This is a genomic window from Sphingobacterium siyangense (assembly GCF_007830445.1).
Classification (GTDB): domain Bacteria; phylum Bacteroidota; class Bacteroidia; order Sphingobacteriales; family Sphingobacteriaceae; genus Sphingobacterium; species Sphingobacterium siyangense.
This window is the reverse complement of record NZ_VLKR01000028.1, coordinates 1-57,671: the sequence shown is the minus strand read 5'-3', so window position 1 is coordinate 57,671 and position 57,671 is coordinate 1. Positions and strand designations below refer to the sequence as shown.

At 44.3% G+C, this 57,671-nt stretch carries 42 protein-coding genes (1 of these 42 running past the window's edge); 27 read left to right on the top strand and 15 right to left on the bottom strand.

What is annotated here, in order from left to right; all coding sequences use genetic code 11:
- From IQ31_RS20830 to IQ31_RS20795, 8 genes are all read left to right on the top strand, one after another.
- Positions 1-800 carry the 3' portion of a LytS family sensor histidine kinase gene (locus IQ31_RS20830; protein ID WP_145329819.1) on the top strand. It extends 232 nt beyond the left edge of the window, so 800 of the gene's 1,032 nt are visible here — the last part of the coding sequence; the start codon falls outside the window, past its left edge; it ends in the stop codon at positions 798-800.
- Position 801: 1 nt separating this feature from the next.
- A complete protein-coding gene (locus IQ31_RS20825) occupies positions 802-1,653 on the top strand; it encodes a LytR/AlgR family response regulator transcription factor (RefSeq protein WP_145329817.1) in 852 nt (283 codons plus the stop codon).
- Between the two features lie 16 nt (positions 1,654-1,669).
- Positions 1,670-1,975 carry a MerR family transcriptional regulator gene (locus IQ31_RS20820; RefSeq protein ID WP_145329815.1) on the top strand — a complete coding sequence of 102 codons (306 nt, stop codon included), beginning with the start codon at positions 1,670-1,672 and terminating at the stop codon, positions 1,973-1,975.
- A gap of 446 nt (positions 1,976-2,421) precedes the next feature.
- Positions 2,422-3,066 carry a DUF6266 family protein gene (locus IQ31_RS20815; protein ID WP_070568213.1) on the top strand — a complete coding sequence of 215 codons (645 nt, stop codon included), beginning with the start codon at positions 2,422-2,424 and terminating at the stop codon, positions 3,064-3,066.
- A 57-nt stretch (positions 3,067-3,123) separates the two neighbouring features.
- Positions 3,124-3,672: a DUF6266 family protein gene (locus IQ31_RS20810; RefSeq protein ID WP_145329813.1), complete on the top strand. Its 549-nt coding sequence runs from the start codon at positions 3,124-3,126 to the stop codon at positions 3,670-3,672.
- Between the two features lie 17 nt (positions 3,673-3,689).
- Positions 3,690-4,076 (top strand): hypothetical protein, encoded by a 387-nt coding sequence (locus tag IQ31_RS20805; protein ID WP_145329811.1) that lies wholly within the window; start codon positions 3,690-3,692, stop codon positions 4,074-4,076.
- Positions 3,995-4,609: a CHAP domain-containing protein gene (locus IQ31_RS20800; RefSeq protein ID WP_244294548.1), complete on the top strand. Its 615-nt coding sequence runs from the start codon at positions 3,995-3,997 to the stop codon at positions 4,607-4,609. The genes IQ31_RS20805 and IQ31_RS20800 overlap by 82 nt, the downstream gene beginning before the upstream one ends.
- An 11-nt stretch (positions 4,610-4,620) precedes the next feature.
- Positions 4,621-5,061 (top strand): hypothetical protein, encoded by a 441-nt coding sequence (locus IQ31_RS20795; RefSeq protein WP_145329807.1) that lies wholly within the window; start codon positions 4,621-4,623, stop codon positions 5,059-5,061.
- A gap of 182 nt (positions 5,062-5,243) precedes the next feature.
- On the opposite strand, the gene IQ31_RS20790 is transcribed toward IQ31_RS20795, so the two are convergent.
- From IQ31_RS20790 to IQ31_RS20760, 7 genes are all read right to left on the bottom strand, one after another.
- On the bottom strand, positions 5,244-8,090 hold the full coding sequence (locus IQ31_RS20790; RefSeq protein ID WP_145329805.1) for a M16 family metallopeptidase: 2,847 nt from the start codon (positions 8,088-8,090) through the stop codon (positions 5,244-5,246).
- Between the two features lie 22 nt (positions 8,091-8,112).
- A complete protein-coding gene (locus IQ31_RS20785; RefSeq protein ID WP_145329803.1) occupies positions 8,113-9,246 on the bottom strand; it encodes a TlpA disulfide reductase family protein in 1,134 nt (377 codons plus the stop codon).
- 12 nt (positions 9,247-9,258) lie between these two features.
- A complete protein-coding gene (locus tag IQ31_RS20780; RefSeq protein ID WP_070568198.1) occupies positions 9,259-10,638 on the bottom strand; it encodes a RagB/SusD family nutrient uptake outer membrane protein in 1,380 nt (459 codons plus the stop codon).
- Between the two features lie 18 nt (positions 10,639-10,656).
- Complete coding sequence (locus IQ31_RS20775; RefSeq protein WP_145329801.1) at positions 10,657-13,866, bottom strand: SusC/RagA family TonB-linked outer membrane protein; 3,210 nt, start codon at positions 13,864-13,866, stop codon at positions 10,657-10,659.
- Between the two features lie 53 nt (positions 13,867-13,919).
- A complete protein-coding gene (locus IQ31_RS20770) occupies positions 13,920-15,017 on the bottom strand; it encodes a FecR family protein (RefSeq protein ID WP_145329799.1) in 1,098 nt (365 codons plus the stop codon).
- 73 nt (positions 15,018-15,090) lie between these two features.
- Positions 15,091-15,681 carry an RNA polymerase sigma factor gene (locus tag IQ31_RS20765; protein WP_158638939.1) on the bottom strand — a complete coding sequence of 197 codons (591 nt, stop codon included), beginning with the start codon at positions 15,679-15,681 and terminating at the stop codon, positions 15,091-15,093.
- Positions 15,682-15,844: 163 nt separating this feature from the next.
- Positions 15,845-16,300, bottom strand: a complete 456-nt coding sequence (locus tag IQ31_RS20760; RefSeq protein ID WP_070568185.1) for a PA2169 family four-helix-bundle protein — start codon at positions 16,298-16,300, stop codon at positions 15,845-15,847.
- A 274-nt stretch (positions 16,301-16,574) separates the two neighbouring features.
- Between IQ31_RS20760 and IQ31_RS20755 the strand changes: the two genes are divergently transcribed.
- On the top strand, positions 16,575-17,558 hold the full coding sequence (locus tag IQ31_RS20755; protein WP_070568183.1) for a YihY/virulence factor BrkB family protein: 984 nt from the start codon (positions 16,575-16,577) through the stop codon (positions 17,556-17,558).
- A gap of 96 nt (positions 17,559-17,654) precedes the next feature.
- Entirely contained in the window at positions 17,655-17,840 is a 186-nt protein-coding gene (locus tag IQ31_RS20750) for a CsbD family protein (RefSeq protein WP_046675215.1), read from the top strand.
- Between the two features lie 51 nt (positions 17,841-17,891).
- Here IQ31_RS20750 and IQ31_RS20745 read toward each other — a convergent pair whose 3' ends face one another.
- From IQ31_RS20745 to IQ31_RS20725, 6 genes are all read right to left on the bottom strand, one after another.
- Positions 17,892-18,155, bottom strand: coding sequence for a SemiSWEET transporter (locus IQ31_RS20745; RefSeq protein ID WP_070568180.1), 264 nt, complete (start codon positions 18,153-18,155; stop codon positions 17,892-17,894).
- Positions 18,156-18,198: 43 nt separating this feature from the next.
- Positions 18,199-20,529 carry a translocation and assembly module lipoprotein TamL gene (gene tamL / locus IQ31_RS20740; RefSeq protein ID WP_145329795.1) on the bottom strand — a complete coding sequence of 777 codons (2,331 nt, stop codon included), beginning with the start codon at positions 20,527-20,529 and terminating at the stop codon, positions 18,199-18,201.
- Entirely contained in the window at positions 20,495-25,801 is a 5,307-nt protein-coding gene (locus IQ31_RS20735) for a translocation/assembly module TamB domain-containing protein (RefSeq protein WP_145329793.1), read from the bottom strand. Before IQ31_RS20735 ends, tamL begins: the two co-directional genes overlap by 35 nt.
- A 93-nt stretch (positions 25,802-25,894) precedes the next feature.
- Positions 25,895-26,053, bottom strand: coding sequence for a hypothetical protein (locus IQ31_RS27390; RefSeq protein WP_158638938.1), 159 nt, complete (start codon positions 26,051-26,053; stop codon positions 25,895-25,897).
- 251 nt (positions 26,054-26,304) lie between these two features.
- Entirely contained in the window at positions 26,305-27,033 is a 729-nt protein-coding gene (locus IQ31_RS20730) for a PRC-barrel domain-containing protein (RefSeq protein ID WP_145329790.1), read from the bottom strand.
- Positions 27,034-27,077: 44 nt separating this feature from the next.
- A complete protein-coding gene (locus IQ31_RS20725; RefSeq protein WP_145329788.1) occupies positions 27,078-27,260 on the bottom strand; it encodes a hypothetical protein in 183 nt (60 codons plus the stop codon).
- Positions 27,261-27,550: 290 nt separating this feature from the next.
- Between IQ31_RS20725 and IQ31_RS20720 the strand changes: the two genes are divergently transcribed.
- The 17 genes from IQ31_RS20720 to IQ31_RS20640 all read left to right on the top strand — a co-directional run bounded on the left by IQ31_RS20720 (position 27,551) and on the right by IQ31_RS20640 (position 56,153).
- Positions 27,551-27,922, top strand: a complete 372-nt coding sequence (locus IQ31_RS20720; protein ID WP_145329786.1) for a C40 family peptidase — start codon at positions 27,551-27,553, stop codon at positions 27,920-27,922.
- Positions 27,923-27,940: 18 nt separating this feature from the next.
- The gene (locus IQ31_RS20715; protein ID WP_145329784.1) at positions 27,941-28,165 is read left to right on the top strand and encodes a hypothetical protein; all 225 of its coding nucleotides are present in this window, start codon (positions 27,941-27,943) and stop codon (positions 28,163-28,165) included.
- Between the two features lie 11 nt (positions 28,166-28,176).
- A complete protein-coding gene (locus IQ31_RS20710; RefSeq protein WP_145329782.1) occupies positions 28,177-28,623 on the top strand; it encodes a hypothetical protein in 447 nt (148 codons plus the stop codon).
- Between the two features lie 398 nt (positions 28,624-29,021).
- Positions 29,022-29,627 (top strand): RNA polymerase sigma factor, encoded by a 606-nt coding sequence (locus IQ31_RS20705; RefSeq protein WP_145329780.1) that lies wholly within the window; start codon positions 29,022-29,024, stop codon positions 29,625-29,627.
- 104 nt (positions 29,628-29,731) lie between these two features.
- Complete coding sequence (locus IQ31_RS20700) at positions 29,732-30,904, top strand: FecR family protein (RefSeq protein ID WP_145329778.1); 1,173 nt, start codon at positions 29,732-29,734, stop codon at positions 30,902-30,904.
- 213 nt (positions 30,905-31,117) lie between these two features.
- The gene (locus IQ31_RS20695; protein ID WP_244294547.1) at positions 31,118-34,555 is read left to right on the top strand and encodes a TonB-dependent receptor; all 3,438 of its coding nucleotides are present in this window, start codon (positions 31,118-31,120) and stop codon (positions 34,553-34,555) included.
- An 11-nt stretch (positions 34,556-34,566) separates the two neighbouring features.
- The gene (locus tag IQ31_RS20690) at positions 34,567-36,192 is read left to right on the top strand and encodes a RagB/SusD family nutrient uptake outer membrane protein (RefSeq protein WP_145329776.1); all 1,626 of its coding nucleotides are present in this window, start codon (positions 34,567-34,569) and stop codon (positions 36,190-36,192) included.
- 74 nt (positions 36,193-36,266) lie between these two features.
- Positions 36,267-37,409, top strand: coding sequence for a SusE domain-containing protein (locus IQ31_RS20685; RefSeq protein ID WP_075993610.1), 1,143 nt, complete (start codon positions 36,267-36,269; stop codon positions 37,407-37,409).
- Between the two features lie 13 nt (positions 37,410-37,422).
- The gene (locus IQ31_RS20680; protein WP_145329774.1) at positions 37,423-38,547 is read left to right on the top strand and encodes a glycoside hydrolase family 76 protein; all 1,125 of its coding nucleotides are present in this window, start codon (positions 37,423-37,425) and stop codon (positions 38,545-38,547) included.
- A gap of 67 nt (positions 38,548-38,614) precedes the next feature.
- The gene (locus IQ31_RS20675; RefSeq protein ID WP_145329772.1) at positions 38,615-39,799 is read left to right on the top strand and encodes a glycoside hydrolase family 76 protein; all 1,185 of its coding nucleotides are present in this window, start codon (positions 38,615-38,617) and stop codon (positions 39,797-39,799) included.
- A gap of 172 nt (positions 39,800-39,971) precedes the next feature.
- Positions 39,972-43,874, top strand: a complete 3,903-nt coding sequence (locus tag IQ31_RS20670; RefSeq protein WP_145329770.1) for a hybrid sensor histidine kinase/response regulator transcription factor — start codon at positions 39,972-39,974, stop codon at positions 43,872-43,874.
- A 149-nt stretch (positions 43,875-44,023) separates the two neighbouring features.
- Complete coding sequence (locus IQ31_RS20665) at positions 44,024-46,600, top strand: glycoside hydrolase family 5 protein (RefSeq protein ID WP_145329768.1); 2,577 nt, start codon at positions 44,024-44,026, stop codon at positions 46,598-46,600.
- Between the two features lie 200 nt (positions 46,601-46,800).
- Positions 46,801-49,785 (top strand): SusC/RagA family TonB-linked outer membrane protein, encoded by a 2,985-nt coding sequence (locus tag IQ31_RS20660; protein WP_208734335.1) that lies wholly within the window; start codon positions 46,801-46,803, stop codon positions 49,783-49,785.
- A gap of 32 nt (positions 49,786-49,817) precedes the next feature.
- Positions 49,818-51,383, top strand: coding sequence for a RagB/SusD family nutrient uptake outer membrane protein (locus tag IQ31_RS20655; RefSeq protein WP_145329766.1), 1,566 nt, complete (start codon positions 49,818-49,820; stop codon positions 51,381-51,383).
- Positions 51,384-51,496: 113 nt separating this feature from the next.
- Positions 51,497-52,549, top strand: coding sequence for a DUF5111 domain-containing protein (locus IQ31_RS20650; RefSeq protein WP_158638936.1), 1,053 nt, complete (start codon positions 51,497-51,499; stop codon positions 52,547-52,549).
- Between the two features lie 36 nt (positions 52,550-52,585).
- The gene (locus IQ31_RS20645) at positions 52,586-53,608 is read left to right on the top strand and encodes a glycoside hydrolase family 53 protein (protein WP_145329762.1); all 1,023 of its coding nucleotides are present in this window, start codon (positions 52,586-52,588) and stop codon (positions 53,606-53,608) included.
- Positions 53,609-53,672: 64 nt separating this feature from the next.
- The gene (locus IQ31_RS20640; protein ID WP_145329760.1) at positions 53,673-56,153 is read left to right on the top strand and encodes a glycoside hydrolase family 2 TIM barrel-domain containing protein; all 2,481 of its coding nucleotides are present in this window, start codon (positions 53,673-53,675) and stop codon (positions 56,151-56,153) included.
- A 98-nt stretch (positions 56,154-56,251) separates the two neighbouring features.
- On the opposite strand, the gene IQ31_RS20635 is transcribed toward IQ31_RS20640, so the two are convergent.
- Positions 56,252-56,989, bottom strand: a complete 738-nt coding sequence (locus IQ31_RS20635) for a hypothetical protein (protein ID WP_145329758.1) — start codon at positions 56,987-56,989, stop codon at positions 56,252-56,254.
- Complete coding sequence (locus tag IQ31_RS20630; RefSeq protein WP_088162356.1) at positions 56,970-57,350, bottom strand: hypothetical protein; 381 nt, start codon at positions 57,348-57,350, stop codon at positions 56,970-56,972. The genes IQ31_RS20635 and IQ31_RS20630 overlap by 20 nt, the downstream gene beginning before the upstream one ends.
- Positions 57,351-57,671 lie beyond the last annotated feature (321 nt).

Genomic DNA, 57,671 nt, shown 5'->3' with positions numbered 1-57,671 from the left:
GTTATTTTTTGCTGACAGCCCTGGCAGTTTTTCTGCTGCTATATCAATTTCCGACAGAGCTTAGCCGGAAAGTACTCAAAAACCCCAAATTGTTCAGAGCGGTAGACTTTGGAATCGACGTATTTACTTTCTATGTGACTTTTGTGCTCAAAGGCATTTTAATTCTGGCTATTGAGATCATTTACAATCTCAGTGCAGGTCTTTTCAGGCATTTGGGATGGAAAAGAATACATTCTCTAGAAAGTCTGAAAGCAAGGCTTTTTCGTAACTGGGCCGTTCATTTCATGGGCAATCTGACACAGAGCTTTACCCGTCTGGTACGAAAGCGACCTGCAGTTCTGACCCGAATAGAACTGTTCTTTGGTCTGGAAGCCTATGCTATGCGAACGATGAACTTTAGACAGCATATATCGGGAAAATTGGAAGATGAGCTCTTTTATCTGAAGCAGCTGATGCGCCTGTATGGTGAGCATCACATTCATCTGCAGTCGGATATTCAGGACTGGAACCATCCGATTATTCCCATGATGCTATTGAGCCTGTATAAAAATATGGTCAAACACGGCGATTATAGCGACAGCTCTTTTGAAAGTATTATTTATGTGTTTAGTGATATGGAGAGGGTATCAATAAGTTGTACCAATAAGGTTTCATCACAGTCTGCCTGGATCTTTGAAGAAGGCGGCACTGGTTTAGAACAATTGACAAAATTGCTCCGTCTGGAATACGGCGAAGCATTTTCCTTAATAAAACAAATGGCTGACGGCATATTTTACTTGAACTTGGATATAAATTTTTAACATGGATACAATAAAAAAAATATTAAAGCAGGAGGGACGGCTCCAAAAAATCTGTGTGGGTATTGTGGATGATGATCCTGATGTTGTAGATGATCTTAAAAGATACGTAGACTTGACAGATGGTGTCGAATGTGTGTATGCGACGACCAATCCCAAGGAAGCCTTAGTGGCCTTGCGTCGCTTAAAACTGGATATTCTATTTCTTGATATTGAGATGCCCATCGTTGGGGGACTGGATATTTTGGGGCAGCTGGAAAGTCTCAAGCGGGGCAACACGGGTATTGCAAATCTTCAGGTGATTGTTTGCAGTACGAATAGAGAAGTAGGCGACAAAATGTTTCACTACGAGGTAACCGATTATTTTCTCAAGCCCTTCGAACAGGAACGTTTTTATAAAGCTATGGACAGAGCAAAAAAGAGAATTCAGCATTATGGTTTAAATAACTTGAATGATGATAATAAGTGCTTTTTCTATGGGGAACGGGGGGCTGTAAAAAAGAGGCTAAACTATGATGAGATCTGTTATATTGAAGCAAAAAATAATCAGACCAGAATATGGATGAATGATAAAACTTTCGTTGAAGTCAACGAATCGTTCGGTAATATGCTCGCCCTGTTACCCAAGGCGAGTTTTGCACAGGTACACCGAAGTGTTGCGGTTTCTCTCAAGCACGTGCTGGGGGTGACTGCCCATCATGTATTCCTTCCTGGTATAGAAATAAACCGCGGTGAAAAGGGAAAATACCAATATTTTGACCAGTGGATTGAGCAGAATTCCATTAGTGGTAAGTTTCAGATACATGGTATCGCCAGAGAGGGAAAAGAGATGACGAACACGAGTCAAAGGATGTAATGTTAATACTGATTTTATGAAGATAATTTTGAATAAAACACGAAAAAATACACATAAAGGGAATGATGCTACGATATTGTTTGCCCTCCATATGCTGTACAGCAAATTGCAAAAAATGCAAATCAAGAATGAAATCCCTGATGAAGGCGTTGCGGTCTGGTGGGATGCGGCTTACGTACAGGAATTTGTCGGTATCAGCGAGAGAACCTTATACCGATACCAGCATAAGGGGATGCTCGGAACGGTACGTAAGGAAAATGGCAAACGCCTGTTTTGGCAGACCAGCGTAGAACGGTTTAAACGTGCCTACTGGAATCTGTAAATCCAGGATGGATTGAGATTATTTTTGGGGTCTTTCGTTTTCGGAGGACCTTTTTATTTTGTCTTTCGGAGCAATACCTGACCAACACCTTCCCATCTTCAACCTTTCGCCTACCTTTGTTCGACCGTTCCTTGGGTTTTCTTCGGGTGGCCATCGGGATCTGTTCGGGTGTGACTCGAAGCGGACCGCATGAAAACTGCTGGAAAGCCCGAGCAGGGCCGGGACTTGCTTGGGTGTTGGTCGGGTGCAAGTGTATAAAAAGGATGGTATATGGGGGCTGTCCTGCCAGCTCCCTGCCTAATTACCGAACTGCTCCTGCCAATGTTCTGTCAGTCTTTTTGTTGCTGTATGTTTTTGTTTTTTAAGTTTTTACGTTTGTGGAGTCAGGCTTAAATACCGGTATGTCTTAGCCACTGACAAGGGTTTAATTTTTAAAAAACAGAAAAATGGGAACAATAGTAAATGGAATAAACGGAGGTATAAGCGGTAAGACCGGCTCCGTGATAGGCTCCAGCTGGAAGAGTATCAACTACCTCAAAGGGCTTTATAAAAAGAGTAATAAACCGGCTAGTCAGGAGCAGCTGATCACGCAGGCAAAGTTCAAATTGCTGATGCGTTTTTTAATGCCCATCAATTCGTACCTGCAGGTCGGATTCGGACAGAAAAAAGCCGATCGGCAGACACCCCTCAATGCTGCGTTTCAGTTTAATCTGCCTTTGGCTATCCAGGGTACTTATCCGGGCTTTACACTGGACTATAGTAAAATCCGAATTGCCGACGGAGCTTTTTTTCTGGGGCCGCCCCAAGGTGCGTCTTTCGCCGATGAAGAGATGACGGTCACCTGGGATTCGAACAACAATGACATCTACGGCTCAGCAGACGATGACGGTGTGTACATCATCGGGTATCATCCCGAACAGGACGAGTTTTTGGCACCCTCTATCGTGCCAACCCGCCAGGTAGGTACCACGACTTTTGTAGTGCCTGCACATTTGCTCGGTGGCTCGGCGCATCTGTGGATCTTTATGGCCGACCGCAAGAAAAAGCGCGTATCCAAAAGTAGTTATTTGGGGCTGATACAGCTCATTTAGTTATTCATAGGGAATATCGTCCGCTATGGATGATATTCCCCTCTATTTTTTTCTATTATGAAGAAAAAATCAAATAAGAAACGGTCTGCTGCCCAACTTGACCAGCAGAAACGTTTTGCGCTGGCAATGAGTTTTTTGTCACCGCTGAAATCGATTCTGGCTGATGGATATAAATTTCTAGCCAAACGAAAAAAAAGACTGGTATATCCCTTTAACCTCGCCCTTTCACATGTACTTAACATGGCCATTGCTGAAGAGGAAGGGGGGCCTTTTGTGGATCCCGAAAAAGTATGGCTCAGCGACGGTACGTTGCCTGGGGTGTTGGTCTCAGATATAGTCGAGGAAACTGGGCGGATACTGGTCAGTTACGATAGTTTTTCCTCATTTTGTGCCTGGGATGATCATGTCAAACTGATCGCATATCAGGTGAAAGAAGGTGTGGCGATCCGAAGTCAGCGCCTAGCCTTGCGCAGCGAGAAACAGGTCGCCTTGGATATCCCTCCTTCACTGCTCGGAAAAGAGCTCTTGCTTTATATTGTCTGCTGCGAAAGAGATGGTATAAAGTATGCACGGAGCCAGTATCTAGGGACTTATCTGATTAAATAATTTTTTAAAAAAGTAAAATGGAATATGTACAAAAACAAATGGTCTCCGATATCGAGGATATCTATTGGCCTTTAACGGGAAGGCGGCTGCTTGGCATCGTACTGGCCTGTCTTCTTTTATTTTTTATTTTATCGGGATTCTTGCTACAAGCAATCGATCCGACAGCTGGGGTATTGGATCTTGGTACCCTCTCCTTGCTGCTCTTTGGTATACTTGCTGGTCTAGCGGCTATTTATTGCTGCTTTTGGCTTCAGGAAATGCTTTGGCAGCCTTTTAAGTTTTTCCGGCAGGAATTTAGTCTTCACTTTAATCAATTGACCTCATGGCAACAATGCATTATCTATTTTTCGGTATTCTTTCTATCGCTGTTCTCTTTCTTGGCCGTGCTCGCAATGCTGCTGTAGCGTATTCGAATCTATCTGGCAACTACGCTGGATCTGTAAATATCCATGTAGAATCAGTGAATCAGAATCTCCCCTCAGCGCATTGCAATACCCTACCGCGTACGCGCGAACGGATTGTAGCTCTCGCCGTACAGGAAATCGGCGTGCGGGAGGCGACAGGAAAAAACGATGGTACGCGGGTAGAAACCTATCTGCGCTATGTTGGGCTTGGGAAAGGAAATGCCTGGTGTGCGGCTTTTGTCTCTTGGTGTTATGGCAAAGCTGGCCTTGGAGCTCCGCGCAATGCCTGGAGCCCGGCACTTTTTCCAATGACTCGGCGTTATACGGCACGGCAGATCGAGCAGGGGACTGTGCGGCAGGCAGATCTCTTCGCCATTTATAGCCCTAGTCTCCAGCGTATCAATCATGTGGGGATTGTGCGCAAAAAGGAGGGTAATTGGATCGTGACTGTGGAAGGGAATGTGGACAATGGTGTGTTGTGCAAGCGGCGTCCTTTGGCTACCATTTATGCTTTTTCAAATTGGCTGGATTGAGGGGAGGGGATATGGAAACGTATATGTACAAACGGTTACTTTTTTCTATAGTCTTCTTGTTATTTTGTTCCTGTAAACTTTATCAAAGCGAGCGGAAAGAAGCTCTGCGGGAAGAACAAACGCAGTCAAAATACAAGCAGCAACTCGATATTTGGTACAGCGGACAGAGAGATAGCCAATCGCGGCATTGGCTTTTTTTGACGGATAGCAGTTTTCGCTTTCATCCCGATAGTGGTTTGATCGGTCAAAAGGGGCAGTTTGCCATGCTGGAATCTCAGGTAAAGATAAGTGATAAACAGGAGGCCTCGACAAACAGCAGCGCTAGCCGCGTAAAAACGCTGCAGCAGCAAAGCACAGAAAAATGGAGTGCATGGGTAGTCCCCAATCTTTGGCTCATCGGATTGCTGTTAGTGGCATTTGCACTGGCTTGGAAGTTTCGAAGCTTTTTTTAGAACATGATGTTGTTCGCAATCATCGATGGGCAAACATAAATTCCAGTGATAGATAATTTCCTTTTTCGGTCAATCAGGAGGTTTGGTCAGTAAACAAGAAAGCCGCAAAGAATATACATCTTTGCGGCTTTCTTGTGTTCAGTGCTTATGAAAATAATGCGATGTCAATAGCCCTTCTGTATTTATTTTTTTACTTCTGGAAGCTGCACGATCTTAATAACGTTTTGGTCACTGATATAGCGTTTGGCAGCCGCTTTAACTAGCGCTGGGGTCAGCTGATCGCGCAACGATGCACGTTCAAAAATGCGGTGCATATCATCGCCATTATACAGGTTGCTGTACAGGTAATTCGACCAGAAATCATTTGTTTTTAGTGCGGATTCGTAGTTTAGCTTGTCATTCGCTTTGAATTTGTCGAGATTGGCAACAGAAGGTCCTGCAGTCTTTAATTTCTCAATTTCCTCAAGCGAATACTTCGCTAGTTTGTCCGCATTGGCCACCGAACAGCTGAAGGCTACCGTAAGGGTATAACGGGCATCAGGCAGCTTGCTATAATCCATCTGGATCGATGGCGAATACACACCGCCTTCTTCTTCACGTAGTCGTTCCAACAAACGGATATCCAAAACTTCCCGAAAGGCCTGCAAAGCCATATTATTGGCTTCACTATAGTCATATGGGCCCGAAAGAACAAGATAGACCATCGCTTTATCTTCTTTGCTCAGCGCCAGCTTTTTCTCGATCTTCCCCGCAGGAATATGAATGTTTAAATCACGGTAAGCAGGTGCCTTCGACGAGATGCTGGGTAATCCGCCAATATACTTGGCAAGCAATGGTTTTATTTTTTCAATGTCAAAGCTGCCCACAAAAGCAAAATTGTAGCCCGAAGCATTGGCAAAACGTTCTTTGTAGATGTCCAAAGCACGCTGAGGATTGATCTGATTGATCTTCTCCATGGTTAACCCCGTGCGACGAACATTATTGCCCGACAGGATAGCCATGACCGAGTCTTGGAATACAGCGTCGCCATTCTTATCGCGGTCTTTAAGTCCATCTTTGGCATTGGCCAAGATACCCGCAACAATAGCGGTATCTAGGCGAGGCTCTGTAAAGTAGCCGTACATCATCTGCAGGGCAAGTTCCAGGTCTTTATTGTTGGCATAGCCGCTCACGCCCTGGGCAGTCTCACTGATAAAGGGGGATGCCGAGGCCGTTCGTCCGGCTAATGATTTTTCAAATTGTTCGGCTGTATAGTTGCCCAGCCCGCTGGCAGCAATGAGGCCAACGGCATTGGTCGCGCTCTGAAAATCTCGATCATCGTAAAGTGATGTTCCGCCATAGGAATATCCTTGAAAGGTGATCTGATTGTTTTGGTAGTTGGTCGGTTTTAAGAGTACCCGGACGTCGTTGCTCAACGTCAAGGTCGTCGTTCCTAAACTGCTGTCTTTTTCTTCTTTAACAATTGTACCAGATTGAGCTTCCCGTTTGAGCAGCGGCAAATCGCTTGTTTCTTCGGTGAAGGCCGTCTGTTTTTCTTTGGACAAGGTAGCGATCCAACTGTTGATGTCGGCCTCTTTCGGCATATTTGCCTGATCGCCTTCAGGAGCTGAAATAATGATGTCGCAGTTGCTATCGGTTAGATACTGTTGCAAGAGCTGCTGGATATCCAAAAGGCTGACCGCCGGAAGCATTTCACGCGTCAGTTTCATCTCATGATCGATACCCGGAGAGGCTACCCCGTTCAGAAAATGCTGAATATATTCCTGTACATATTGTTCGGAGGCAATCTTGTCCTTTTCTTCGAGCATATTTTCCATTTGGTTCATATAGGTATCCTTGGCGCGTTGCAGTTCTGCGGCCGTAAAGCCATATTGTTTCGCCCGCAAAAGTTCACGCCATACTGCGTCAAAACCTTCTTTCAGACGACCTGGTTTGGCCGTGAGTTCGATCTGAAATACATCTAGCCCACCCATAAAGCCACTTAATGATGCGCCACCGCTCAAAAAGGGCGGATTCGCTATGCGAAATAATGGACTATATCGCCCTGACATCATGGTGTTAAACAGGGTCTTGATCAGGTTGTGCTTATAGTCGGCGAGGTTCTCTAATTTACGCTCGGGGTGTTTGATGCTGATCGCAATGGAGGTTGCGGTAATTTCAGGATCCGTCACCACCATAAATTGATTTTTGCCCTGCAGTGGAATGTGGTATGTTTTTCGAGCTGTTGGCTGCAAAGGATTTTTGAGCAAAGAAAACTGTTTTTTCAGCGTTCGCTCGGTCTGGTCGACATCGATATCACCGACGACAATAACGGCTTGGAGGTTGGGGCGGTACCAGCTTTTATAAAAATGCTCAATTTCCTCATAAGGGAAATGTTGAATGACTTCTTCGGTACCAATTGGAATGCGCTGTGCGTATAGGGAATGATTGAGCGCGACAGGTAAAGTCTTGTCCTGGATGCGCTCGCCCAGGCTCTTGCCGGCACGCTTTTCTTCCAATATCACGCCACGCTCTTTGTCGATTTCGCGATGGGTCAGACTGATACCCTGTGCCCAGTCTTGAAGAATCTGAAAGCCGTTGCCAACAAGTTTGCCATCATTGGACGGCAGCTGCAGTTGATAAACGGTTTCGTTGAAGCTGGTATACGCGTTGATATCGGCACCAAAGCTGATCCCATTTTTTTGCAGGTAGTCAACCAGGCTGTTGTCGGGATAGTGCGTCGTGCCATTGAAGGCCATATGCTCCAGAAAATGCGCCAGCCCACGCTGCTTTTCGTTCTCCAGGATAGATCCCACCTTGTTGACCAGATACATATAAACACGTTCTTGGGGTTCGGTATTCTTACGGATATAATAGGTGAGTCCATTGGCCAGTTTACCATAACGGACGCTTTTGTCAAAAGGTAAAGCGGTGGTATCGGCTTCGTATTTTGCCCATACGATTTCCGTCGCCCCGGGGGTGCTACTGCTATGGGCAAGCACCGGACTAAAACCTAACAGGGAAAGGTAGAGCAGTTTTTTTAAATGCATATAATTGTGATAAAATTGCGAATTAGAATATGTTTTTTAGTGTTTCATAAAGGGCGTCGCCGCGTAGGTTGATGCCGATGATTTTCCCTGTGGGATCCAAGAGGTAATTGGAGGGAATACTTTTGATATGATATGCTGCGCTCACCTGACCATCCGGATCAACCACATTGGTCCAGGTCATACCATCGTCCGAAACGGCTTTTTTCCAGCTGCTGAGCGCAAAATCTGTGGAGACACCCAATACTTCAAACCCGTTAACTTTAAAAGCATCGTAGGCTTTTGCTACATGTTCATTTTCCACGCGGCAGGGTACACACCAACTGGCCCAGAAATCAACGAGTACATATTTGCCCCGAAAGTCGGTCAGCTTCACCTGACGTCCGGCAGTATCCGCCAATAAAAATTCTGGTGCGATATCACCGATCTTTAGATTTTTAAGATTGGCAAGCTGCTCTCGGACCTCCTGGCCCAACGGCGAATCTTGAAGGGATGGTGTAAGTTTGTCAAACAGCTCCGATACCAGTTGCTGATTGCTGGGATCTTTCAGGAGTGCCTGTAGTTTAAAAAGGCTGAGTAGATTATCCGTATGCTGCTGCACATAGTTGATCTGTGCTTTCTGTAGTGCCGCAGACCATTTGTTGAGGCTCGAGTCAATCGTGTTGATGGTAGCCCGTGCCGGCGAATCCATGCGAAAACTATCTTGGGAAAAAGCATTCTCTGCCTCGAAATAGGCAGCCATTAGTGTACTGATGCTGTCCAATATCGTCTGATGCGTTTTGTCAAAGCTTCTAGCTTCAGTATTCAATGTTGAGCCCGCTATCTCCGCTTGATTAAGTTGACCGAATTTGGCCCGAATCGTTATCTTGCCAGGGTGCAAATAGAAATCGAGTGTTTCTGATCGTTTCCCCGTAGCATCCATGTAAAATAGATTCGCGATTTCAGGTCCTTCGGAAGTACCTTTAAAGCGAAAATGGCCTTGTTCCAGCCGGGCAGAATCAAGCGGGAGATCGGAGCCAAAGCGTTGCAGAAATAGTTTTCCCTGGTGATTTTTTGGTGCGCCCGCAAGCGTTCCCTGAAGCTGGTAGGTTGCTTTTTCCTGCGCCTTGACGAAGCATAGGGAATAAAGAAAGGCAAAAGCTAATAGCGTAATTCTCATTGTATATCGTGTTTAGTTGTTATATCCCGGATTTTGCGTTAATTCTCTGTTATTTTGAAGCTCAACGGTCGGTAAAGGGTAGAGTAGGGCAAACGTCTTCCAGGTGGTCGGTTTTGCTTTTTTCATCACGTTATCGGCTAGCCCCAAGCGTTTGAGAGTAAACCAACGGTCGCCCCATTCGAAACAGAGTTCAACGCGACGCTCCTGCACGATGGCTGCTCTCGCCTGTGATTTAGATAATCCACTGGATAAATCCGTAAGTCCCGCACGCCTGCGTAGGATATTGATATCATCAACAGCCGTTGAGAGACCAAGTTCCAGGCGTGCCTCGGCACGGTTGAGGTATTGTTCGCCCAGGCGCAACACCGAGGTATACTCATTGTTTGCAGATCCGGCTTCGCCGTCCGAACGGTATTTGTTGATCTGATAGCCGTTTACTGTTTCTTCAAAACGGACGAAGTTTTCTTTTCGTTTATCGTTCTCCTCAAATGCTGGCAATAGACCCGTTGCATCTTCAGTTACGCCAAAGCTGGCAAACTCTCCTTTTATGCCGATACCAATGGAGGCGCCCACACTGTTCCATAGCTGCAATATCTGCTCGGGATTGTTTTTGGTAAAGATATCCATTGGCTCGCCCCCGTCTGCACGATCAAAATGGCCCAGTTGGAACAACTGCGACTGTGCGATCACCTGACTGGCGGCCTGCTCAGCTTTTGTCCAGTCTTTGGTAAATAGGTATACACGCGACAACAGGGCCAATGCAGCCCACTTATTGGCCTTCACGCGCTCGCCCGGATAATCCGAGCCTAAAAGCTGGCTGGCATCTTCCAGATCCTGAATGATCTGCGTATACACTGCCGCTACCGCTGCGCGCGGTTTGAGCCGTTCTTCCGGATAATTAGTCGTCAGCACCAAAGGAACATCGCCATAGAGATTGACCAAAAAATAGTAATTGAGGGCCCGCATAAATTTAGCTTGGCCGATGGCTTCATCCTTGCCAGCTTGCGTCATGCCCTTGGATTGCCCAACGCCTTCAATGATTGCATTGCTAACCCCAATGATGGAATATAGATTTCCCCAAAAGTCATTCGTCTGCGCCGAAAAGGGATTGAGGTTGTAGCTGTACATAAAGCTATACCCGGGGTTAAAGCTATTGATACCGGGTATCAGCTCGTCGGAAGATAATCCCGTGTTCAGTGAAAGATCATTTTGATAAGCAGCAAATCGGCCATACATCCCGACGACAACACTGTCGGCCATGGTGTCATTCGCATAAATTTGATCCGTTGTGTAGATGTATTTTGGCGTCACCTCCAGCAGTTTGTTGCAACTGCTCATACCTAAGGCAACAGGTAAAAGGAAGCTCAATAATTTGATATAGTTGGTTTTCATGTCCGTAGTCTAAATGGTTTAAAATGAAGTCCGTATCCCCAGTGTAAATGTCCTAAGCATGGGCATATCCACGCCGGTCTCTGGATCGGTACCCTTATAACTGGTGATGGTCAGTAGATTGGCTCCAGTGGCATAGGCGCGTAGGTTTTTAAGTTTTAGCTTCTCAAGCATTTTACCCGGTACCGAGTAGCTTAGGGTAATATTGCTTAAGCGGATGTACGACCCGTCCACAAAATTGGCACTCGATGAATTGTAGTCCGACATGGTACTAGAATTGGTGGTGTAGGCCGGAAATTTAGCTTCCTCACCCGGATGTTGCCATCTGTCCAAGACAATTGCGGGGGCATTGATGACACTTCCGGCACTCGTAAATGGATAATTGTAGATATGCTTGTTCTTTTTGAAACTAAAAAATACGTCGAGATCAAAGTTTTTATAATTGAACGAGTTGCCGAGACCACCAAAGAAGGTCGGAATATTGTTTGCCAAGGGGACATAGTCATCTGGAAAACTGATAAAACCGTCGCCATTCACATCGCGGAATTGCGGTTGCCCATCTGCAGCGTTGATTCCTAGATATTCATACCCCCAGATCAGATTTAATGGTTTACCGATCTGATAGGTGAGGCTGTTGGAGGAGCTTGCAAGATTGGGATAAGACAGGAGTTTGTTGCGGTTGATGCTCATGGTAAAGTTGGTCTTCCAGGTGAAGGCCAAGGTGTTGATCGGTGTGGTCTGCAGACTAAATTCCCAGCCGCTATTCTGTACATTGGCATCCAGGTTTTGGTTGACCGAACTAAAACCCACCTGTGTAGGTAATCCGTAGCCAACTAACTGATTGCCCGACCGATTGCGGTAATAGTTTGCTTCAAAGATGATGCGGTCTTTCAAGAAGCCCATTTCAGCAGCAAGGTCAAGCTTTTTGTTGACTTCCCACTGATAATTTGCATTGAATGGGTTTTTGGGAAGATAGCCCTGCCCTTGGTAATTGTCGAATATACGTTCGTAATTCACGAAATAGGAGTAGTCGCCAATATTATCATTACCCGTCAGACCGTAGCTGCCGCGCAATTTGGCAAAACTCAAGCCAAACTGATTATCCTTTAACCAGTTCTCTTCGCTGAGGATCCAGGCTGTACCGACAGACCAAAAGTTACCATATTTTTTCCCTGGGCCAAAACGGGAAGAGCCGTCACGTCTGACGGTTGCATTGATGACATATTTTTGGTCAAACGTCCATCCCACACGAGCAAATCCCGAAAGGAAACGGTACTGAGTGTCCTTGGGTTCGATATTGATGATTGGTGCGGCATGGATGTCCCTAATCTGACTATCGTCTGTATAGCCGTTTCCACTTGTGGTAATTGCTGAGTTACCGCGATGGATATAAGTACCCCCGAGAAGGGCACGAAATGAACTGCGCCCCACGATCAGATCATAATTCAGCTGAGGCTCAAAATTAAAGGTAGCTGCGCTGGCCTTGGTAAAAGTGTTGTTGCCCAAGATGTTTTCGGACGGCCTGAATGATCTCCGTGGATTGATGGCGAGCTGGTCCATTTTCATGCGCGTATAACCGGTATTGATTTTGGCCACAAGATTAGGTAACAACTCATAGCTCAGCGCGATATTGCTGATTAAATTTTTAGTTCTATTTTCAACTGTACGCTCCAGCGCAGCAATAGGGTTATCTATAGTCCAATTTAATTCTCCATCGGCATCGTAAAGGGAGAAATTTGGAGGCAGGGTCTGAAAGTTTGTAAACGATAGTGGAATGACTTCATTTTTATCCGTTGCATAACTTGCCGATAGGGAAGCTTTAAATTTGCCGTCGTTACTGTGGTAGTCGAGGTTGCTTCGGAAGTTACCGACGGTAAGACCGTTTTTCTTTTGATATACAGTGTTTTCACGCCTAAAGCCACCGCCAAGGAGGTAGTTGAAACCCGATGATCCCCCCGTTAAGGATAATTCAGCATTGGACGTATGGGCGATATTGCCAAAATATTCTTTTTGCCAGTCGTGATCTTCCGTTTGGCTCCATTTCAGCAGGTCAGGGTAATCATTGGGCGTAAGCTCAATACCATCGTTTTTTGCAGCTTCACGCCGCATCTCCAGATATTGGGCGGTATTGAGCATTTTTACATAGTTAGCGATAGAACCAAAACTATGGTAATAATCAGCGCTGATGGTGGAACGACCTGCCTTACCGCGTTTGGTGGTGATCAGGATCACACCATTGGCACCCCGGGCGCCATAGATCGCGGTAGCATCAGCATCTTTAAGTACTTCAATGCCGGCAATCGTGCTGGGGTCGATACTTTTAAAAGGGCTTTCACCTAAATAGGAGGAGGTGAGGCCATTCGCACCGATATAGGCGAGTGAATTGCTATTAAAAGGAATACCATCAACAATGTACAAGGGTTGTCGCGCCTCACCATCCTGATTGACGGTATTAATACCCCGGATTTGCACCTGAGTCTGTATGCCGGGAAGGCCGTTTAAGGTATTGATCATCATACCTGGAACCCGATTTTGGAGTGCAATGAGCGGGTCTGCTGTCGGTGTTTTCTCAATGGTGGCTGCAGTGACGCTAGAAGTAGAGCCTGTATTGAGCCGTTTGGATACCTCTTGCCCATACGACAGTACGCTGACTTCATCAAGCAGGTTCTGCGTCTGCAACAGTTGCATGGCAACGGTGTTTTGGCTAGTTGACACAGCAAGCTGCCTTTCTTCGTAACCAACGGAACTGAATACTAAGGTATCCGTATGGCTGGTCCGCTCGATTTTAAAAGCGCCTTTATCATTGGTGAAAGTGACTTTGTCGTTGCTTTTGTTGTAAACGGTTACCAATTCTACGGGGCCGGATTTGTCCCTTACGGTGCCGTCCACAAAAAGCTGTTTGGCAGGTTGCTGTTGTTTTTGATGCTGTTGGCCGCTTTTCTCCCGTGGAAGAATGGTGATCTCTTTTCCAACGATTTTAAAAGTGAACGGTAAATCCTTAAAGGCTTCTTCAAGAACATCACGCAAAGCCTTATCCTTTGCCTGAACTTTAACGACGGTATTAAGGTTTATCTGATTGCCAGAGGCAATGATGTTATAGCCTGTCTGTTGTCGGATGGTTGAAAAAAGTTCTTTGAGTGTTGGTTTGCCCTGATAATTGAGCTGTTGACCAACGACTGTGCTACCAGCAAGAAGCGACGTGACCAAGAGCAAGTTTTTTAGACGATTCATCGGGTCTGTGATTTAGGTTAATGTGTTTAGATTTCTGTGTAAAAAAGGCTTCGTTATTTATTTTTTTGGACAACTATTTTGCCGTCACGATAGTTAAAGTTTAATTGACCGGTGCTTTCCAAAAAGGTAAGCGTTTTGGTCAATGATTGATTTTTGTCGATAGATCCCCAAAAGACAAGCTGTTTGGTAGCTGAGTCGTCGTATTCAAAGTCTACATTGTACCATCTTGAAAGTGTAGCCAAAATCGCATCGAGCCGTTCGTTGTCAAATAGGAAATATCCTTTCTTCCAGGCCGTCGCTGCTTCGATATTGGCCGGTAGAATCTGGATCGATGTCTTGGAGATGAGCGATCGCTGTCCAGGTACAAGCAGGCGTTGATTTACATCGACCGAACCTTCAAGCAGCGTAGTTTCCACAAACTCGCGGTTGTCATAACTGTTGATGTTGAATATGGTGCCCAATACCTTCACTTCCTGGTTTCTGGATTTCACGATAAAGGGTTTATGTGGGTTTTTGCTTACTTCAAAATAAGCTTCTCCTGTTAACAAGACTTCCCGTTTGTCGTCAGCAAATTGCATTGGATAGCTGATTGTCGAAGCAGCATTCAGCCATACTTTACTGCCATCGGGCAGGTTGACCTGATATTGCCCCCCTTTGGGAACTTCAACGGTTAATTTGCGCGATTGCAATTCCATAGCGCTGATAGGCGATCCATCTAAATAGACGGCTGTTCCGTTGACGATCTTAACACCCGATTTGCCTCCCTTGAGTGCGATGCTTGACCCGTCTTCCAATTTCAGGATGGCCTTTTCTTGTCCGGGTTTGAATTGATCTATCGCGGCTAGGGTATCGTGATGCGATTGTCCACGCGGGATAAAAAGTAAAGCAAAAGCAATCAGCAGGACGGCAGCTGCAGCGCTGATCCAAGCGGCTCTTCGGTACCATGGATTACGCGAGGAAGGCTTTGCATCAAGCTGCTGTTGGATTTGAAGGAGTATGGCATTTTTACGATCTTCCTTTGTGGCGCTATCCAGTTCCCATTCTACAGCTTGCTGCGCTTCGTACCACGATTCTATCAGCTGGTTTTCCTCCGCTGAACTGATACCGAGTTCGTACTTCAATAAGATTTCTGCAATGTTGTTCGGTTCCATGAGCGCCAGTGTTTATAGTATAGTTGCATCAAACCGTATTTGGTGGTAGATAAACATTAAAAAATAATGAAATTTATTTTAAGTCGATGAGAAGGAGGAGCAGTAGCGAATAGAGCCCCTGTTTCTTGAGGTTGTTTCTCAGAATGTTCAGTGCGTTGCTGATCTGTTTTTTGACCGTTTGGTCAGAGATGTCCAGACGTTCTGCAATTTCCTTATAACTAAGTTGTTCCTGTCGGCTCAATAGAAATACCTCTTTCATTTTTGCTGGGAGCCGTTCAATTTCACGATCAATAATCTGCTGGAGCTCTTTACCTTGCTGCTGTTCGCTCAAAGAAAATCCGGTTACGTCGATATATTCCAAAATAGACGCAATCAGCTTTTTTTGGTTGCCTTGTGTCCGGTGATAGAAAAGAGCGCTCTTGCGGGCAGCCCCATATAACCAGCCGTGGATATCCTGTATTTCGGACGATTGAGTTTTGTTCCAGAGATTGACGAAAATATTCTGTAAGAGATCTTCTGCATCGGTCTGGTCTTTCACCAGTTTGGACAGGTAGATAAGTAGGGGATCCCAATAGGATTTAAAAATAAGGTCGAACACCTGCCTGTCACCCTGCTGTAGGCGCTGAAGGATATATTTAGATTCGATCTCATTTTTAAGATTCACGTCAGTCGTAATAGGTGACGACAAACTTAGATAAATTTGTCATTATTTGCAATATGGATTTTGTCACCGGTCTTATTCCCAAGGAACTTCAGTATAGGTCTCTGCATGTAAGTCAGAGACCTATTTAACGTTGTACCTAACGTTAAGTTATAACGGATATCGATTAGATGTCGCGCAGGATTTTAATATTTTCGTGGGCTTCCCGCTGCTGGCTCAGCTGAATCTGGATCAGGTTTTTGGCTCCTATGGAGAGCTTATTTTCCTCTGCCAGCGCCTTGTTGTAAACCTCACGGAAAGCCGTCTCGCCCCGTTCACAATGCTCCAGTAAATCTTGCATATTACCGCCCGATAATTTTGATTTGATCACCATCCACAGCCGAAAAAGCTCACCGCTTAATTTGGTCCGGTCAGTCGCGTATTGGCCAGCAAGCTCAACCAGTGGACTGAGTTCGGCAATAAACTTTTCAGACTGCCCGATCATCTTTCTGAACACAGCTTCCCGGGCACCTTCGCCCTGCTCGTTGGCCAGATCAATAGCCAGCTCGTATCCTTCGATGCGGTCATTATTGATTTTAATAAGGTCATTTAAAATATTGGGGTCATTCTGATTACTTTTCATATGCTCTAAATAGTTGTTTTTAGGAGGAACAACTTAGATTAATCAATAGTTTAGCTTTATTTCTTTTATGATAATAATCTTTATCTTACAGCTTGATTTCTAGGATGTTTAGATTTGATTAATTGGGCTAAAGAAGCATTTGGAGCCTATGGTTATAGCGCATCGTAAAGGCCTAATTTTTTTTAAAAACAAACTTTATGGCTCTTTAAGGAGTTTCTTTTTTTAAAACGATAACAATTTTTAAAAAAATAATTCCTTAAAAAACAAGAACGAAATGGATGTAAAAAAGAAAAATACAAACAAGCTGCAAACGTATTGGACGATACTTAAAAATACCGTATCGGGATTTATAAATGAAGACTCCATGAAATATAGTGCTTCACTGTCGTATTATACCGTTTTTTCGATCGGCCCCATACTAGTTTTAATGATCGCACTGGCCGGCATATTTTATGGGGCCGATGCTATTCAGGGTAAGGTTTTTACCGAGCTTAACGGCTTGGTAGGCAATAGTGCCGCCAAACAGATTGAAGAGGTCATTCAAAACCTTCAGTTATCCGGCAAATCCAATATGGCATTGGTGATCAGTTTGGTGACCTTGATCCTTGGGGCAACCACGGTTTTTGGCGATATGCAAAACTCCATCAACAAGATCTGGCATGTGCGCCCAAAACCAAAAAAGGGCTGGCTGAAGTTAATCCAGGACCGGTTGCTGTCGTCGTCGCTCGTTATTGGTCTGGGTTTTTTATTGGTGGTTACGTTAATTATAAATGGTGTGATCCTGGCCTTGACAGGTCAGCTGCAGCGCTACTTTCCCGATATCACTGTGGTGCTCATGAATCTCATCAATTTTGTCAGTTCCTTTGTGGTCATTGTGATCCTCTTTAGCGTGATCTTTAAGACTTTACCCGATGTCAACATTCAATGGAAGACTGTTCGCGCCGGAGCTCTATTTACAGCCATTCTTTTTGTGATTGGCCGTTACTTGATCGGAATCTATTTAGAACGTTCGGCAACGCAGGATACTTATGGAGCAGCAGGTTCTTTTGTGCTTATTTTGCTCTGGGTGTATTACACCGCGGCAATTCTTTATTTTGGAGCTATTTTCACGCGGGAGTACGCGACAGAAATGGCTATTCCGATCGAACCTTCTGAATTTGCGGTCCATGTAGAGACACAGGAAATCGAACGCAATGTCGATAAAATCCCGCCGGCGCCGCTCGATGAAGAAGAAACGACCATTGATAAAACGGAGTAAAATCACCGTAAATATTTTTTAACATTTGATAACATTTTTTTTAAACGATTCCAGCTGCAGGCTGTTCTATTAATAAAAAACGAAAGGAAAATTATTATGAGCGAATTAACATGGAAAGGTCGTTGGAACGAAATTAAAGGTAAAGTAAAACAGCAATATGCGGATCTTACAGATGATGATTTACTATATGCAGAAGGCAAGGAAGATGAGTTAGTAGGTAAGCTTCAAAAGAAAACAGGTAAAACACAAGATGAGGTGAATAGTTGGTTGAACGGTTTGTAGAATAGTGTTTTCGTGTTAAAGGCGGATAGCAGCAATGTTATCCGCCTTTTTTTAGGTCTTTTTTCTATAAATCAAATAACTGATCAGCAGGCAAAGGTTCACGAGAACAGCAAAGCTATTTGAATAGATAATCGGTACTTCGCTTTTCATTATGCCGTACCATACCCATAGGGAAAGTCCTATGATTAATGTTAGTAGCATAACCGGAGAAAGGTCATCCACATTCTTTTCCTTTAGCACTTTGATGAGCTGCGGCAGCATAGAAATAGATGTGAGGATACCCGCAATAATACCCAGAAAGTTTTCATTGATCATAAGGACTTCGGTTTTATGTGATCATTACGTTGACATGACTAGATCAAAATGGATAACCGATCGCAAGATTAAACATCAGATTATCTTTTCGCCATCTTGAACTTCCAAAGTCGATATCTTTCAATACCCAACGCTCGCCCTTCGGTAAATAGGGGATACGGAACGGGATGGAAAAGTCGGTACGCAGGATCAGAAAGGTAAAATCAAACCGTAATCCCAAGCCGCCGCCGACGGCTAGTTCCTGCAGGAAATCCTTGCTGAATTTACCGCCTGGCTTGGTCTCATCATCCCGCTGCAGCCATACATTTCCAGCATCGATAAAGGCGGCCCAATGGACAGGACCAGCAATTTTTGCCCGGTATTCGGTATTCAGCTCCAACTTGATATCGCCTGTCTGATCGGCATAGAAAAGTCCATTGCCCAACCTTTCCGGAGCTACTGTGCCGGGTCCGATCGCACGTGCGCCAAACGCACGGATACTATTTGGTCCGCCCACATAATATTGCTTAAGATAGGGTAGGGAACGCGAATTGCCATAGGAGTAGCTCATCCCTATACTCACCCGTGATGCGATCTGTGAATTTTCGCTGAGCTTGAAATAATGCCTGCCATCCACACTGGCTTTGATATACTGCGAGAAGTAGGCGTCAAAGAGTTTAAACGTTTTTCCCTTGTTAAAATCCGCCCCTTTGATCAATCCCAGAATATTGCCCGACAGGTCCAGATTGCCCTTAAAATAAAAGGTATTCTGCAGGTGCCTCTTCATGGTGTTCTGAAAGGTGAAATTATAATTGGGCCCAATTGTGAATTGGGGATCGATTACATGCCGCAGCGCCGGAATGGTATCCATCTGCATCTTGTAGCTTTCCGAAATACCTCTCGGCTGTACATAGGTGATTTCCATCAGCGCCAGATCATGCTGTTTCTCTTCGTTCTCTTGCCAGGTATAACCGTAGCTCAGTGCCATCGAATTGAGCGTATAGGCTTTGCGCCGGTTCAGAAATTCGTACCTTGCCTTGATATAGGTATTCGGAATATATTGACGGGAAGGATTAATGGTGCCAAATGGTGTCAGTATCCTCGGGAAGGTTAGGGTGGCCTCGGTACCGTAACGGAAATAGCTGGAGTTCAGATCGGCATTGCCACCCGTCTGCAATTCGTAACCCCCAAATACGTTGATATTGAGCTTCTCGGCTCCTTTAAAAGCGTTACGTAAGGTCCAGTTAACATTCACTTCCGTACCGTTGTAGACGGAAGCCATTTTTCCCAGCAGTTCTACACGGATAGATTTCTTCGGCAGGGGAGTGAGGTAATAGTATACATCGAGCGCATTGGGTACCTCCTTGCTGTCTACAAAGTTATTTTTGACAAATTTCCAGCTGTTGAGATTCACCAAGTGGCTGATAGTCCTATTGTGGGCGTCGCGGTTATACAGATCGCCCTCCTTGAAAAAGATATGATTGGCAATTACTGGTTTACGGAAGGTATGATTTGGGTCAATAAAATAATAACTGCTGTCAAATAGTTCGGCATGCCGCGGTGACTGCTGGTAGCCAGCTCCGGTTTCGGTATAGTTTGGGAAAATATAGATCTTATTGATTTTGGATGCAGTTCTTGCCTGTTCGGGCGTTTCCTTTTTTACGGTCACATAGAGGTTGACTTTATGATCCCCGATGGTGCTGTCGACCTGCACCAGGATATAGTCTGGGCTGAAATAATAATAACCCTTATTTTTAAGGACGTTGTCGATGCGGTCGCGTTCATTGAGCACGACATCAAGACTATAGTTTTTGCCCACCTGCAATAGGCTGCGGTCAGAAGTTGCGCGGATATCGCGTCCCAGCTGCGTGCTGCTGTCGACATCAAAAGTGACGGATCTGATCCGGTAGATCAGATTGGGCTTGGCGGTATAGTCTACCGTAGCTTTTTTATTTTCAACGATTGTATCCGAAGTAACTTCCGCATTGAAAAAACCGATATTCTCAAGCCGGTTGCGCAGCAGATTCTCATTGTACTCCCTGTTCACCTCACTCAGCAGTACGGGTTCTTCACCTATTTTTTTAAGAAAACGTTTCAGAAAATTGCTGTTGGCGGTGTCGCCGGCCATATTGTTAAAATACAGCTTGTAGGGCATCCCCAAAACGCGCTTGTTGGGCTTCGGACGTAGCGATTCGGCCAGGTAGGTAGCCAGCTTTTCCTTGTCTTTCTTTGGAATAGTATCGGAAGCGATCTTAACGTTTCCCTTTACATAAAGGCTGTCTCCTTCAGGCAGGTTTTTGGTCGACGAACAGGCAGCAATGATGCTGCTTATCGTAAATAGGCCAATCAGCCAGTGTAGTTTAATTTCCATGGTAAGCCCTTTCCTCGTCTTCATTTTTAATTGCTGTGGTTCTGATGGTATCTGAATTTGTAGGCATACTATTTTTTTGCCCATTGTTTGCAGTGCTGTCTATCTGCTGGCGGCGCTGCTGTTCTTTTTGCTGATTTTCTAGCTGTTTTCTATATTCGGGGCTATGGAGCATCAGGCTATCACGGATCACCGTGCGGACACTGTCCCGATAGGCCGAATCCTGCTCCATACGATCCACATCAAAACGTTTCCTGAATTTCTTGCTGCTGGTATTGTAATATTCTTTGAGCTTTTTGGAACGCATAAAGATTTCCTTAAATCGGTTGTAATCCATCGTGATGATAAAACCGATTCCGGTTTCGACAAATTGCCCCTGCAAAGTAACCTGATATTGGTTTTTGCGGTAGAAGCGTGCAAAGTAGCGCCCGTCCTGCGAAAGCTGATAATCCAGCTGTATGTCGCCGGCGATATTATTGGCAGCTTCACCGGGACGTGAATTTCCTTCTACTTCAAAGTTAGATCCGATATTGACCTTCAGGCGGTCGTTGAGCAGCATTTTGGAGACGCCGATATTCAGGTCGGTACGCGTCTGGGCCGTTCCGGTGCTGTAGTCATCTTCTGATGTCAGGTTGAAATCAAGCTCAACGCCTGTAATTAAATCTGAGGCCAGCCTGTTCAGCTGTGAGCTTAAAAACGAACTGACACTATTTCGCACAAGAGCTTCTGTGCCGCCACCTCCGGAAAGGCTTTCAAATGGATTGGCCGACATAAACCGTCCCAACACAATCAGTGAAAAGACTTGTTTGTTCAGGTCGGAAGGATTATCACGTAAGGTGGTCAGTGCATTGTCTACCTTACTGATAACGTCCTGTGATACGATGGCATTATTAGCATTCAGGTCGATATCAAAATTGAGCTGTGGCTGAAACAGTTGGTCTGTGATTTTCAGCAGCACGTCGAAAGGTATCTTTTGCTTATACAAGTTTGCGTTCTGCGTACCAAGCTGTGGCGCAACCAGTTCCAGGGTTGGTGCTTTCAAGGTGTACACTGCGGTAATATTGAGCTGTGCATCCAATGGATCTCCATTCCAGGTAATCGTACTTCCTTTCTGAAAGGTAAAGTCTTTTTTCACAGGTCCAAAACTGAAAGAATAGCTTCCTTGCTCCACGGTAAATGTTCCCGACATCGTTATTTTGCCGCTGGCATCCATGCCTGCATTCAATTCAGCCTCGCCCTGAATGTTCAGGGCATCCTGCGAACCGGCGTCAAGGAGAATCTTAAACTTGGCGTCCTTATCAGTTTGCAGATTCAGATCGACGTCTATTCCTTTAAGCTTTGTTACAGTCATAGAATCTAATCTGGCAAGCATATTTGCGGTAGCCGTATCCCGTTTATCCACAAATTCGACCACGCCCTTCCGATCGGCCATGCCAGGATCATTGTTTGGCATCACCATGGTAAAATCGGTGCTGTCGAGAACCTTGATGGTTCCGTCCACAACCGGTTTGTCTAGATTTCCGCCGATCTGCAGATCGGTGCCAAGAAACATTTTTCCATAAAATAGATCATTGTCTGCCTGCGTGGAATTCAGCACTTCAAAATTGTCCATGACGATGTTGAGGTCAAAGTCAAAATCGGTATAGGTTTGGGTATTGACAGAACCGCTGACCTGGGCAATATTGCCTTTGCTGTCTTCGAGTTCAAATTTGGGGAACGATATTCCATTTTGATCAAAACGGATCTGTTCATCCTTTGCTTTGAATAGGGCATTGAGCATGGCCACATTGAACTCGGCTTCCCTGAAATTAAGGTCACCCCTAATCTGTGGTTTTGAAGGCGATCCTGCTATTTTTAACTGCCCTTCGAGTTTGCCCTTTGAATCTTTGAGATTTCCCATGCTGAATGCCTGTACGGTCTTCATCGTAAGTGGCGCGATATCCAGTGTGAAGTCGAGCGTTGCGTCGCCTTGCGGCGGATTGATAAAATCACCGCTCAGGACGAGGTTGTTACCATTTTCGGTAATACTCACATGGGCATTGTAGGTGTTTTCGCGTTCATTATTGACTTTGATATTGACGTTGCCCACGGTATCTTTTCCGAAGTAAAACTTATCTACGGTCATATCTGCAATAAAAACCGGACTGCTTTCCAGTCTAGATAGCGTCGTTTGTCCGTTTATGCCGCCGCCCAGATCCAGACTATCACTCATAACCATCTTGCTCAGGGTCTCGATGCGGAAGTTTTTAAACGCCACATCAATTGGTGAGTTCAGGATGCTGTCCTGAGAAGCGATGCGCAGTTCCTGTCCCTTGTTGCTGAGGACAAAATTATTAGCCAATAGGCCGGCGCTACCAAATTTTAAGGTGTTGTTGGGCGCCACATCCCACTTATCGTAGTTGAGCATTAAGCCGTCCTGTAGTAAGCTGAATACAAATACACCATCTTTGGCCTGCATATCGGCTCCCAGATGATATTGTTCTTTATCATGCTTATCCTTGATCCACAACCCCAGATTAACCGTATTTTGCGCGACCTTACCACTGAAAACCGTATTGGTCAGCTCAATGCTGCTCATTTTAACTTTGTTGATTAAGGCCGAATAGTAAAGGGCACTGTCCAGACTGTTGATATCTAGGGTAACATTGTTGATCTCGGTACCACCATAGACCACGCGGGGTGCACCTAATTTGGCCGATAGGTTTTTCGATGTACTGTTAAAGAGACCATCCAGAGTAATGGCTTTCATTTCCGTCAGCTCAGGAAGAAAGTCCTGAATGAGTTTATTGCGGGTAAGTTGTGCTGAAAATTCGATGACCTGCGGCGAGTAGGGCGGAATCTTAACCGGCTTTTCGGGTTTATAATACACTTGCAGGAGATCTTGGACGGCACTCTGCAGTTCCAGCATTTTGTACTTGCCGACCAGGTGGGCATTTAAAAAATCGGACCGCAATACCAACTGATTACTGCTTGTATCGGCCTTGGCCAAGAGGGAGACAGTATCCAGTGCATAACGATCAGTGTTATATCGGATCAACGAATTGGTAATATGCGCTTCACCGTTGAGGAAGTTTGGATCAGCAGTGCTGAAATTACCGCTGAGCTTACCGCGGTAGCTGATAGCATCTTGCACCAGGTTTAACTTTTGTAGGTTGATGCTGTCGACGTTCATTTCAAAGGCTATTTTGGGATAGGTCGCATCCATCTGCGCAGTGGCATCCAATTTCAGCTTGATATTCGGGTCGGGACTGTTGACGGATGCTTTAATGGCGCCTTTGTCTGCCGAGAGATCCATATCGATATCAAGATAGCGGTAGCCCATGGCATCCATGCGGTTCACTTTGCCATCAAAACTAGCAATCAGTTTTTTAGGATTTGTGCCTCTGCCTTTGATTTTTCCTTCAAAAGAAAGAACCCCCAAGGTACTGTCCATCTTCATGATTTTGCCGATGTCCAGGTCACGCACACTCACCGATGCCTCATAGCTGGTATCGCGCTTGGCCATAGCAACCCTTCCATCTAATTTAGCGGTCCCTTTTTCGGTAACCAAAGCCAGTTTTGTATTAAAAGATGCCATTCCACCTTTAAAAGTACCGCTCAGTCCGATGGCATTGGGCAGCTCAATATTTTGAGGCAGCATAGACCTGGAAACCAGCTTTTCGATATCCGAACGGCCGGTGGTTAATTTTTTAAGGTTGAGGTCTACCGACAATTTATTCATATCGGGTAATCCTTTTAAATGTAAACTGGCAATCAGCCGCGTATTGGAAAGTGTGCGGAAATCGATATTCGGTATATGCAGATCATCGACACGGCCAGTTACGCGGGTGTCAATATGAAATTTCTTGTCCAACAGCGGCTTCATTACCTGCATGGTGTCCAGGAAGGGCGCGAGAAATAGGATATCGCGCATATCAATATAGCTCTTTGTGATGTTGGCATTGACCGTGATCAGTTCTGGCTTTTTGCCGATGATATCCAGAGAAGGATAACTTAGCTTAACGTAATCGCGTATCAAGGTACGGGGAGTTTCGGCATATAGATTTTTAATTTCGGCACCGGTACTAGTATAGTTAAAATCGGCTTTCAGTTGCTTGATCGCAAATCCAGAGTGGTCAGCAGCAACAAGCTCTTTCAGTGATCCGCTGATGGAATCGGCGCTATAATATAAATCTGTCAGCTGGGTTTTGAATCCCGGCATATGGATGTTAAAATAGTCAAATCCTTTAATGCGGGGCTGGTTGTCATCCTTAAAACGGATACTGGTATTATTGATGTTGATGTCTTTTGCCGAAACGACCCAGTTCATCTTTGCGGCGCTGCTGCTGTCTGCTTCAACTTCGCTGGTTTTTGCTGCTGAGACCGAAGCTTTTTGGATTTTTCCCAGCAGGACATTATTATCCGAACCGTCGAGATCGAGCTTTTGGATGTCGACAAACTCTTTGTTGAGATCGATCTTATTGATAGCAGCATAGAAGTTTTTCAGGATAAATTGAGATTTAAGTGCACTCGATTCATCTTCATAACGAACCAGCAAATTACTGAGCTCGGCTACCTGGATGCCTACATCAGGAAGGAGGGATGTGCTCTGTGCAGTTTTATCGGTGATACCAAAATCTTCAACCGAAGGGCCAGATCCATCAGTTGCTGGTTTCCATTGTTTTACCGTTGCATTTAACCCGTCGACTTTAATTTTTGGTAAGTCAAAGGCCATGTTCTTGGTCAAGTCAAATTTTTTAATATTGGTATTTATGCTGCCCAGATACACATCGGCACTTGTACCGATAACCTCATCGGCATAGACCACATGTATTTTTGAAAACTTAACCTTATCGAGGTTAAAAAGAAGGGCTGAAGTTGTGTCGGCAGTTGGTTCGCTTTCCTTTTCAGAGGCAAAGGCCTTAACAATATAATCAAAGTTAAAGGCACTGTCGGGCAAAGAACGACGTATTTTGGTGGTAATACCATCGGCTTCCAGGCTTTGGATTTCAACAGTATTCTTTAATAGTTTCAGCATATTGATATCGACCGCAATGCTTTTACCAGCAACTAAGGTATCCTTACTTTGATCTTCGAGATAGATATCTTCCAAAACCAATTTTTTAGGAAAATCGATATTGATGTAACCAATTTTGACGGGGGTGCCGATCTTTCCTTCGACATAATGTGTCACTTTACCAGCGATATAATTCTGTATGGAAGGTAGGCGAAGCAGGAAAACGATAAGAATAAAAAGCGTAATTATTCCTCCAATAATCCACAATATTGTTTTTAAAGCAATCCGGGCAAATCTGTTCAATGTGTTGTTGATTTAAGTTTACAGATAGGACAACACAGAACTGCAAATGGTTTGAATATTATGAATGGAAATATGCACCGGTGTATGTTTAGATCACCAGAGCAACCAAGTTAGAATCGCTAGAAAGCCGCCACGGATAAGTAATTCCTGTGTGAGCTCCTCGCGGTCAAGTTTATACCAGCTATATTTCTCATAATACCTCCTGATGGTTTGCTTATTCTTTTCGTGGGTGTTTTTATATGTTGCTTTCATAACCGATTTGTATTGATTTGCTACAAATCCTGCAATTTTAATGCAGTTTATATCGAGTTGGAGGGATTTGGGTAGTTATTTTGTGCGATAGGTTATAAAATACTGGTGGTTTGGGTATTTACACGATGTAAATTCAAGAAATACGGCCTTTGAGGTGCGCCTATATTTGTTATAAGCGCAGTTGTATACGAAAAAGCGGCTTAGATAAGGCATATTATCTAAGCCGCTTATGGCAATTGTACCTGATTATACTAACGTTCGTTGTTATCGAGTGTACCCGGCTCATGTCCTGTGGTTTGCTCATGTCTTGCAGCTACTCTACGGGTGCGCTGTGTTTGATCTGTCGGAAGACTTTCGGTCCTTTTCCCGCCGCTATAGAACGTATCTTCGCTAAAGTGATAATGATCATAGAATGCAGTCGGATGATAGCTGTTCTCGCTCACGATAAAACCCACATCGCCGGTGCCTTCAAATACATGACGGATACTTAGTTCTGTTTCGGGATCGAGCTGATCCTGTTGGTAAGCAGGCAGGCGGATTAACTGATCTTCGTTGACGGATATCACAACAACTTCACCATCATCGGCGGGATTATACAGATAATCCGTTGCAGGTTCTTCCGTTGGAATTTCGTCTACTGTTAGGATCACGCTATGATCGATCGGTTCGACAGCTGGAGTCGGGTAAGCTTCTTCATTGCTGGGCTGAATCTGCGTACCATCGTAAAGCGACGCCAGTCCAATGGGGGCCAATACTTTCTTATCTTCGTCAATAACAAATTCGGCGTCATGGAGATCGATAATAATATAACGGACCTGCTGGCTTTCAGGATCAAAGAGCAGATCATCTACCTTGCCGAGCAGTTGGCCGGCCTCATTCTTTACTTTCCAGCCCCGGATATCAGGTTCGCCATCGACGATTTCGTAATCGCTTCCACCGAGTTCAATCAGATGATTATATTTTTTTTCTTCTAATGCCATGTCTTTAATTTTTTGGGTGATCAATTCGTATATGCAACGGAGTTCTAAAGCGTATCTGTTTGTGGCGCTGTTGTGTTAATGCTTGTGTCGGGAATAGGTTTATCTAACCTGGCGTCGCTGTTAGTACGGTTTATAAAATACAGGACCAATCCCAGCGCGATAAGCGAAAGCAGCAGCCATAGCCACCAGGGCGCTCCGTTTCTCGGTTTTACTTCTAAATGTGCCATATATACTTTTTTAAAAAAAGAACAACTGCTATAGGGCTTCGTTTGAAAAAATTTTGTTTAAGCTGGATTTCAGGCGTATGCGCTTGGGACTGCGGATACATTGGCTTGCCCTTTTGCTGCCGTCCCTGTTGTTTCGCTGCTTGTTCTTTGGTATTTCTTTGTCCTTTATTTGCTTATCCGTTGCTGTTTATCTGCTTATTTGTTGCCCTTTTTTTGCCTGTTCTTTGCTCTTTCAGCCTTTTAAATTTTTTCCGTCAGGAATTTAGTGCTCACTTTAATCAATTGACATCATGGCAACAATGCATTATCTATTTTTCGGTATTCTTTCTGTCGCTGTTCTCTTTCTTGGCCGTGCTGGCACTGCTGCTATAAGGGAACAGGATGTACCAAGCGGCTATATTGAGCTTCGAAGCGCCGATCCTTTAGTTGAGCATGGTGACGCTGTAGCGATAAATGACTACATAGGATCGGACCTGCGTAAACGTATTATCGATAGCGCTGTGCGGGAGATTGGCGTGCAGGAAGCTACAGGCAATAATGATGGTCCGCGGGTAGAAGCCTATCTGCGCTACGTGGGGCTTGGAAAAGGATACGCCTGGTGTGCAGCTTTCGTATCCTGGTGTTATGGTCGGGCTGGACGCCCATTGCCGCGCAATGCCTGATGCCCGGCACTCTTTCCGATGGCCCGTCGGTATACGGCTGCACAGATCGGGCAGGGGAGCATCCGACAGGCAGATCTCTTTGCGATCTATAGCTCCAGTCTCCAGCGTATCAATCATGTAGGGATTGTGCGCAAAAAGGAGGGTAATTGGATCCTGACTGTGGAAGGAAATGTGGATAATCGTGTATTGTGCAAGCGGCGTCCCTTGACTACTATTTATGCGTTTTCAAATTGGCTGGACTGAAAGGAGGAAGGATGAACACAAGGCTATGCCAGATGATATTTTATGGGGGACTCTTATTCTTGCTGGGCTCCTGCAAGGTCTACGAAAGTAAAAAATATCAGAAACAACAAGAAACGGATGCGCACCGGCAGTATACCGAGCAGCTCCGAAGGTTATATTCTGACCATCAGGATACGCTTTCCCGCCTTTGGTACTTTTGGACGGACAGCGCCTTTCGTTTCTATCCCGATAGTGGTCTGTCTGCCGGGTCGGGAGGTTTATTATTGCATGAGTCGGCCAAAAGAGTCAGTAAAGAGGTACTGGAGCTGGCTGAAAAAAGGCAACAGGAAAAACAAAAGCAGGTCAGCCATGAAAAAAGCGGCAGCCAAATGCGCTCTGCCCAGCAGGTTTGGATCATGGGCTTCGTCTTTCTCCTGTTTCTTCTTTGGCGATGGGGCCGATCTCACCTATTGCCCTAGTAAGCGTGGGAAGGAGGTCTGAAGAAAAGCTTCGACAGGTACTGTTGGGCTATGAAGGAGACACGAGGTAAAATCGTAGTCTCCTTTTTATGTGCCGGATGAATTCCTGCTATGCATGTTTGAGAAAAATCAAAATTTGTTAATCGTTTTAAATTTTTATTAAAAAAAGCAAAACCGTTTTAGTTTTATTATATTTGTTCGTAACCAGATTAAGGGAGTAATCCACAAATTACTAGACACAGTGCGTGAAAGACCAACTTATGAAATATTCCTGCATCATGTAATTGTTTTTTGTGACGCTTATTAGCTTGTAAACAAATGTTAAGATTGGAGATCAATAACCGGATATTATAAACAAATAGCAATCTTTGCTAGTAATGAAAGGGTAAAACGTGACAATGTACGCACAAAAATACGACGATACTGAAGAGAAGTCTGTCTTGATCTCCCTGCGTTCTGGCTGCCAGCGTGCTTTTCGGCAGGTCTACAGTAGGTATAGCGGGCGCATTTATCTCAACATCCGTAAGATGGTCAAGTCCGAAGAAGACGCAGTCGAACTATTACAGGAAGTATTTATTAAAGTATGGGATAAACGGGTGTTGATTGATCCCGAGCAGTCTTTTCGATCTTATCTGTTCCAGATCGCCAGATATACTGTCTATAATTTTATCCGGCGAAATAACCTCGAAAAACAAGTTCAGGCATATCTTAGCCTTCACAATACAGCCTTATACAGTCACGTCGAAGAAGAACTCTATGAAAAGCAATATGAAGAATGGTTGTCTCAGACCATTGACCAGCTGCCGCCACAACGCAAATTGATCTACAAACTTTGTAAAATTGAGGGCAAAACCTACGCCGAAGTAAGCGACTTATTGAGTATATCGACATCCACCATCAACGACCACATCGTAAAAGCTACAAAATATATCAAAGAGAAGCATGGGATCCTGGATAAATCCACATTGCTCATTATTTCTTTTATACTTCTCCAACAGCATTAACGCATCTAATTTTCATTGCACAGAAAAAAAGTAAAATAAATTTGCAGGTAGAGCAGATGACGTTTACCGCTGAAGTGTATTAGCTGAAAAGAGGATAACCAATTGTGGAAAAGAAAACACTTCGATATACGTTAAGGCGATATATACAGGGAAAACTTAGCGAAGAAAATTCCCGTGCGTTTTTGTCCTATGTAAAATCAGGCAGGGATAAAATATTACTTCAAGAACTCATCCAGGAGGTTTTGGACGATCCCGTCGATCAACATCTGTTGGACGATCCAACTTTATTGGCCGTACTGGATAATACCTGGGACCAATTGCATCTCCAGATCAATAAACCAAAAACAAAATCGCTATGGACTTGGAAACGTATTGGCGCAAGCGCAGCTGCTGTTATCGGACTATTATTTATTGGTCGCTGGTTTCTTACCATTGAAACTAAAAACGTATCTCCGCAAGCTGCACAACATGTGATATCACCCGGAAAACAATCGGCGACCTTAACGCTGGCCAACGGCAAGCAGATTCATCTACATGAAACACAAAACGGTCGGATTGCGGAAGAATCGGGTATAAGAATCTCTAAAACAACGGATGGCCAATTGATTTACGAAGTCAGCGATAAGTCGCAGGGCGAAATCGAGCAAAATACCTTATCGACAACCAAAGGAGAAACCTATCGGATTAAGCTACCTGACGGTACACAAGTATGGCTCAATGCAGCTTCTTCGCTCAGCTATCCGGTTCGTTTTGCAAATCAAAAAAACAGAACTGTCACACTGACCGGTGAAGCTTATTTTGAAGTAGCGAAGGATTCCAAACACCCCTTTATTGTGCAGGCAGCAGCTCAGCAGGTCGAAGTGCTCGGTACCCATTTCAATGTAAACAGTTATGCCGACGAATCGGCGGTACAGACCACCCTACTGGAAGGTCGTGTACAGGTCAGTTCCCACAGTCAAAAATTGCTATTAGCACCGGGTGAGCAGTCGAGCCTTACAGCTCATGGGGTGCTAAAATCCCGCCCAATAGATACAGCACCGGTTATTGCCTGGACAAACAACGAATTTATGTTCGATGGAGATGATATCGAAAGCGTCATGCGCAAGGTGGCACGCTGGTATAATGTGGAGGTCATCTATCAGGGTAAAAAAACGACCGAGAAATTTGGTGGCGGAATATCGCGTTTTGATGATGTTCAAAAGGTCTTAAGCCTGCTCGAAAAAACGGGTGCCGTTCATTTCAGAATAGACGGAAAAAAAATACATGTATTTCCGTAATAACCTAAAAATAATTAATGACACAATAACCTAAATAAACAAACCGATGAATAAAAAACGACAGAACGAATAGCCACGATGGTGGGGTATAAAAAAGCAACCAAGATCCTGAAGGAGCTCGGTTGCCGTTTGGGACAATTAAATTTTAACTATCCAATCTGCAGTATGTTTCTGTTTTGGACGACTCGAATACACTGCAAATAAACCTTACAAATGTATCAAAATTATATCAGAAAAAAGGAGATAGCGTATCTGCTATTCCGTAAACTATGGCTTATTATGCGATTGACAACCATAATTATCTTGGTTACTTTTATGCAGGTTAGCGCTACCACCTTTGCACAAAAGGTAACATTAGAATACTCCAACATGAGCCTTAAGAAAATATTTAGGGAACTCAAATCTCAGACGGGATACAATTTTCTGTACACGGAACGACAGATGGTAAACGCGAAGCCTGTTGACATAAAAGTTAGGGATCGTCAATTGTCGGATGTATTAGACCAGATCTTTAAAGATCAGCCCTTGTCTTACCAGTTGGATAATAAGACTGTGGTCATTTATGATAAGCCAAAAGCTTCCATAAAGTCCGTACCGATGGAGTTTACGATGATCCCAAATCAAGTCCCTGTAAAGGGACGTGTGACCAATGAACGTGGCGAACCGCTCGCAAATGTCTCTGTACGGGTCAAAGGAAATGAATCTATAGGTACTACCACCAATAGTGATGGTATGTTTACCCTCACAAATCTCTCACCCAAAGCAACCCTGGTATTCTCCTCTGTTGGTTATGATGCATTGAGCGGAGAACTGTCTTCCCTGCGGACCGATGGATCGGGGCAGCTCAATGTGATCATGAAAAATAGCAACAGTCAGCTCGAAGAAGTTATCGTAATCGGCTATGGTACCACGACACGTCAGCGTGTTGTTGGGGCCGTTGACCAGATCAGTGCGAAGACTTTCGAAAACCGACCTGTAGGCAATGTAACGCAAGCCCTTCAAGGAGCCTCCCCCAGTTTGACCATCCAACAGAAAAGCATGGACCCCAATGATAATTCGATGAATATCAATATTCGTGGGATATCTACCATAAACAGTAATGCGCCGCTGGTGGTGATCGACGGAATTATTACAGAAGGCGGAACACTCAATAAGATCAATCCGGATGACATTGAAACGGTGTCGGTATTGAAAGACGCAGGTTCTACGGCCATATACGGTTCGAGGTCCGCAAATGGCGTTATTTTAGTAACCACCAAAAGAGGACGCCAAAATCAGCGGCCTGCGGTGACTGTCGGCACCCAGTGGGGCGTGCAAGAACCTAAGATTTTATTTTCACCTGTTGCTGGGTATGAAAATGCGACCCTTCGTAATCTTGCACTGACCAACTCAGGAATGGACCCACAGTTTTCACCTGAAGCTATTGCAGACTTGTATGCCCATCAGGATATCGAGCGGTGGAACTTGCCGGAAATCATGAAAAACTCTTTCCAGCAAAAATATAATATCAGTGTGGCCGGCGGTGGAGATAAAAGTTCCTATTTATTTTCCGGCGGCTTTTACAATCAGCCCAGCAACTTTGTTGGACAGGACTTTGGCATTAAGCGGTACAATCTGCGGAGCAACCTCAGTACAGAGATCGGACGTTTTAAATTGACCTCAATCTTAGCCTATACCCGCAACAACAACATGAGCAACACGGCCGGAAGTGCCATTATCAATGCTTCCAGACTTCCGCCTTATTACTACTATCGCATGCAGGCTGATAATGGAAAATATCTTGTCAACAATGCACTGACAGATCAAAATCCTCTGGCTGAACTGAATGAAGGCGGCTATATTAAAAATGATAACGACTATTTCAATATCAACCTGAATCTCGAAGCAAAACTGTTCGAAGGTTTAAAACTGCGTGGTATCTTCGGAGCTGACATCTATGCTGATCACCGTTCTATCCGTAGAATCCAGGTGCCATTATATTCCAATCCGGATGCCACGCAAGCACAGGTCTACGTCAATTCAGACCGCAATACCGAAGATTTTAACGAAAAAGCTTCGTTACTGAACTTTCAGCTGCTCCTGGATTATGACCGGACTTTTGGCAGTCATCATGTATCAGGTCTATTTGGGGCCTCCAACGAATCGTATACACGCCGACAAAACGAACTGAAAATGAAATTTACTGATCCTGTCCTCGGCACACCTACCACAGGAACAGTTATTGACCCTGTGAGTGCCCGTGTAACACCAAATGGAACACTGCAAAATAGTATCAATTCGATCTTCGGCCGTGCCGGATACGACTTTGCAAGTAAGTATTTTGCCGAATTTAGCTTTCGCTACGATGGCTCCTCTAAATTTTCGAAAGCTAATCGCTGGGGCTTCTTTCCTTCGGGATCTCTTGGATGGCGGGCATCCGACGAAGTATTTATGAATTGGTATAAACAACATGTCGGTAGCCTAAAAATCAGATCTACCTATGGTGTTCTTGGCAATCAGGCCGTAGACGACTATGCGTATTATTTTACCTATGAATCTTATCAGAACAGTTATGGATTTAACAACAAACCTGTTTCTGCTGCGGGGTTTAATTATGCCAGTCTGGATCTACGCTGGGAGAAAACCTATAATTTCAATGTTGGCTTGGACGCAACCTTCTTTCATGATAAATTAACGGCCAGTTTCGATTATTTTAAAAAGCGTACAGTTGATATCTTGATGTCGCCACAAATACCTTCCACATTCGGAACCTCCCTAAAGAATCAGAATTTAGGTGAAATGAACAATGAGGGCTGGGAAATCAACCTCAGCTACCGTGCTACAACTGGCGATTTCCACCATACGATCAATGCGAATATGGGCGATAGTCACAATAAGATTATTGCGATGCCCGGTGATGACCGTATTTCAACAGTCGATAACATTACTAAATTGACGCGTGTTGGGCTACCTTATAATTCCTACTATGGGTACAAGATGGCCGGATTCTTTCAAAATATAACGGATATTGAAACTTCGGCCTTGCCGAGCGGTATTACTGCAGCAGATCTGCGTCCCGGCGATGTAAAGTATGTCGATCGGAATAACGATGGAATTATCGATGCACGGGACCGCTTTGTATTAGGCAATGGTTTCCCCCGCTTTACATTTGGGCTTACCTATAACCTGAATTATAAAGATTTTGATTTTAGTATGTTCTGGCAGGGGGTAGGCAAACGCGATATGATGATCCGGGGAGAGTTGATCGAACCATTTCATCAGAATTATTCATACACCATTTATCAGCATCAACTCGATTACTGGACACCGACTAATATTGATGGACGCTGGCCACGACTGACTGCAAATGGATCAACAGCATCGACCAACAATTTTGGGAAAGATTCTGATCTCTATCTTTTCAACGGGAAATACGCGCGATTGAAAAATATACAGGTAGGTTATTCGTTGCCAAAAGAAGTCGTGTCGAAATTGGGATTGCAGCGTGTTCGCTTTTTCATCAATGCCCAAAACCTGCTGACCTTGAGCAAAAACTCCTGGATAGATCCCGAATCCTCCGAATTTGATTCTAACATGGGTGGTTCGGCCAATAGTGCCCGCAATTATCCGACGTTGAAATACTATGGCGGTGGATTAAATATTCAATTCTAACCTTTTATGTAATGAAACTATATAAGATACTTGTAGGAGGCTTGAGTTTAATGGCAATTCTCCAATTAACATCCTGTAATAAGTTGGATACGCTGCCAACAGATCGCTTTACCGATGAAAATTTTTGGGACTACGCAGACAATGCCGAAAAAATGGTCAATATGGCCTATAATCAGCTGTATTCAGCAGATCGTATGTGGAATGATGAAGCCCTGAGTGATAATATTTTTGAGGGGCGCTCAAACACAGACCAGCGTGCAATCCGCAATGGAACCGCCGATCCGACACTGGGCCGTTTTGGAGCAGAGTGGTCCGATCTCTACGGTGGTATTAAGACCTGCCATGTCTATCTAGAGAATGTGGAGCGTGTACCTGGAATGGATGCGGCACTCAAAAAACGCCGTATCGCCGAGGTGCGCTTTATCCGTGCATTTCTCTATTTTAGACTTGTTAATTTCTATGGCGCTGTGCCTTTTTTTACGAAAGATATCTCGCTGGAAGAGTCCAAGACTCTACCACGGACAGAAAAAGCGACTATTATGGCATTTATCCATCAGGAGTTGGATCAATGCATGGCCGATCTACCAAACAAAGATGGTTTACCGGCAGACGACCGCGGCCGGATTACCAAGGGCGCCGCTTCAGCCTTTCAAGCTCGGGCATACCTCTATGAAAGCAACTGGAATAAAGTAGTGGAGTACTGTGAAAATCTGATGAAAAAACAAACGGAATTTGGCACTTACGCATTATTCCGCAGTTATCCGGAGCTGTTTACTGCAGCTAATGAATATAATTCAGAGGTTATTCTGGATTATGCCTATGTACCTTTATTAAAAACCTGGAATAAGTTATATGATGCAGCACCAATCTCTGCTCAAGCACGTTTAAACGGTTATGCACCATTACAAAGTCTGGTCGATAATTATTTGACACTGGGTGGAAATACCATTGCTACGGATCCGCAATATAACGACAATAATCCCTATGTCAACCGCGATCCACGTATGGCCGCAACCATCGTTTTTCATGGTGGGCAATGGACTGATTTTGACGGTACAACACGTAAGATCCTTATCAAACCCGGCTCTGGTACAACAGATAAGGAACGGCTCGATGAATATCAGGGTGCAAGTGCCAACGCTTCCGCCACAGGGTATTACGTAAAGAAATACTACGATGTAACAGCAACGGTAAAATACGATGCTGGATTGAACATCATCATGTTTCGGTACGCCGATATCTTATTGATGTATGCAGAAGCAAAAGAAGCACTGGGACAACTCAATGCAGCAGTGTGGGATATGACGATCAGACCTATTCGTCAGCGGGCTGGTTTTGAAGCATCAAAAGCGTTAGACTTTCCGACTACCGGGGATCTAAAAACAATTGTCCGAAATGAGCGGCGAAGTGAGCTTGCTCTTGAGGGATTGCGTTACTATGATATCATGCGCTGGAAAGCTGGTAAAACCTATTTGGACGGCCAGGTATTGGGTGCTAAATATGGTGGTAACAATAGTAATATCAAACTGGATATCCGCCGGTTTGATGAAAGTAGAGATTATCTCTGGTCGATACCACGAACCCAGATCGATCTAAATAAAAATTTATTGCCTAACAATCAGGGCTACTCAAACTAAATTTAATTAAAAAACTAGCGCAAACGGCGCATTAAAAAAATGTACGTTTCGAACCATAAATTAATGATATAGACATGAAATGGTATTTTAAAGTTATAGCAATGGTCGCATTGGCTGCGAGCATCGTTTCCTGTAAAAAAGACGATATGAAATACGCCGACGCAGAGGTGTCGGCTGTTGAGAACCTATATGCCCCTGCAGATGGAAAAGCTGTCAAATTATTAAGTTCCAGTTCCGCCGCGCTCTATTTTGAATGGGAGTCGGCATTGGTGGCCGACGGTGGGGCAGCGCAATATGAAGTTGTTTTTGATAAGCTTGATGGCGATTTCAGCAAACCTCTTTATACAGTCACGTCGGATAATAATGGAAACTCAAACGGCGCCAATATTAGTCACAAAATATTGAATCAGGTAGCAACGAAAGCTGGGATTAACCCTGGTGAGAGCGGCGATGTGATCTGGTCCGTATATGCTATCCGTGGAATGAAACGGGTATTGAGCAAAGCAAAGAAAGTGTTGAATATCAAAACACTGGAAGGCTTTGCGGAGATCCCCGATGAATTATTTATCACTGGAGAGGCGACTGAGGGTGGAACGGATGTTGCCGCATCTTTACCTTTTAAATTGGTAGGTAATGGTGAATATGAGATCTTTACAAAATTGGAAGCCGGAAAAAAATACACCTTTACGGATCGCAAGTCTGCTGAGGGGCGTGTTTTCTATTCGGAAGATCAAACCAAAATAAAAGAAGGTGAAACCGGAAGTAACAGCATTGCCAAGACGGCAGTATATCGTATTCGAATTGATTTCAATGTGGCAGCAGTTACTTACACAGAGATCAAAAACATGGGCGTTTATTTTTCTCCGTCCGGAGCTGTGGTGCTGGATCTACCTTATCAAGGTAAGGGAATTTGGTCTGCAACTGGTATCATCAATTTTAAACAGGAAAGTTGGGGCCGTGACCAACGTTATAAGTTCCAGATGGAAACCGTCAAGGCCGGAAAGGCTGAGACCTTACAGCTGGGAACTCAAAACGGGACGGACAGTCCGCCCAATAGTTCATCAGCTCCTTCTTATTATTTCGTCCGAATATTGCCCAATCTTTCACAATGGGACGATAAATGGAAATTTGCGGATGCAGTAGACGGCCATCCAACAAAAATATCGATGATTTTACAAGGCGACAAAGACTATACGCATACTGTCGTACCAAATTAAAGGAGGAGACCCTATGAATAAAATGATTATACTGTCATCCCTATTGTTTCTACTCTTAGGATGCACCAAGATTGAGGACAGCTACCCCTATGACGACACTGTACAGCAAAGCTGGACAAGTATTGCAACGCAGGTTTCCGATAAGATGATTGCCGGATTCTGGAATGAGTCCGGGTATTTCAACAATGCGATCAATCAATCCGATCTGGGATTTCAATATTGGCCCAATGCACATGCGATGGATGTTGTTATCGATGCCTATCTACGAACGAAGGACAGCAGATATAGTGCCTATTTCAGCAAATGGTTTGAAGGTGTGAAGATCAAAAATGGCAATACTTATTATAACGTATTCTATGATGACATGGAATGGAATGCACTGACCATATTGCGCTTATATGAAATTACCAAGGATCAAAAATACCTCGACACGGTATTGCTTTTATGGACAGATATTGCTGGCGCATGGGATGAGCAATATGCAGGCGGTGGATTGGCTTGGAAGAAAGATATGCGCTATAGCAAAAATGCTTGCTCGAATGGGCCAGCTAGTATTCTGGCAGCTAGACTATATCGTTTGACAAAAGATGAAAACTACCTGACCTGGGCCAAGAAGATCTACGAATGGCAAAAAGCAACACTGTACAATCCGTCAACGGGCGCTGTTTATGACAATATTAATGGTCAGACAGGTAATGTGGATATGACAACACTGACTTATAATCAGGGGACGTTCCTTGGTACCGCAGTGGAGCTTTTTAAGATTACTAAAGATCAGCTTTATCTGGTTGATGCGCAAAAAATTAGTTATTACACAATCACACGTTGTATCGATGGCGGGAATAATATTTTGCGCGACGAGGGAAGCGGCGACGGCGCATTGTTTAAAGGGATATTTATACGATATTTTGTAGACTATTTAAGTCAGGAAGGAATTGATGCAGCCTACCGCAGTAAGTTTGAGAAATTTTTGGTCAATAATGGTAAAATTGCCTGGACCAAGGGAACAAGTCTACCGACGCTGTTCTTTGGTCCGTCCTGGGCGCAACCACCTATTGGCAATAGTGAAATTACTGCCTATGCAAGTGCTGCGATGCTTTTTGAAGGATTAGCAAGCTATGAAAATAAATTAAAATAATGGAATGAACACAAAGAAGCCTTCGTGACCCAAAAGGTTTCGAAGGCTTCTTAAAATACATATGCTGATGAGACAAATCTATAAGATAACGACAACTGTGCTGCTGTCGGGTTTATGCTATTTAACAGGCTATGGGCAATTCAATAAAGGACAGTCTGCCGAACGTGCCCAAAGAACGTTAGCTATTATTTACGCTAAGTATGGAAATACCAAAAATCAACTGTTGACTGAGAAATATCCCTTCGACGAAACCTTTAAAGCGGACTATCTTGATAATCCCGAACAGGCGACCGTGCAAAAGAAATATGCTTACCTATGGCCATTCTCCGGAAGCTTTTCCGCTGTAAACACATTGATGGAACTACCAAAGAACAAAGCGCTTTACCAAAAGATCCTGGACCAACGCGTGCTGCCAGGATTAATGGAATATAGGGATCATTCCAGAGAGCCCGTTGGTTATGCTTCCTATATCAATTCTGCTCCGCCATCAGACCGGTTTTATGATGATAACGTCTGGTTGGGTATTGACTTTGCCGATAGTTATCTGCAGACAAAAAAGGTCGATTATCTTAAGCATGCGAAAGAGATCTGGGCTTTTGTAAAAAGTGGTGCGGATGACAAGCTCGGTGGTGGGATCTATTGGTGTGAACAGAAAAAAGAATCTAAAAATACCTGTTCCAATGCTCCTGCGGCAGTATTTGCACTAAAGCTGTTTGAAGCTACTAAAGAGGGAGACTATCTGAATGAAGCGCGACAACTCTATGCGTGGACAAAGGCAGGTCTGCAAGACCCAACGGATAAACTCTATTGGGATAATATTCAGCTCAATGGAAATATTGGTAAGGCCAAGTATTCCTATAATTCCGGACAGATGTTGCAAGCAGCAGCGTTGCTTTACAAGCTTACCAAGGAAAAAAAATATCTGATTGATGCCCAAGAGCTGGCAAAAGCTTGTTTAGCGTATTTTTTTCAGACCACGGACCAAGATACTTTTCCAATGTTAAAGAATAGTAACTTATGGTTCCATGCTGTAATGATGAGGGGATATATCAGTTTATTTGAACAGGACGGAAATAGAACCTATATTGATATTTTTGCGAAAAACCTAGACCGTGCATGGTATAAGATGAGGGATCAGGACGGACTGTTTGATGTCGACTGGACTTTGGAGAAAAAGCAAAAATCCAGGTGGCTGTTAGATCAATGCGCTTTTGTGGAGATGTATGCACGTTTGGCAAAACTGGGATATTAATTCATGTATTAATTTGCTGACGACGATAGGAGAGGCGCGACCAAATTCGATTGCTTCCATCGCGCGGTTATTCAACTCCTGTTACAGGATGCTATTTCCGCTTGGGGCGATTGATTGAATAAGTGGTATTCCATTTGAAATAATTAAGTTTGTGGTATAGCGCTTATAAAAAATGCAATCTCTTTATTTCTATTGGTTACTTGTCTGTTCCTTCGTGGGTACGGCTGTTTTCGGGCAATCGCTGGATTATCCCTCTTTTCGCAATATTTCCTTGGGAACGAATGCAAATACAGTCCACTCTTTTGCACAGGATAGCTTGGGGATGCTTTGGCTCGGAAGTAACAATGGCTTATTTAATTATGATGGCTATGCGCTGCAGCCGCTCACGGGGACCAAATCTCCTTTTCAGACTTTCGTTTACTGCATTGCACTGATCGATAATAAACATTTCGCATTGGGGACAGGGCAGGGGGTGCTGCTCTATAACTATCAGTTCGACCGATTTGAATCTTTTCCGGCAGGGGGACCTGGAGATGTCAGGTCTTTGCTCCTTGTTGGAGATACCTTGTGGATCGGTTCAATAAGTGGTTTGTATTGCTATAATACCAAGACACGTAAACTTATCGATTATCAGAATTCATTTCCAAAGAACAAATCAAAAACCGCCGTGTATGCACTGGAAAAGGTGGGCGATAGAATCTTAATCGGTACGTATAATGGACTTTTTGAATTAAATCCATCAAAAAAAGATATTGTGCCTCTACCGCTCCCAGATTATAGGCCGGGGAGTAATCAATTTGTGAATTCTATATTCTCTATTCCGGAATCAGCAAGTACCTATGTTGGAACAGAATATGGCCTGTATCGCTATAATACGAAGAACCATACGCTTCAGAAAACTCCGGTACTACAAAATCATCCCATCAAAGCGATGGCTTCCAAAGATTCCAACACCTTGCTTGTCGGTACGGATGATGGTCTTTTTACGTATCAGCTGGATCAGCAGTTGGTCAAACGGATCAAACATGATTCCCGCAATAGAAACTCGCTGGCCAATAACATCGTGTGGAGTATCTTTAAGGATCGGTCGGAAAATATCTGGCTGGGTACCGATCTGGGATTTTCCTTATGGTCCAACCGCAAGGTGGAAAAAATACTGCCGATCTATCAATTGACAGCGAGCAGCGATGGCAACCGTTTTTATAAAATTAACAAGGATCGCAATGGCTGGTATTGGTTGGGAGGCGATAATGGTTTGATTCGTGTACGTGGGCTGGACGACAAAAATACGGAAAGCAGCTGGTACCGTATGGATGCCAAGACCTATCGTCTGGCACACAACCGTATCCGGGATATATTTGAGGATCATACGGGATTGGTGTGGATAGCTTCCGACGGTGGCGTCAATGTGTTTGATGCACATACGAAACAGTTTAAAACCTTTACACTTGTCGATGCCAGTGGAAGACGAAATGCGAAATGGTCGTACGACATCTTGCAAGATGGACAAGATAATCTCTGGGTGGCCTCCTATATGGGGGGAATATTTGTCGTCAACCGAAGCCGTTTATTGGAGGCGACGGGCCCGGTCATAGCAAGCCGTAATTTCAGTAAAGCTGACGGTCTTCTGGAAGATTTTGCCAATCAGATCGTTGACAATGGAAGGGGGAAGATCTTAGCGCTGTTCTATAATAAGGGGATCAGTAGCATTGATGTGGCCACAGGGAAAATAACGGAGATTAAAGACAGCGCAGGGCATGCATTGGATCAGGCGACCTTTATGCTGAAGGATGGGCAGCAAACGGTGTGGGTAGGGGAACATGGCGAATTGAGGCGTATTGCTCCGGATGGGAAAAATACATTGGTTCGTTTTGATCCTGTTGGTAAAGGAGAAGTAACTGCCATGGCTGAGGTCAAAGAAAGCATCTGGCTGGCAACGAGTACTGGCGTGTGGCAGGTTAATAAGCAGAGTTTAAAAACTGAATTGTTAAGATACGGACAAAGAATATCCTCAATGTACTACGATGCCGAGCGGGAACAAGTGGTGCTGGGCGGAATTGATGAGGTGGTCCTGTTGCCCGCGCAAAATGAGCTAGCGGATCTGGATGGTTCCAAAAAGATTGTGCTCACCGCAATGTATGTCAATAATGAACGTTTCGGTAATTACGACTATGGCTTACGGTATAAAAACGAGATCACTTTGGCGCATGATCAGAATAACCTCCGGCTTGAATTTTCCGATTTGGATTATGGGAATCATTTGGGCTATCGCCTAGCTTATGCTTTTAAAGGAAAAAATGAAACCTGGATTCCGATGGAACGGGGTGATAACAAAGTGCTTCTGTCCAACTTAAGTTCGGGTAACTACGACCTTCAGTTGGCTAAAGTGGATGTCGCCGGTCATGTTGTGTCGGAGATTTATACCTACCATATTCAGATCCGTTATCCATGGTATGCAAGCTATTGGGCCAAAACTGTTTACGCCCTCATTGTTATTTTCCTGCTATTTTGGGTTGTCAATTTTTTCAGGGTTCGCAGTACGCTAAAATGGGAAAGGCGCGAACGAAGGAAGGTACTTGAGCTCACAAAGATGAAAATGGACTTCCTGACAGCTGTGTCGCATGAGCTGAAAACCCCGCTAAGTCTGATTTTGGCTCCTGTCAGCCAAATGATGCGGCAGACAAAAAACAGTGACAAAAAGAAGCAGTTGGACGGTGTTCATCGAAATGCCTTAAAAATAAGCCATCTCATTCAGGAATTGATGACTTTTGATCAGGTCGAGCAGCAGCAGACGCCCTTGCAGGGCTTGCTTACCTCTCAGGTGGATCTGGTCGCCTATAGCAGACAAATTATAGCTGACTGGCAGCAGATACCTGAGTACAGTACCGTCCATATTGGCTTTGTTACCGATGTAGAGAGCTTTTTTATACAGACCGATGTAGCCAAACTGGGATCGATTCTCAACAACCTCATCGCTAATGCTTGTAAGTATAATCGTCCGGAGGGTGGCGTGGAACTGCGGCTGAAAGGAATTGGTCCAGATGTCAAGCTTGTCGTTCGGGATACGGGAATTGGTATAGCACCTGAAGACCTACCTTATGTATTTAGCAAATTCTATCGTTCTTCCCTGAAAGAAGTGAGTGCTGTACAGGGCACGGGCGTTGGTCTGTACCTTGTCAAAAGTTATTGTGAACAGTTGGGCTGGACCGTTGATATAGCGAGCGATCAAAATGGCACAGCCGTAACGCTTAGTTGGAAACATGACCATGTAAACGATGAGGATGCGACCGATAGCATACCGGTAGGGGCTAAACGAAAACTACTGATCGTCGAAGATAATGCCGAACTCGCTGATTTTTTACGAAATGCCATGCAGCCACATTACGATTGCCGCATTGTGAGTGATGGTAGCGAGGGCTTACGCTTGATCGACGGACATAGTTTTGTGCCCGACATTATTCTCACGGATGCCATGATGCCCAATATGGGGGGGATTGAAATGGTGAAAAAACTACGACAAAATATCGTGACGGCAACCATTCCGATTATTTTGCTGACAGCACAAAACGATGAGCTGATCAGACGCGAGTGGGTTGCCGTCGGCATAGATGCTTATATGGCGAAACCTTTTGATCTGGACTTGCTCCAGATACAGCTATTGCAGCTCTTGGATAGGAAAGATAAGATTGTCGCTCAATTGCGTATCGACGAAATCAGTAAACCCACAGAAGCAATAGCTGTACATTCACCGGATGAAAAATTTCTGACCAATGTGACACAGCTGATCGAAGAAAATTTAGACGATTCCGAATTTTCGGTGCAGCGGCTCAGTGAGCTGACGGATGTCGCCGCCAGACAACTCCATCGTAAAATTAAGCAACTAACAGGCTATACACCGGTGGAGTATATACGCAGCATTCGTATCAAGAAAGCAGCGCTGTTATTACAGCAAAAAAAGTTTACCGTTTCCGAGGTGATGTATATGGTCGGATTCTCCAATGCTTCTTATTTCTCAAAATGTTTTCAATCGGAATTTGGGATGTCACCAAAGGTGTATATGGAAGGTTATTTGTAATTGGTTGATTGTTAGTATTGTTTGTTGTTTTGGGTGGTTGGGAATGTCCAATTTGTGTTGTTCTTTGTCCGATATGTGGCTTTAAAAAATAATCACGTTTGATAGGTTTGTAAGAGTAATAACCAAAAAATTATAAATCGATACAATCCATGCGTGTAATTATTTTATGCTGCTTTGCTCTTTTGGGCTATGTCAATTCTTACGCTCAATCGAAGGCTATTAAAAAGGTCCCTACCGTTTTTGTCGACCGTGAAGGTGTCATGCGCTGGTCCGACTCCAAAGCTGAAGCTTCATTTTATGGCGTCAATTATACCGTTCCTTTTGCCCATGCCTTTCGGGCTTTACACGATAAAGGCATCGATCGAAAGCGGGCTATTGATCGGGACGTTTACCACTTCGCCCGTTTGGGATATAATGCTTATCGTATCCATATTTGGGATGTAGAAATCTCCGATAAAAATGGTAACCTGATCAGCAATGAACACCTTGATCTATTGGATTATCTACTTTTTAAACTTCAGGAAAGGGGAATTAGGATCCTGATTACGGGAATGACCAATTTTGGTAATGGTTATCCTGAAAGAAATATAAATACAGATGCATTTACGTATCATTATGATAAGTGTGCGGTTCATGCTAATCCACAGGCGATAGCTGCTCAAGAAAAATACATTACCCAGTTACTTCATCATGTCAACCCGTATACCGGAAATGCTTATCAGACGGACCCTTACATCATAGGCTTTGAAATAAATAATGAACCTTGCCATACAGGTGCCATTCAGACAACATCGGACTATATCGGTCGAATGGTGAAGGCCATGAAGAAAAGCGGGAATAAAAAACCGATTTTCTACAATGTAAGTCATAATATGGAACATGTTAAGGCTTATTTTGATGCTGATATTCAGGGCACAACTTATCAATGGTATCCCGTGGGACTGGTTGCTGGACGGGAACGTCAGGGGAATTTTCTTCCTTACATTGATCAGTACGACATTCCTTTTTCAAACTTGACAGGCTTCGCCAACAAAGCGAAGGCGGTTTACGAATATGATCCTGCTGATAATCTCTACAGCTACATGCATCCCGCAATGAGCCGCACATTTCGTTCGGCGGGATTTCAGTGGATCACTCAGTTTGCTTACGATCCGATGGATATTGCAGCCTACAATACCGAATATCAGACACATTATCTCAATTTGGCTTATACCCCGGCAAAAGCACTGAGTACCATGATCGCTGCGGAGGTAGCTTATACGATACCAAGAAATAAAAAGTTTGAACAGTATCCTCAAGACACCCTATTTGGCGATTTTAGCGTCAGTTATGAGCAGGATCTCTCCGTGATGAATGCGCAGGATAAGTATTTTTACACCAATAATACGACAGTAAGGCCTTTAAATCCAACGAAATTGCAACATATTGCCGGTCATGGTTCATCACCTGTGGTGGAATACCGTGGATCTGGTGCTTATTTTTTAGATCGACTGGAAGATGGTCTATGGCGTTTGGAGGTTATGCCGGATGCAGAAAAAATCGCTGATCCTTTTGCTAAGCCATCGCTCGATCGGGAGGTGGTACATATCCTGTATCGGTCACAGATGATCGATATTCGGATTCCTGATCTAGGCGACCTGTTTACCGTCCGGTCACTGGTAGGAAAAAATGACACCGATGAAGCTATTTCAGTTGCTAAAACAAGTTTTAGCGTTAAGCCTGGAGTATATCTGTTAAAGCGTAAGAATATCCAGCTGAAAAATAGCTGGCTAGCTTCCTCGCCCTGGAAAAATGGCTATTTGGGCGAATATTACGCGCCAAAAACTGAAGCGCTGAAGCTACCTCTATTGATACACCAGCAGCCCAAAGTATTGGAAAAAGGGCGCTCTACCAAATTGCAGTTCCGTTATGTTTTTGAAAAACAGCCCGATTCCATTATTCTACAAACGGATCAGGTTTCGTTTTGGAAAGATCATAATCCCTACATCAAGTTGATCTCCAAAGATAACTGTACCTATGAAGCGGATGTCCCGGCATCCTTATTCGTGGGCAATGAATTGAAATATACAGCTCTTGTGTTTGTGGATGGTGAAAAAATTACCTATCCTGATAATCAGACTGGAGCACCGCTGGATTGGAATTATCGTGTCAATAGTTATTGGACGGTGGGTTTAAATGAGCAGCGGGCGCCTATAGGGCTTTTTGAGTCCTTGTCCAAAGTCTCTTCTTTGGAAACTTTCGCTATTCCAGAAACGGCTTACATGACTGCGCAACGGGAGCATCATGATCTCAGTAAAGTTCCTTTTTGGACCTATACTTTTCATGCTAAGGATTCTGGGGTACAGTATTTTTGGGTAAAAGATATCAAATCGACAATTGCTGAACGGCCTGCGGGTATCGCTGCTGCCACAAAACTCTGTATACTCTTGAAACATGAGGGCGGGAATCCGCTACTGAATGCTGGGTTTGTTACAAAAAAAGGGTATACCTATGTGGAAAACATAGCTATTGGGACATCGGGCGAATCTTTGGTCCGTATGGATCTAGCCGACTTAAAGCTTGTGCCTACGGCTTTGCTACCTGCTCCTTATCCTGTATTTCTTGAACGGTTTTTTAAACCTACAGTTCAGGCTCAATTTGACAAAAGGGAGATCGAAAAACTAATCGTTTCAGGCGAAAAGATGGAAGGGGTGGTACTATCCATAGCTGCGATATGGCTCGAATAGCGATACAGCTGCATAATTCCACGGATCATTAGGTCATGGATAATAATCCGTCAGGCTGTAAGGATCAAGGTTTGGAGCAGGACGACGACCTGAAAAAACGGCGGCGTTTTTTAGGGGAATGCTTAAATAAAGCGATAAGGAGTACAAAAAATATAATAAAGGGAAAGAAAACAATTATAAACACATCTAAATTTTAAACAATGAAGGGTTTTGCATTTAAAACAAGTTTATTGGGCTTGTCCTTGCTATCCTGTCTTGGGGAAACGCAGCTTTATGCTGCAACGAAAGGGGAAAGCAAGTGGATCGGGTCGATGCAACAACAGGATGTCCGTGGGGTGGTCCGCAACGAGCAAGGGCAGGTGATGGCAGGTGTTACTGTATTGGTGGCCGGAACTACGGTGGGCACTTCAACAGCGAGTGATGGCTCGTACCGTATCTCATTGCCCAAGGGTAAATCCCAACTTCTATTTTCTGTTGTAGGCTACAGTAGCCAAACCTTGACGGTGGTAGGGGGAACATCCGTGGATGTCAGTATGGTGCCTGCGGGAAATGTGCTGGAAGAGCTCGTCATCGTAGGTTACGGTAGCACAACAAAAAAGGATCTAACCGGTGCCGTAAACACGGTCGGAAGCAAGGATTTTAACAGTGGACTTGTCGGCTCTCCCGAACAGCTGATCAATGGAAAAACAGCTGGTGTGCAGGTGATGTCCAACAGCGGTTCTCCTTCTTCCGGGAGTACGATACGTATCCGTGGGGGAGCCTCCTTGAGTGCCAGCAACGATCCATTGATCGTATTGGATGGGGTACCGCTAGAGACTGGTGGTATTAGTGGCAATAGTGGCAATTTTCTAAGTCTGATCAACCCGAATGATATCGAAAGCATGACGGTGCTCAAAGATGCGTCATCGACAGCAATATATGGATCCCGAGCATCAAACGGGGTATTATTGATAACAACAAAGAAGGGTAAAGGAGATGCTTTACGGCTTTCTTTCTCTTCAATCGTGTCCATGCAGCAGGCTATGGGAGTGGCTGATATGATGTCGCGCGATGAATTTGCCTCGCTCATCAATACCAAAGGGAGCACTGCCCAAAAGGCATTATTGTGCAATGCCTCAACAGATTGGCTGTCTGAGGTTTTTCAGGATGCCATGGGGACGGATAATAACTTAAGTCTACAGGGAAAGATCGGTAAAACCTTGCCTTTTCGTACATCGGTGGGCTATTATAATCAGCAAGGGACTTTGCGTACCGACAAAACGGAGCGCGTGACGGGCGCTTTGGTATTAAATCCCACTTTTTTTAATAAACACCTGACCGTAAATTTAAATGTTAAAGGTGCCCATAACAACAACGCATTTGCCAATACCGATGCGATATGGTCTGCTGTAGCGTTTAATCCTACGCAACCGATTTATTCTGGGGCAGATGCTTATGGCGGCTATTACGAGAGTTTGGATAATGCGGGTCTTCCGGCAACAGGTGCAAACCTCAATCCACTGGGATTGCTCAAGCAGGAAAAACACCGTAGTACAGTCAATAGAGCCGTGGGTAACCTTGACCTCGATTATAAATTCCATCTGCTGCCTGAATTGAAAGCGCACGTAACACTCGGATATGACTATGCCAAAGGGAATGGATCGAATCTTATTCCGGCAAGTGCGGCCAATAATTTTACGATCGGAGGCGCTTTTGACCGTTATGAACAGACGCTTAAAAATAAATTGTTTACAGGCTATCTAAACTATAATAAGTTCTTCCCGGAAATTAAAAGTACAATTGACGTGACAGCAGGCCACGATTATCAATATTGGAGTGCCCGACGGCCACCTATCGTATACTATAACGAAGCTGGTGATATACGCTCGACTGCTATTGCATCTGACGAAAGACATACCCTGATTTCTTGGTACGGACGGATCAACTACAATTACGATAGCCGTTATTTATTGACCGCTACGGTCCGTAAGGATGGAACTTCCCGATTCAGTCCCGAAAACCGCTGGGGAACATTTCCGTCAGTCGCCTTGGCCTGGCGTCTTTCGCAGGAGTCTTTCATGAAAGGAATCTCTTTCATGGACGATCTAAAGCTCCGGGCGAGTTACGGTGTTACAGGGCAGCAGGAAGGAATCGGAAATTACGAATATTTGCCGGTATACAATTTGGGAACAGCCTATGCACAGTATCGTTTCGGCGATCAGTACCATTTGGTGTATAGACCATCGGTTTACAATCGGGACTTACGCTGGGAAACGACCAAAGCATTTAACTACGGCCTGGATTTCGCTTTCTGGAAAAACAGGCTGTCTGGTGCAATTGACTATTACACAAGAAAAACACATGATCTATTGGCCAATGTGCCTGTAGCCGCAGGAACCAATTTTGATCAGAACGCGACTATCAACGTAGGTAATGTTGAAAGTAGTGGCTTCGAATTTCAACTGAATACCGTGCCCATACAAAAGGATAATTTGCGCTGGGAAGTCAATTTCAATGCGACTAATCAGCATACAAAAGTAACCAATATAGCTTTGGTGCAGGATGCGAATGCCATAGGAACTTATGTGGGACCGAATGTCAGTGGCCGTGGTATACAGATTCTGACAACGGGGTATCAGCCTTACATGTTTTATGTCTACAAACAGTTGTACAATGAGGCTGGCAAGCCGCTCGAAGGTGTATATGCGGATCTGAATGGTGATGGAGCGATCAACGAAAAAGACTTGTATCGCTATCAATCGCCCGCGGCAAAATGGCTCTTTGGTTTCAATACGCAGTTAACTTACAAAAAATGGACAGCAGCAACGACACTACGCGCAAATTTGGGTAACTACGTATTCAATAATACCAAAATGAATCTTAGTGCTTGGGAAACAGTTCAATATGTGGATGCATCGATCAACAACTTACACCGGGATTACTTAAATACCCAGTTTCAGACCAGACAGTATTATTCGGATTTTTACGTCGAAAATGCTTCCTTCCTTCGGATGGAAAACGTGTCGGTGAACTATAATTTTGGTCAGGTGGGTAAGATCTCCAATCTACGTGTGGGTGCGGTAGCTCAGAATATTTTTATTGTGAGCAAATATAGCGGTATGGACTCTGAGGTTCCGAGTGGCTTCGACAGTTCGTTCTACCCACGCTCAAGAACTTTCTCCTTGAGTCTCAATATGGATTTTTAATGGCTACCTCAAAAAAGAAAACTTATATAGCGATGAAAAATATAAAAAGATATTGTTTTGGATTGTTGTGTTTAATCGCATTGCTGCAATCCTGTACAAAGGACTTAAACCAGTATCCCACTGTAGAAACTACTTCGGAGTCGGTATACACCTCTGTGGATGGTTACCGGGCTGTGCTTGCTAAATTGTATGCCTCATTTGCCGTTGCGGGCAATGGACGTGGTGATGCCGATCCGGATATGGCGGGCAGCACGGCTTCTTGGGGGTACCTTCGGGTGTACTTTAACTTGCAGGAGGTACCGACTGATGAGGTGATCTATACATGGGCAGGAGGCGACAATATGACCGATATCCAGTATATGACCTGGGGAGCTTCCGATACCTGGGTCAATGCCATGTATTATCGGATCTATTATACGGTAGCCATCTGTAATGAATTTCTACGGAATGCAACAACAGAGAAGCTGGCGACTTTTAATTCGGCCGAGCAGGCACAAATTTTGGAGTTCGCAGCCGAAGCGCGTTTTCTGCGTGCATTGGCCTATAGTCATGCCATGGACCTTTATGGGAACGTTCCTTTTGTGACTGAAAAGGATCCGGTAGCTGCATTTTTTCCACCACGGATGACACGGGCTGATCTCTTTGCATTTATTGAAAAAGAATTGACAGAGGTCGAAACGATCTTACCGGAAGCACGTCAAAATGAGTATGGCCGGGTAAGCCGTGCTGCCGCCTGGTCCCTATTGGCCAAGAATTATCTGAATGCGCAGGTCTATACGGGCACAGCACGTAATGCCGAATGCCTGAACTATGCGAAAAAAGTGATTGATGCCGGATATTCCTTAAATGCGAATTATAAGCAGGTATTTAATGCTGATAATGATAAGCGGACCAATGAAATTATTTTCCCGATAGAGGCCGATGTAGCGTATACAACGACTTGGGGAGCGACAACCTATCTTGTCAACGGCCCTATTGTTGGGAGCATGAAATCATCGGATTACGGTGTGCTTTCCGGCTGGAATAGTTTTCGTACACTTCGCGAATTTGTGGCACTCTTTCAGGTGGAAGACAAAAGAGGTGATTTTTGGAAAAATGGCCAGTCCCTGGATGTCGAAGATCCCGCTGCCTCGAGCCAGGGCTATGGGCTTGTTAAGTTTACAAATTTGAAAGATGATGGCACCTATACCACAGATGAAGGTTTGGTAAGTACTGATTTCCCGATGATCCGCTTGGCCGACGTGTATCTAATGTATGCAGAGGCCGTACTGCGCGGTGGCGGAGGAAGTGTACAGGAAGCGATCAGGTTGGTAAACAGTATCCGTCAGCGGGGGTATGGTAGTTCGGCCGGAGCCATTGACCAGGCGCAGCTAACACTGGATTTTATCCTCGCAGAACGCGGGCGTGAACTGTTTTGGGAGTGTACGCGTCGCACAGACCTGATTCGATTTGGGAAATTTACCGGCAGCGATTACCTCTGGCAATGGAAAGGCGGTGACATGAACGGCCGCTCTGTGGATGCGAAATTCAATCTGTATCCGATTCCAACCACTGATATGAGCGCTAACCCGAATTTGATCCAAAATCCTGGCTACTAGCGGTGGCTGGCATTAATAACTAAATCTATGGAGATATACGGCTATTTGAAAGCACATATGCTGCGAAGAGTATCCAGGTATTCCCATATGGACTTTTAAAGATAATGATACATATGAAACAATTGACACTCTATATCCTGGTGTTGCTTTTCGTTGCCTGTAAAAAGGAGGGTGGAACACCGGCTGTCAGTGGGATAAAACCTGCAGTATTGTATAGCAGTACAACAGAACTGGTCTTAAAATCTACTGATCGCAAGGCCGTGGCCCTGCAGCTTGTCTGGGATGAGGCGATTTTGGCCAGCGATGAACCAATGGCGCAGTCGGCTTTAAAAAATAAAATAGAAATTGCTGCTGATCCATCTTTTTCTGCTGTCTCCAAAAGTATCGAACAGGTTGCAAGCTCGCTCAGCTATACGCATGAACAATTGAATAACCTTGTCACGGGAATGGGATTTTTGCCTGATGAAAAGAATGTGTTTTATGTCCGTATTGCTTCACGATTGGGAACCAATACAGATTGGCTCTACAGCAATGTGATCGCCCTGACTGTCACCGCTTACCAGCCCGTTGAGGATGCTGCCTATCTCTATCTATCAAATAAAGAGTTTACGCAATTTCCATGGAAACTGTGTTCGAGAAAGGAAGATGGTTTTTACGATGGTTTTGTGCGTCTCGACCAATGGTACAACTTCTATTTAACCAATGCGGAAAGTGCGAGTGCACCGCTCATCTATGGTTCTTATCCCCTGGATGGTAGCCAATATATCTTGTATAGCGGAGCTGATCGCTGGAATTGCTGGACGAGTAAAGGTGGATACTTATACTTGACAGCCGATGTCAATAAATTGGCCTGGAAAGAAACTTCCGTAGAATCCATGACGGTAACGGGCGATTTTAATGGTTGGAGTGCAACAGCAACACCAATGGTATATGACCAGACGGCGAAGGTTTGGAAAGCAACCATCACGACAACGGTAGCTGAACAATGGGGAATTAAGGTATTGATCAATGGCAGCTGGACTTGGTTTTTTGGCGCAGCAGAGGGCGATGGAAACTGTGCCTTGTATACGGCCGATGGAACTGGCTTCGCTTATAATAAGATCGGTACACATACCTTGATTCTTGATCTAAGCGATCCAAAACAATTTAAATATCATGTGGAATAATATAGATAGGGACGGGGTCTTAAATGAAATAATCGGATGAAAAAAATAAAAATAATGTTGGCCCTGATAAGCTTGTGTTTGGGCTTATCTGGCTGCAACGACAAAGATAATCTTCAGGTGGATGTACCTAAAACACATTTGGCAAAAGGTGCGGACGTGAGCTGGATTACTGAAATGGAAGCCTCAGGTGTGCAATTTTTTAATGCAGGAGGCAGCGCAGTGGATGGGCTGAAAATCTTGCGTGGACTGGGCATGGATGCGGTACGATTGCGTGTTTGGGTAGATCCTCAGCAAGGCTGGTGCAACAAGAATGATGTACTGGTCAAAGCTCGTCGTGCGCATCATCTGGGCATGCGTATTATGGTGGATTTTCATTACAGTGACACCTGGGCGGATCCGGGACAGCAGACAAAGCCTGCAGCTTGGAAGAGTTTATCGTTTGATGGTTTAAAGAAGGCTGTTAGTGATCATACAACGGAGGTTCTTCAATTGCTAAAAGATAGCGGTATCTCACCTGAATGGGTGCAGGTCGGTAATGAAACGGGCAATGGGATGCTTTGGGAAGATGGAAAAGCCTCTGTCAGTATGGCTAATTATGCCACATTGAATAATGCCGGCTATGATGCGGTAAAAGCAGTATTTCCGGCAGCAAAAGTGATCGTACACCTGCACAATGGATTTGACAATAACTTGTTTCGTTGGATGTTCGATGGTCTGAAAAACAACGGTGGGAAATGGGATGTGATTGGCATGTCACTTTACCCGACTCCAGCAAACTGGAAAGAGCGCAATGCAGCCTGCATCAGTAACATCAAAGATATGGTTGCCCGATACAATTCGGAAGTGATGATCTGCGAGGTGGGGATGAGCTGGGATGAAGCAGATAGTGCTGAAATATGGTTAAAGGATCTTTTCAACGCGGTCAATAGTGTGCCCGATCAGAAAGTACTGGGTATATTCTATTGGGAGCCTTTGGCGTATGGTGGGTGGAATGGTTATACCCTAGGTGCATTTGACAATAATGGGCGCCCAACAAAAGCATTGAATGCTTTTAAATAAGGTATATTTAAACCGCTGAATGACAATGAAAAAATTGAACTGTAGACTATAAACACCTGATTTGATGATGAGATTACTGCGTACGACTTACTTTTTGTTTCTTTTATTCCTACTTGTTCCGGGCAATTCGTACGGACAGTCTGCACGCCAATCCTTCTTGTTGGAGAAAAACTGGCGTTTTTTTCAGGGTGAGGTTGTTCATGGGGAATCAGTAGCACTAGATGATAGGGCCTGGAAGAAGGTCACTGTACCGCATGATTGGGCTATTTTTGGGCCTTTTGATCGATCACATGATCTGCAGGATGTTGCAGTGACACAAAATGGAGAGAAAAAGGCAACAGTAAAAACGGGCCGTACTGGCGGTTTGCCTTATGTGGGGGTGGGTTGGTATCGTACCAACTTTGATATTCCACAATTCGACCCCGTCAATAAACGCGTGGTCCTGAAATTTGATGGTGCAATGAGTGAAGCCCGGGTCTATGTCAATGGAAAGGAAGCCTGCTTTTGGCCCTACGGTTACAATGCTTTTCATTGTGATGTGACCGAATTTCTACATCAGGACGGGATGGATAATACGGTTGCTGTGCGGTTGGAAAATAAAGCACAGTCATCACGCTGGTATCCCGGTGCAGGACTTTATCGCAATGTGCATGTAATCGTGACGGAGAAGATCCATGTACCTGTTTGGGGGACGTATATCACGACGCCTTTTGTGTCGGACAGTCTAGCCTCAGTTAAGCTTGAAACCAGTTTGAAGAATGCTGATGGCAAGTTGGTACGAATGGTAACTGCGATTTTGGATGCGGCGGGACAGGTGGTTGCGCAGAAGGAAAACCAACAAAAACTAAATTATGGCAAGCCTTTCGTGCAAAATCTTGAAGTGATAAACCCTGCTCTCTGGAGCCCCGAACATCCAAATCTGTATCGGGCCTCCACGCAAGTATTTGTAGACGGTAAATTGACAGACAGTTTTGAAACCCGTTTTGGGATTCGGGAGGTACGTATTATTGCCGACCGGGGATTTATGTTAAATGGAAAGATCCGAAAGTTTCAGGGGGTATGTAATCATCACGATCTTGGACCATTGGGGGCTGCAATCAATGTTTCGGCTCTTCGTTATCAATTGGAATTACTCAAAGATATGGGCTGCGATGCCATTCGTACGGCACATAATATGCCAGCTCCGGAATTGGTTGCCCTATGTGACGAATTGGGCTTTATGCTGATGATTGAACCTTTTGACGAATGGGATATTGCGAAATGTAAAAATGGATATCATCGATTTTTTGCGGATTGGGCCGAACGGGATATGGTCAACATGATCCATCATTTTAGAAATAACCCTGCTGTCGTGATGTGGAGCATTGGAAATGAAGTGCCCACACAATGCAGTGCTGAAGGCTATAAAGTAGCTTCGTTTTTACAGGATATATGCCATCGTGAGGATCCGTCCCGACCAGTGACCTGCGGTATGGATCAGGTAAGCTGTGTGCTGGAAAATGGTTTTGCTAGTCTGTTGGATGTTCCGGGATTAAACTATCGTGCGCACCGTTACGAAGAGGCGTATGCCAAATTACCCCAAAATCTAGTGTTGGGTTCGGAAACGGCATCAACAGTGAGCTCGAGGGGCGTTTATAAATTTCCGGTGCTAAAAAAAGGTGATATGTTGTATTCCGATCATCAGTCGTCTTCTTACGATATGGAATATTGCTCTTGGTCCAACCTTCCGGATGAGGATTTTGCCCTGGCGGAAGATCATCATTGGACCATGGGGCAATTTGTCTGGACAGGCTTTGATTATCTTGGCGAACCTTCCCCTTATGATACCGATGCCTGGCCCAACCATAGTTCCATGTTCGGTATTATTGATCTGGCAAGCATTCCCAAAGACCGTTATTATCTGTACCGAAGTTTATGGAATAGAAATGAGCATACCCTGCATATACTTCCACATTGGACATGGCCTGAGCGTGTGGGGCAAGAAACCCCTGTCTTCGTGTATACAGATTATCCAAGTGCCGAACTTTTTATCAATGGGAAAAGTCAGGGAATACAGCGCAAGAGTAAGGCTTCTTTACAGGAGCGTTACCGCCTCATGTGGATGAATACGGTATACGAACCCGGAGAAGTCAAAGTCGTAGCTTACGATGAATCTGGAAAACCAGCGGCCGAAAAAATAATCCGTACGGCGGGAAAACCCTTCAGGATTGAAATGGATGCAGTTCTTGATTCCATTTCTGCTGATGGCCGTGCATTAGCCTACATCCGTGTCAAAGCAGTGGACAAAGCGGGGAACCTCTGCCCACGGGCCGCAGAACTGATCCAATTTGACGTAGTTGGCGATGGTACATTTAAAGCCTTGGCTAACGGTGATCCAACAAATCTAGAAGCTTTTCACAAACCGCAGATGCATTTATTCAATGGACAGCTTACCTTGATTGTTCAGGCAGGCGAAAAATCGGGAAAGATTCAGATAAAGGCGAAATGCAAAGGTTTAAAAGAGGGGGTATTAAACGTACAGACTGTAAATTCTAAAACGTTTTGACCGTAGCTTTTGTTTAAATGATACCTTAAATAAGTTAGTGCGTTGATTGTATTTTAACAGAAAGGCTAGATCGATATCGATCTAGCCTTTTTTGCGCATTATTTTCGCCTAATCTGTAGCTTGACACCTAGGGCGAGTCCAATGTAATCATCAAATTTAAGATACTTGTTCTGTACGCCGCTAACGAGGTAAAGATCGCTGGTATGAAGATCATAATAGAATTTTATGCCTTCAAAATAAGAACTGTTGGATTTGATTTTATAGCTGAAGTCCTGTCCTACAAAGATATTGATGCGTAGCCTGGTCGAAAACCGATAATAGCTATTCGGGTATTTGTCAGGTTCTTTATACCAAAATTGTTTACCCAAGGTCGTATTGAGATAAGCGCCGGTACGCAAGGGATGATAAGTAAACTGTTCACTGAGTTTAATTTCCCAAGGGGTATACGATTGACGCAGCGTTAAGGTAAGTTTAGCCCGGTCTGTATCGTATTTTGGTACATAGCCAAGCAGGAAATCTGTCGACCACTGCTTGTGTCGGCCATAATCCCAGCCTGTTCCGGCAGAAAGCAGTCCTATGGATCCTGCGTATTGAAGCATATAACTTGATGGAACAAGGCTAAAGGCGGCTTTTTTTAGTTCTTTAGTGCTCATGTTTCCCGTTTTGATGCTGTCCGTTGTGATGTTATTCTCCTGGAGGGTGTCCGTTTTGTTGCCAGCCAAGCTTGTTCCTGGGAGATATTGGTGTTCGGAAGCCTGAGCCATATTGTGAACTGAAAAGAAAAGGGTAACAAGCGCGAAAAATCGTATTTTTGATTTAGTAAGAAACAAGTTCATGGGTATAGTGGTCCTTAGTGATTGTAAAAATTAGAAATTGACGTTTACCGATATTGGGAGTACCGTAATAGATGATACCATCCTTAAAAATATCTTCTTTTTGATAGATATGATCGTGGCCATTGGTACAATAAAGGAGATTGGGGAATTGTTTTATACTGTATTGGAAGACCGAAGCTACATTGTTGTTGAACTGATCGGATGTGGGTCTGGCATGCATGACGACAACTGTTTGTTCAAAACGTGTGATATCTTTTTGGCGCTCTTGCTCAATAAATGAAAAGTCGGGAACGGGATTGGAGTAATCTGATTCCAGCGCATTGGTATTTAAACATAAGAATTTTGTTTTACCTGCAATCATATGTGTCCTAAATAAATTTTAGGATTGGATTTCTATGGTACAAGCATAGCTTTTTTCATCATTTCGATATTGACCCCTATTTTTCAATCTGCGAAGATCTTTAGCTGTCCCTTTTTTCCTTTTATAGGCGGCCTGAGAAAGGGATCATCTATCCATTGCCAGATGTTTATTTTCACGAAGATATTCATTCTGATGAATGCGACCAGATTGGACAGGTTCCAGTCATATTTGGCCTTTTTTTGCAAGTATTTTAACAGTAATATGCTAATGAGTGAAGTTCAGATCTGGATCATCACTGCATTTTCAGAAGTCCCTATGAAT

Coding starts and splice junctions, on each gene's coding strand:
- IQ31_RS20825 (WP_145329817.1), top strand. CDS start 802: ATGGATACAATAAAAAAAATATTAAAGCAGGAGGGACGGCTCCAAAAA.
- IQ31_RS20820 (WP_145329815.1), top strand. CDS start 1,670: ATGAAGATAATTTTGAATAAAACACGAAAAAATACACATAAAGGGAAT.
- IQ31_RS20815 (WP_070568213.1), top strand. CDS start 2,422: ATGGGAACAATAGTAAATGGAATAAACGGAGGTATAAGCGGTAAGACC.
- IQ31_RS20810 (WP_145329813.1), top strand. CDS start 3,124: ATGAAGAAAAAATCAAATAAGAAACGGTCTGCTGCCCAACTTGACCAG.
- IQ31_RS20805 (WP_145329811.1), top strand. CDS start 3,690: ATGGAATATGTACAAAAACAAATGGTCTCCGATATCGAGGATATCTAT.
- IQ31_RS20800 (WP_244294548.1), top strand. CDS start 3,995: ATGGCAACAATGCATTATCTATTTTTCGGTATTCTTTCTATCGCTGTT.
- IQ31_RS20795 (WP_145329807.1), top strand. CDS start 4,621: ATGGAAACGTATATGTACAAACGGTTACTTTTTTCTATAGTCTTCTTG.
- IQ31_RS20790 (WP_145329805.1), bottom strand. CDS start 8,090: ATGCATTTAAAAAAACTGCTCTACCTTTCCCTGTTAGGTTTTAGTCCG.
- IQ31_RS20785 (WP_145329803.1), bottom strand. CDS start 9,246: ATGAGAATTACGCTATTAGCTTTTGCCTTTCTTTATTCCCTATGCTTC.
- IQ31_RS20780 (WP_070568198.1), bottom strand. CDS start 10,638: ATGAAAACCAACTATATCAAATTATTGAGCTTCCTTTTACCTGTTGCC.
- IQ31_RS20775 (WP_145329801.1), bottom strand. CDS start 13,866: ATGAATCGTCTAAAAAACTTGCTCTTGGTCACGTCGCTTCTTGCTGGT.
- IQ31_RS20770 (WP_145329799.1), bottom strand. CDS start 15,017: ATGGAACCGAACAACATTGCAGAAATCTTATTGAAGTACGAACTCGGT.
- IQ31_RS20760 (WP_070568185.1), bottom strand. CDS start 16,300: ATGAAAAGTAATCAGAATGACCCCAATATTTTAAATGACCTTATTAAA.
- IQ31_RS20755 (WP_070568183.1), top strand. CDS start 16,575: ATGGATGTAAAAAAGAAAAATACAAACAAGCTGCAAACGTATTGGACG.
- IQ31_RS20750 (WP_046675215.1), top strand. CDS start 17,655: ATGAGCGAATTAACATGGAAAGGTCGTTGGAACGAAATTAAAGGTAAA.
- IQ31_RS20745 (WP_070568180.1), bottom strand. CDS start 18,155: ATGATCAATGAAAACTTTCTGGGTATTATTGCGGGTATCCTCACATCT.
- tamL (WP_145329795.1), bottom strand. CDS start 20,529: ATGAAGACGAGGAAAGGGCTTACCATGGAAATTAAACTACACTGGCTG.
- IQ31_RS27390 (WP_158638938.1), bottom strand. CDS start 26,053: ATGAAAGCAACATATAAAAACACCCACGAAAAGAATAAGCAAACCATC.
- IQ31_RS20730 (WP_145329790.1), bottom strand. CDS start 27,033: ATGGCATTAGAAGAAAAAAAATATAATCATCTGATTGAACTCGGTGGA.
- IQ31_RS20725 (WP_145329788.1), bottom strand. CDS start 27,260: ATGGCACATTTAGAAGTAAAACCGAGAAACGGAGCGCCCTGGTGGCTA.
- IQ31_RS20720 (WP_145329786.1), top strand. CDS start 27,551: ATGGCAACAATGCATTATCTATTTTTCGGTATTCTTTCTGTCGCTGTT.
- IQ31_RS20715 (WP_145329784.1), top strand. CDS start 27,941: ATGGCCCGTCGGTATACGGCTGCACAGATCGGGCAGGGGAGCATCCGA.
- IQ31_RS20710 (WP_145329782.1), top strand. CDS start 28,177: ATGAACACAAGGCTATGCCAGATGATATTTTATGGGGGACTCTTATTC.
- IQ31_RS20705 (WP_145329780.1), top strand. CDS start 29,022: ATGTACGCACAAAAATACGACGATACTGAAGAGAAGTCTGTCTTGATC.
- IQ31_RS20695 (WP_244294547.1), top strand. CDS start 31,118: ATGTATCAAAATTATATCAGAAAAAAGGAGATAGCGTATCTGCTATTC.
- IQ31_RS20690 (WP_145329776.1), top strand. CDS start 34,567: ATGAAACTATATAAGATACTTGTAGGAGGCTTGAGTTTAATGGCAATT.
- IQ31_RS20685 (WP_075993610.1), top strand. CDS start 36,267: ATGAAATGGTATTTTAAAGTTATAGCAATGGTCGCATTGGCTGCGAGC.
- IQ31_RS20680 (WP_145329774.1), top strand. CDS start 37,423: ATGAATAAAATGATTATACTGTCATCCCTATTGTTTCTACTCTTAGGA.
- IQ31_RS20675 (WP_145329772.1), top strand. CDS start 38,615: ATGAGACAAATCTATAAGATAACGACAACTGTGCTGCTGTCGGGTTTA.
- IQ31_RS20670 (WP_145329770.1), top strand. CDS start 39,972: ATGCAATCTCTTTATTTCTATTGGTTACTTGTCTGTTCCTTCGTGGGT.
- IQ31_RS20665 (WP_145329768.1), top strand. CDS start 44,024: ATGCGTGTAATTATTTTATGCTGCTTTGCTCTTTTGGGCTATGTCAAT.
- IQ31_RS20660 (WP_208734335.1), top strand. CDS start 46,801: ATGAAGGGTTTTGCATTTAAAACAAGTTTATTGGGCTTGTCCTTGCTA.
- IQ31_RS20655 (WP_145329766.1), top strand. CDS start 49,818: ATGAAAAATATAAAAAGATATTGTTTTGGATTGTTGTGTTTAATCGCA.
- IQ31_RS20650 (WP_158638936.1), top strand. CDS start 51,497: ATGAAACAATTGACACTCTATATCCTGGTGTTGCTTTTCGTTGCCTGT.
- IQ31_RS20645 (WP_145329762.1), top strand. CDS start 52,586: ATGAAAAAAATAAAAATAATGTTGGCCCTGATAAGCTTGTGTTTGGGC.
- IQ31_RS20640 (WP_145329760.1), top strand. CDS start 53,673: ATGATGAGATTACTGCGTACGACTTACTTTTTGTTTCTTTTATTCCTA.
- IQ31_RS20635 (WP_145329758.1), bottom strand. CDS start 56,989: ATGAACTTGTTTCTTACTAAATCAAAAATACGATTTTTCGCGCTTGTT.
- IQ31_RS20630 (WP_088162356.1), bottom strand. CDS start 57,350: ATGATTGCAGGTAAAACAAAATTCTTATGTTTAAATACCAATGCGCTG.